Origin of the sequence: Chitinophaga fulva, assembly GCF_012927205.1 — a bacterium.
Taxonomy (GTDB): Bacteria; Bacteroidota; Bacteroidia; order Chitinophagales; family Chitinophagaceae; genus Chitinophaga; species Chitinophaga fulva.
Window position 1 is genome coordinate 660,485 of sequence record NZ_JABBGC010000004.1, and the last position, 57,671, is coordinate 718,155.

Annotated in this window: 47 protein-coding genes (1 of these 47 cut by a window edge); 35 read left to right on the top strand and 12 right to left on the bottom strand. The window is 48.7% G+C overall.

The annotated features are described in order from the left end of the window. From HHL17_RS31085 to HHL17_RS31095, 3 genes are all read left to right on the top strand, one after another. Positions 1-2,275: Ig-like domain-containing protein (locus tag HHL17_RS31085; protein ID WP_169228705.1), on the top strand; the 2,275-nt coding region annotated here is incomplete at its 5' end. A 37-nt stretch (positions 2,276-2,312) separates the two neighbouring features. Continuing rightward, positions 2,313-3,320: a PorP/SprF family type IX secretion system membrane protein gene (locus HHL17_RS31090; RefSeq protein ID WP_169228706.1), complete on the top strand. Its 1,008-nt coding sequence runs from the start codon at positions 2,313-2,315 to the stop codon at positions 3,318-3,320. Between the two features lie 10 nt (positions 3,321-3,330). Further along, on the top strand, positions 3,331-5,310 hold the full coding sequence (locus tag HHL17_RS31095) for an OmpA family protein (protein WP_169228707.1): 1,980 nt from the start codon (positions 3,331-3,333) through the stop codon (positions 5,308-5,310). A gap of 586 nt (positions 5,311-5,896) precedes the next feature. Here the strand turns inward: HHL17_RS31095 and mutS are convergent. Then, entirely contained in the window at positions 5,897-8,506 is a 2,610-nt protein-coding gene (gene mutS / locus HHL17_RS31100; RefSeq protein WP_169228708.1) for a DNA mismatch repair protein MutS, read from the bottom strand. A 46-nt stretch (positions 8,507-8,552) separates the two neighbouring features. Here mutS and HHL17_RS31105 point away from each other — a divergent pair, with 46 nt between their 5' ends. From HHL17_RS31105 to HHL17_RS31145, 9 genes are all read left to right on the top strand, one after another. After that, positions 8,553-9,095, top strand: a complete 543-nt coding sequence (locus tag HHL17_RS31105; RefSeq protein WP_240976007.1) for an RNA methyltransferase — start codon at positions 8,553-8,555, stop codon at positions 9,093-9,095. Positions 9,096-9,146: 51 nt separating this feature from the next. After that, positions 9,147-10,010: a UbiA-like polyprenyltransferase gene (locus HHL17_RS31110; RefSeq protein ID WP_169228709.1), complete on the top strand. Its 864-nt coding sequence runs from the start codon at positions 9,147-9,149 to the stop codon at positions 10,008-10,010. Positions 10,011-10,134: 124 nt separating this feature from the next. Further along, positions 10,135-10,548, top strand: coding sequence for a Holliday junction resolvase RuvX (gene ruvX, locus HHL17_RS31115; protein WP_169228710.1), 414 nt, complete (start codon positions 10,135-10,137; stop codon positions 10,546-10,548). A 138-nt stretch (positions 10,549-10,686) separates the two neighbouring features. After that, the gene (gene def / locus HHL17_RS31120) at positions 10,687-11,265 is read left to right on the top strand and encodes a peptide deformylase (protein ID WP_169228711.1); all 579 of its coding nucleotides are present in this window, start codon (positions 10,687-10,689) and stop codon (positions 11,263-11,265) included. A gap of 68 nt (positions 11,266-11,333) precedes the next feature. After that, positions 11,334-11,885, top strand: a complete 552-nt coding sequence (locus HHL17_RS31125) for an RNA polymerase sigma factor (RefSeq protein ID WP_169228712.1) — start codon at positions 11,334-11,336, stop codon at positions 11,883-11,885. Between the two features lie 6 nt (positions 11,886-11,891). Then, the gene (locus HHL17_RS31130) at positions 11,892-12,770 is read left to right on the top strand and encodes an anti-sigma factor (protein ID WP_169228713.1); all 879 of its coding nucleotides are present in this window, start codon (positions 11,892-11,894) and stop codon (positions 12,768-12,770) included. A gap of 207 nt (positions 12,771-12,977) precedes the next feature. Next, positions 12,978-13,526 (top strand): RNA polymerase sigma factor, encoded by a 549-nt coding sequence (locus HHL17_RS31135; protein ID WP_169228714.1) that lies wholly within the window; start codon positions 12,978-12,980, stop codon positions 13,524-13,526. 9 nt (positions 13,527-13,535) lie between these two features. Further along, complete coding sequence (locus HHL17_RS31140; RefSeq protein WP_169228715.1) at positions 13,536-14,408, top strand: anti-sigma factor; 873 nt, start codon at positions 13,536-13,538, stop codon at positions 14,406-14,408. 153 nt (positions 14,409-14,561) lie between these two features. Beyond that, on the top strand, positions 14,562-15,512 hold the full coding sequence (locus HHL17_RS31145; RefSeq protein WP_169228716.1) for a hypothetical protein: 951 nt from the start codon (positions 14,562-14,564) through the stop codon (positions 15,510-15,512). On the opposite strand, the gene HHL17_RS31150 is transcribed toward HHL17_RS31145, so the two are convergent. After that, positions 15,513-17,177: a T9SS type B sorting domain-containing protein gene (locus HHL17_RS31150; protein WP_169228717.1), complete on the bottom strand. Its 1,665-nt coding sequence runs from the start codon at positions 17,175-17,177 to the stop codon at positions 15,513-15,515. It abuts the gene before it with no gap. 114 nt (positions 17,178-17,291) lie between these two features. Continuing rightward, the gene (locus HHL17_RS31155) at positions 17,292-18,386 is read right to left on the bottom strand and encodes an RluA family pseudouridine synthase (RefSeq protein ID WP_169228718.1); all 1,095 of its coding nucleotides are present in this window, start codon (positions 18,384-18,386) and stop codon (positions 17,292-17,294) included. A 320-nt stretch (positions 18,387-18,706) separates the two neighbouring features. Here HHL17_RS31155 and lipB point away from each other — a divergent pair, with 320 nt between their 5' ends. Then, a complete protein-coding gene (lipB, locus tag HHL17_RS31160) occupies positions 18,707-19,414 on the top strand; it encodes a lipoyl(octanoyl) transferase LipB (protein WP_169228719.1) in 708 nt (235 codons plus the stop codon). Between the two features lie 188 nt (positions 19,415-19,602). On the opposite strand, the gene HHL17_RS31165 is transcribed toward lipB, so the two are convergent. The 3 genes from HHL17_RS31165 to HHL17_RS31175 form a co-directional block, all read right to left on the bottom strand. After that, entirely contained in the window at positions 19,603-20,325 is a 723-nt protein-coding gene (locus tag HHL17_RS31165) for a hypothetical protein (protein WP_169228720.1), read from the bottom strand. A 66-nt stretch (positions 20,326-20,391) separates the two neighbouring features. Continuing rightward, positions 20,392-21,270: a 1-aminocyclopropane-1-carboxylate deaminase/D-cysteine desulfhydrase gene (locus HHL17_RS31170; RefSeq protein ID WP_169228721.1), complete on the bottom strand. Its 879-nt coding sequence runs from the start codon at positions 21,268-21,270 to the stop codon at positions 20,392-20,394. Between the two features lie 220 nt (positions 21,271-21,490). After that, the gene (locus tag HHL17_RS31175) at positions 21,491-22,831 is read right to left on the bottom strand and encodes an alpha-L-fucosidase (protein WP_169228722.1); all 1,341 of its coding nucleotides are present in this window, start codon (positions 22,829-22,831) and stop codon (positions 21,491-21,493) included. A gap of 131 nt (positions 22,832-22,962) precedes the next feature. On the opposite strand from HHL17_RS31175, the gene HHL17_RS31180 reads away from it, so the two are divergent. The 8 genes from HHL17_RS31180 to ilvA all read left to right on the top strand — a co-directional run bounded on the left by HHL17_RS31180 (position 22,963) and on the right by ilvA (position 33,132). Beyond that, positions 22,963-23,865: a nucleotidyltransferase family protein gene (locus tag HHL17_RS31180; RefSeq protein ID WP_169228723.1), complete on the top strand. Its 903-nt coding sequence runs from the start codon at positions 22,963-22,965 to the stop codon at positions 23,863-23,865. After that, positions 23,856-24,947, top strand: a complete 1,092-nt coding sequence (locus HHL17_RS31185; protein WP_169228724.1) for a phosphotransferase enzyme family protein — start codon at positions 23,856-23,858, stop codon at positions 24,945-24,947. The genes HHL17_RS31180 and HHL17_RS31185 overlap by 10 nt, the downstream gene beginning before the upstream one ends. Positions 24,948-25,446: 499 nt before the next feature. Next, positions 25,447-26,349 (top strand): branched-chain amino acid transaminase, encoded by a 903-nt coding sequence (locus HHL17_RS31190; protein ID WP_169228725.1) that lies wholly within the window; start codon positions 25,447-25,449, stop codon positions 26,347-26,349. Positions 26,350-26,603: 254 nt separating this feature from the next. Continuing rightward, positions 26,604-28,283: a dihydroxy-acid dehydratase gene (gene ilvD / locus HHL17_RS31195; RefSeq protein WP_169228726.1), complete on the top strand. Its 1,680-nt coding sequence runs from the start codon at positions 26,604-26,606 to the stop codon at positions 28,281-28,283. Beyond that, positions 28,249-29,997 (top strand): biosynthetic-type acetolactate synthase large subunit, encoded by a 1,749-nt coding sequence (gene ilvB / locus HHL17_RS31200; RefSeq protein WP_240976008.1) that lies wholly within the window; start codon positions 28,249-28,251, stop codon positions 29,995-29,997. Before ilvD ends, ilvB begins: the two co-directional genes overlap by 35 nt. 107 nt (positions 29,998-30,104) lie before the next feature. Further along, positions 30,105-30,635 carry an acetolactate synthase small subunit gene (gene ilvN, locus HHL17_RS31205; protein ID WP_169228727.1) on the top strand — a complete coding sequence of 177 codons (531 nt, stop codon included), beginning with the start codon at positions 30,105-30,107 and terminating at the stop codon, positions 30,633-30,635. 99 nt (positions 30,636-30,734) lie between these two features. Continuing rightward, positions 30,735-31,778: a ketol-acid reductoisomerase gene (ilvC, locus tag HHL17_RS31210; protein WP_169228728.1), complete on the top strand. Its 1,044-nt coding sequence runs from the start codon at positions 30,735-30,737 to the stop codon at positions 31,776-31,778. Positions 31,779-31,872: 94 nt separating this feature from the next. Next, positions 31,873-33,132, top strand: coding sequence for a threonine ammonia-lyase IlvA (gene ilvA, locus HHL17_RS31215; protein ID WP_169228729.1), 1,260 nt, complete (start codon positions 31,873-31,875; stop codon positions 33,130-33,132). Positions 33,133-33,195: 63 nt separating this feature from the next. Here ilvA and HHL17_RS31220 read toward each other — a convergent pair whose 3' ends face one another. The 4 genes from HHL17_RS31220 to HHL17_RS31235 all read right to left on the bottom strand — a co-directional run bounded on the left by HHL17_RS31220 (position 33,196) and on the right by HHL17_RS31235 (position 39,612). Beyond that, positions 33,196-33,798, bottom strand: a complete 603-nt coding sequence (locus HHL17_RS31220) for a hypothetical protein (RefSeq protein ID WP_169228730.1) — start codon at positions 33,796-33,798, stop codon at positions 33,196-33,198. Between the two features lie 168 nt (positions 33,799-33,966). Then, positions 33,967-34,224: a hypothetical protein gene (locus HHL17_RS31225; protein WP_169228731.1), complete on the bottom strand. Its 258-nt coding sequence runs from the start codon at positions 34,222-34,224 to the stop codon at positions 33,967-33,969. A gap of 10 nt (positions 34,225-34,234) precedes the next feature. After that, positions 34,235-38,332: an RHS repeat-associated core domain-containing protein gene (locus tag HHL17_RS31230; protein ID WP_169228732.1), complete on the bottom strand. Its 4,098-nt coding sequence runs from the start codon at positions 38,330-38,332 to the stop codon at positions 34,235-34,237. Between the two features lie 230 nt (positions 38,333-38,562). After that, entirely contained in the window at positions 38,563-39,612 is a 1,050-nt protein-coding gene (locus HHL17_RS31235; RefSeq protein ID WP_206156232.1) for an NAD(P)-dependent alcohol dehydrogenase, read from the bottom strand. A gap of 90 nt (positions 39,613-39,702) precedes the next feature. Here HHL17_RS31235 and HHL17_RS31240 point away from each other — a divergent pair, with 90 nt between their 5' ends. The 6 genes from HHL17_RS31240 (at position 39,703) to HHL17_RS31265 (ending at position 47,489) form a co-directional block, all read left to right on the top strand. Continuing rightward, positions 39,703-40,845, top strand: a complete 1,143-nt coding sequence (locus HHL17_RS31240) for an NAD(P)/FAD-dependent oxidoreductase (protein WP_169228733.1) — start codon at positions 39,703-39,705, stop codon at positions 40,843-40,845. A 195-nt stretch (positions 40,846-41,040) separates the two neighbouring features. Then, entirely contained in the window at positions 41,041-42,717 is a 1,677-nt protein-coding gene (locus HHL17_RS31245; RefSeq protein ID WP_169228734.1) for a sodium/sugar symporter, read from the top strand. An 18-nt stretch (positions 42,718-42,735) separates the two neighbouring features. Further along, complete coding sequence (locus HHL17_RS31250) at positions 42,736-44,223, top strand: xylulokinase (RefSeq protein WP_169228735.1); 1,488 nt, start codon at positions 42,736-42,738, stop codon at positions 44,221-44,223. Positions 44,224-44,249: 26 nt separating this feature from the next. Further along, complete coding sequence (gene xylA / locus HHL17_RS31255; RefSeq protein WP_206156233.1) at positions 44,250-45,578, top strand: xylose isomerase; 1,329 nt, start codon at positions 44,250-44,252, stop codon at positions 45,576-45,578. Positions 45,579-45,650: 72 nt separating this feature from the next. After that, positions 45,651-46,595 (top strand): aldose 1-epimerase, encoded by a 945-nt coding sequence (locus HHL17_RS31260; RefSeq protein WP_169228736.1) that lies wholly within the window; start codon positions 45,651-45,653, stop codon positions 46,593-46,595. 177 nt (positions 46,596-46,772) lie between these two features. Further along, the gene (locus HHL17_RS31265; RefSeq protein ID WP_169228737.1) at positions 46,773-47,489 is read left to right on the top strand and encodes a carboxypeptidase-like regulatory domain-containing protein; all 717 of its coding nucleotides are present in this window, start codon (positions 46,773-46,775) and stop codon (positions 47,487-47,489) included. A 71-nt stretch (positions 47,490-47,560) separates the two neighbouring features. Here the strand turns inward: HHL17_RS31265 and HHL17_RS31270 are convergent, their stop codons facing one another. Together HHL17_RS31270 and HHL17_RS31275 are read right to left on the bottom strand one after the other, a co-directional pair. Continuing rightward, a complete protein-coding gene (locus HHL17_RS31270) occupies positions 47,561-48,643 on the bottom strand; it encodes a S1C family serine protease (protein WP_206156234.1) in 1,083 nt (360 codons plus the stop codon). A 24-nt stretch (positions 48,644-48,667) separates the two neighbouring features. Then, the gene (locus tag HHL17_RS31275; RefSeq protein ID WP_169228739.1) at positions 48,668-49,243 is read right to left on the bottom strand and encodes an RNA polymerase sigma factor; all 576 of its coding nucleotides are present in this window, start codon (positions 49,241-49,243) and stop codon (positions 48,668-48,670) included. 133 nt (positions 49,244-49,376) lie between these two features. Here HHL17_RS31275 and HHL17_RS31280 point away from each other — a divergent pair, with 133 nt between their 5' ends. The 8 genes from HHL17_RS31280 to HHL17_RS31315 all read left to right on the top strand — a co-directional run. Then, a complete protein-coding gene (locus HHL17_RS31280; protein WP_169228740.1) occupies positions 49,377-49,625 on the top strand; it encodes a hypothetical protein in 249 nt (82 codons plus the stop codon). 805 nt (positions 49,626-50,430) lie between these two features. Then, positions 50,431-51,255: a prephenate dehydratase gene (locus HHL17_RS31285; RefSeq protein ID WP_169228741.1), complete on the top strand. Its 825-nt coding sequence runs from the start codon at positions 50,431-50,433 to the stop codon at positions 51,253-51,255. A gap of 22 nt (positions 51,256-51,277) precedes the next feature. After that, positions 51,278-52,441, top strand: a complete 1,164-nt coding sequence (locus HHL17_RS31290; protein ID WP_169228742.1) for a pyridoxal phosphate-dependent aminotransferase — start codon at positions 51,278-51,280, stop codon at positions 52,439-52,441. Further along, complete coding sequence (locus HHL17_RS31295; protein ID WP_169228743.1) at positions 52,438-53,280, top strand: prephenate dehydrogenase; 843 nt, start codon at positions 52,438-52,440, stop codon at positions 53,278-53,280. Before HHL17_RS31290 ends, HHL17_RS31295 begins: the two co-directional genes overlap by 4 nt. Positions 53,281-53,316: 36 nt before the next feature. Further along, the gene (locus HHL17_RS31300) at positions 53,317-54,420 is read left to right on the top strand and encodes a chorismate mutase (RefSeq protein ID WP_240976009.1); all 1,104 of its coding nucleotides are present in this window, start codon (positions 53,317-53,319) and stop codon (positions 54,418-54,420) included. 32 nt (positions 54,421-54,452) lie between these two features. Next, positions 54,453-55,478: a 3-dehydroquinate synthase gene (aroB, locus tag HHL17_RS31305; protein WP_169228744.1), complete on the top strand. Its 1,026-nt coding sequence runs from the start codon at positions 54,453-54,455 to the stop codon at positions 55,476-55,478. A gap of 38 nt (positions 55,479-55,516) precedes the next feature. Then, the gene (gene aroA / locus HHL17_RS31310; protein ID WP_169228745.1) at positions 55,517-56,785 is read left to right on the top strand and encodes a 3-phosphoshikimate 1-carboxyvinyltransferase; all 1,269 of its coding nucleotides are present in this window, start codon (positions 55,517-55,519) and stop codon (positions 56,783-56,785) included. Positions 56,786-56,820: 35 nt separating this feature from the next. After that, positions 56,821-57,671 carry the 5' portion of a chorismate synthase gene (locus HHL17_RS31315; protein WP_169228746.1) on the top strand. Its footprint extends 151 nt past the window's final position, so the window shows 851 of its 1,002 coding nt (coding positions 1-851); the start codon lies at positions 56,821-56,823; its stop codon lies beyond the right edge, outside the window.

Sequence of the window (57,671 nt, forward strand, 5' to 3'; positions counted from 1 at the left end):
CAACGCCAATGGCTGTAAATCACAACAAACTACAACAGTGACCGTAAACGCCCTGCCGGTGGTATCACCGATTACAGGCACAACCAGTGTATGCGTTGGGGTTACCACTACCTTAAATAATACCACCTCAGGCGGCATATGGAGCAGCAGCAACAACGCTATCGCAACAATAGACGCCAACGGTTTGGTGACAGGTGTCTCAGCCGGTACAGCAACGATCGCTTATGAAGTAACCAACGCCAACGGCTGTAAAACACAACAAACTACAACAGCGACCGTAAACGCGCCGCCGGTAGTATCACCCATTACAGGCACGACCAATGTATGCGTTGGCGCTACCACTAATTTAAGCAGTGCCACTACTGGCGGTGTATGGAGCAGCAGCAACACAGCTGTAGCCACAATAGACGCTAATGGCCTGGTAACAGGTGTTTCAGCCGGTATAGCAACGATTACCTATGAAGTAACCAATGCTAATGGTTGTAAAACAAAACAAACAGTAACCATAACCGTGAATGCATTACCAGTAGTATCACCCATTACAGGAACTACTGATGTGTGCGTAGGTTCCATTACTCCCTTAAGCAACACTACCCCAGGTGGCATATGGAGCAGCAGCAATACGGCCGTCGCTACTATAGACGCTACAGGTCTTGTGGCTGGTATCTCAGCCGGCACCGTAACGATTACTTATGAAGTAACCAACGCCAACGGCTGTAAATCACAACAAACTGCTACAGTGACCGTAAAAGTACTGCCGGTAGTATCACCGATTACAGGCACGACGAGTGTATGCGCCGGTCTCACTACGACCTTAAGCAACACCACCCCAGGCGGCATATGGAGCAGCAACAACGCTATCGCAACAATAGACGCCAACGGTTTGATGACAGGCGTCTCAGCCGGTATAGCAACGATTACTTATGAAGTAACCAACGCCAACGGCTGTAAAGCACAACAAACTACAACAGTTACCGTAAATGCATTACCAGTAGTATCGCCCATCTCAGGCACAACTAGTGTATGCGTTGGGGTTACCACTACCTTAAGCAACACCACCCCGGGCGGCATATGGAGCAGCAGCAACAACGCTATCGCAACAATAGACGCCAACGGTTTGATGACAGGCGTCTCAGCCGGCACCGTAACGATTACTTATGAAGTAACCAACGCCAATGGTTGTAAAACACAACAAACGACTACCGTAACCGTAAACGCCCTGCCGGTGGTATCACCGATTACAGGTGCAACCACCGTATGCATAGGCGGTACAACAACTTTAATTAACACCACTCCGGGTGGTACCTGGAGTAGTAATAACCCCGGTTTGGCAAGAATAGGGCCCGATGGAACAGTGAATGGAGTGGTAGCGGGTACTGTTACCATCACTTATCAATTAACGACAGCTGGCTGTGTCAATAGTTCCAGCACTAGCGTGACTGTCTCCGACTGCACGAACAATGCACCACCGGTAGCACAAAATGATGTGGCGGAGACCTATGCAGATACACCAGTTGATATCAACGTACTGAATAACGACTCCCAGCAGAATGGTGCTATCAATCCGGCTTCCGTACAGATCATACGGCAACCGGCACACGGCAGCGTGGCCATTAAACCGGATGGCACTGTAACATACACGCCGGCAGTAGGTTATAACGGTACAGACAACTTCGTGTATACCGTGAAAAACATGGCTGGAATGGAATCCAATCAGGCTACCGTTCAAATGACCATCCTGGATGCTCCTGCGGCTGTAGACGATGACGTTACTACCAGCTCCGATAAACTAGTATCCATACCGGTGCTGGCCAATGACCGTGGTAATATTGATCCTTCAACTGTCACCATAACATTGCAGCCTAAACAAGGCAGTGTGACAGTGAATGCAGATGGTACTATAATGTATACGCCTACACGTAAATACGCCGGAAAGGATAATTTCCGCTACCAGTTTAAAGATAAAAACGGTAAGGTGTCCAATGAAGCGACTGTTAATATTGATGTGGAAGCAGAAGAACTTTATATTCCGAATGCTATTACACCTAATAATGACGGTAAGAATGACCGGTTCGCGATCCCTGGTATTTCAAAATATCCGGGCACTACACTCACCATCTTCAACCGTTGGGGTAATGAGGTGTATTATTCTCCTAACTATGATAACCGCTGGGATGGTACGGGTCTGAGTGGAGGCACTTACTACTACGTCCTTAAACTGAATGCCGGACAGGATACTAAAGTGTATAAAGGTTGGATTCAATTATTACGTTAATCAGGCATCGCATCGCATGCACAAAATATTCAGCAGTATGTATTCGAAAATATTGATCTTTTTCATCCTGTTAAGTTGCCTGGGCCAGATGGCTCAGGCTCAGCAGGAGGTGCAGTTTAGCCAGTATGTATTCAACGGATTAGCGGTCAACCCGGCATACGCAGGATATCGTGGAGATACCTACCTTGGCGCCAGCTTCCGTAAGCAATGGACCAGCTTGCCCGGCGCTCCGCAAACAGGCGCCGTTTCCATTGATGGCGCGCCTTCCTGGGCCAACGATGAAACAGTAGGATTAGGCGCCCAGGTACTCTGGGATAAACAAGGCCCGCAGGAATATCTTTCCTTCACCGGCTCCTATGCCTACCGTATACGCCTCGACGAAGAAGTCAGCCGCCTGTGCCTTGGCATTGGCGCCAGCCTTTCTCAATATGCTGTAAAGGGAGATATGATATCAGTACTGGATGAAAATGACCCCAATGTACCAGTGGGTAAAGTCAGCGCATTCCAGCCGGATGCCAGCTTCGGAGTGTATTACTACAATCCTCGTTTTTATGCCGGTGTTTCTGTGATGCAACTGTTTACCAGAGAACTGAACAACAAAATCATCATTGCTGGAGTAGATAAAGAATTTCTGACCATCCGTAAAACCAAACACATGTATTTTACAGCGGGCGGTTTACTAAACCTCTCTGGTGATGTTAAACTGAAGCCTTCCATTATGATTAAGGATGACTTCAATGGTCCTACCAGCCTTGATTTTAACCTCTTTGCCCTGTTGTCCGAAAAACTATGGATAGGTGGTTCTTACCGTACTGCGGTGAATATATGGGATCATAATAATCTGAAGTCAGGCCTCACTAAAACCAATGCAGCCAGTGCTATGATAGAATACTTTGCGACAGACCGGCTCAGGATCGGATATGCCTACGACGTGATGACCAATAGGTTAAGCGGCTACCAGGGCGGTTCGCATGAAATATCCATTGGCTTCCTGATTCCCAACAGGAAGATGAAAGAAAGAATCATTAGTCCAAGGTATTTCTAAATCGTACAAAATGACCATAAAACATTTCACTATAGGAAGCCTGTTGTTATTGATGGCAACAGGAATAAAAGCACAGGAACAGAAGTCGGTGCTGGCAATAGCTGATGAACATTATATCCGCTATGAATATAAGCCAGCAGCGACATTGTATAGCAGACTGGCAGCGAAAAAGAATGTGCAACCGGAGATCCTGAAAAAGCTGGCGCAGTGTTATCGTAAGATCAATGCCTATCAGGAATCTGTTGACATCTTTCAAAGGATTGCCGGTCTCCCGGAGGCACAGCCGGAAGACTTCCTGCACTACGCAGATGCCCTGAAGAGTGTAGAACAATACGAAGCAGCCAAAACACAATATACCCGCTATGCAGAACTGTCAAAACGCGATGTCAGCCTGCAGCTGGCCGGATGTGACTCCGCATTGTTGTGGAAAGCTTCACCAGCCGCTTTTAAAGTAGTAAACAGAACAGAACTCAATACTGCCTCTTCCGACTGGGGCGCGGTATGGTATGGAAATAAACTGATATTCAGCTCCGACAGTCTGCGATATACGATGTTAGGTCCGGGTACAAAACCAGGTCATAAAAAGTTTCCGGCAACAGACCGCCCATATCAGAAACTGTATTTTGTGGACACGGCTCAGGGGCAGCCTGCTGTGGCACTGATACGCGGCATCGAAACTACGTTTAACCGATACCGTTTCCATATTGGCCCCGTTGCTTTTTCTGCCAGCTTGGATACGGCGTATCTGACGGTTACCAACCCTTATCAGATCACGTATAAAAAGGAAAAATCAAAGACTTTATACGGTACCCGCAGGCTGCAATTGTTCATCTGCATAAAAAAAGATGGCAAATGGCAAACACCTGGACCATTTACCTACAATAACCCTGACGCCTACTCGCTTGGACATGCCACCCTGAGTAGCGATGGCCGTTATCTGTATTTTGCCAGCGATATGCCCGGCGGTATCGGCAAAACAGATATCTGGTATAGCGAAAAACAACAGGATGGTTCATGGGGTACTCCGGTCAACTGTGGCCCAGTGATCAACACCCCGGAAGAAGAAGCGTTTCCGGTAGTGAACGGACAACAGGAATTACATTTCTCCAGTAAAGGCCATATCGGTATGGGAAGCTTCGATATCTTCCTTACAAAAGGTGCTGCCGGCCACTGGACAGTTCCTGTTAACATGCATTCCCCGGTTAATTCCGCCGGCGATGATTTTCTGCCGGAGCAGAAGGGGTCACAGTGGTTCTTCGCTTCTAACCGCCAGGGAGGGAAAGGAGAAGATGATATTTATTCTTTTGAGCAGATAACGTTTCCTGAGCCTTGCCGGTCAGCAGGTAAGCCCGTGAAGATATTACAGACACTGTTGATAGATGCCCAAACCCGGAAACCACTGGAAGATGCAATAGTAACATTGTACCATAAACGAAAAGAGCTGAGCTGGACACAACAGGTAAGCTCCGGAGGAAAAAATTACAATGTGTTGGAAGAAGCAGCTCCCTATATAGTGTTTGCAGCCAAAGACGGCTACGCTTCTTCAGAGATGCATGCTTTCTCTTCAGATACATTGTCTGCCGATACCCTCCGCATGACACTTTATCTCACCAAAGAAACGCCATCAGTCAATGATGTGATCACATTACCAAACATCTATTACGACCGCGATAAATATAACATCCGTCCGGAAGCTTATCCGGTGCTGGATTCACTGGTAGCACTCATGTTACGTTATCCCAATATGAAAGTGGAAGTTGGAGCCCATACGGATAGCCGCGCCACAACTGATTATAACCTGGAATTATCCAGCAACAGAGCTGCGGCAGTAGTTAATTATCTCCTGAAACATGGCATAGCGGCGGAACGCTTGCTGGCCAAAGGTTACGGGGAATCAAAACTGGCGAACCGATGTGCAGACGGAGTAGAATGTTCTGAGGAAGAACATCAGGTCAACAGAAGAACAGAAATCAGCATATTGCGCAGATAGTGCTTCGCGAGAAACCTGATTAATCATCTCCTTGATCTCGCTCAACTTCCCATCCGGACTACACTGTGGTTTTCAGCTATAAGGAACGATGGCATGGCAAATAGGTATGGTCAGGACAAATGTGATACTCTTTTCCGATATTTTCTGTAGTAGTATTTCTACAGTATAGCAATATTATGACTACTACTTTGAAGACCTACTACAAATACGCCCGTAATTAAGCGGTAATTTTGGGTAATTGGTTAAGTTTTAACCAATCATATAAGAGTCAGTGAATTATATCTTTGTTGGGCTATTGTAATTGTGCGTGATCAATGTTGTATCCTTTTTCCGGATGGCATCCGGGTAATAGTTTTTATTTCTGTAAAGTCACCATCCATCATACTGTATGAATAAAGTCCGCATGACGGATAGTGAATTCGTTATATGGTTACCATCCGGTAAAAGACCGGCATGTGTAGCGTTACCCCAAATTTGGCAAGCATAGGACCAGATATAGCAGCACCGGGGTGGTAGCCGGCTGCTGCTACTATCGCTTATCAGATATAAATGCGGCGGGCTGTATCCACAGTTCGGCACTTATCTTCTAATTGATCATCTCTTTAATCTCGCTCAGTTTCAGCAAAGCTTCCACAGGAGTAAGCCGGTTAATGTCTACGGCGCCCAGTTTCTCCCTGATCTGTTGGAAAGTATCACTGTGTGCATCAAAAATATTGAGTTGCAGCTTTTGTGTAGGTGTCGCAATATTTTTGATGTTTTTCTGCAGGGAAGTATCGATGTGTTTTTCCTCCAGGTTGGCCAGTACTTCATTGGCCCGGTTAATGAGTTCCGGTGGCATACCGGCCATACGGGCCACATGTATACCGAAGCTATGGCGGCTGCCTCCCGGCGCCAGCTTACGCAGGAAGATGATCTTATTGCCCGACTCCATATTGGTGATATGGAAGTTTTTCACCCGCGCATGTTTGTTTTCCAGCTCATTCAGTTCATGATAGTGCGTGGCAAATAATGTTTTGGGGCGGTGGTCTGTCATGTCATGCAGGTATTCCACAATGCTCCAGGCGATGGAGATACCATCGTAGGTGCTGGTACCACGGCCAATTTCATCCAGTATCACCAGGCTGCGGGGCGTGATAGTGTTGATGATGCTGGCGGTTTCGTTCATCTCTACCATGAAGGTGGATTCACCGCCACTCAGGTTATCGGAAGCGCCTACACGCGTAAATATTTTGTCTGTCAACCCAATCTCGGCGCTGGTAGCGGGCACAAAGCTGCCCATATGCGCCATCAGGGTGATCAGGGCGGTTTGCCGCAACAGAGCGGATTTACCGCTCATGTTGGGACCGGTCAGGATAATGATCTGTTGATCGTCTTTGTTGAGCTGGATATCATTGGCCACATAACTTTCGCCTGCGGGAAGGCCCTTTTCTATTACCGGGTGCCGGCCTTCACGGATATCGAGCTGATAACCATCAGTGATCACCGGGCGGCGGTATTTGTATTGCAGGGCGTTATGGGCAAAACAGAGGAGGCAGTCGAGCTGCGCAAACACCTGTGCGTCCTGTTGCACCGGCTCTATAAAGGGCTGAAGGGCCGCCAGCAGTTCGTCGAACAGCCGTGTTTCCAGTGCCAGTATTTTATCTTCGGCGCCGACGATCTTCTCTTCGTATTCTTTCAGTTCCGGTGTAATATAACGTTCAGCATTGGCCAGCGTTTGTTTACGGATCCACGTGTCGGGCACTTTGTTCTTATGGGTGTTGGTCACTTCCAGGTAATAGCCGAAAACGTTGTTGAAGGCTATTTTCAGGGAAGGGATGCCAGTGGCTTCCGACTCTTTCTGCTGTATTTGCAGGAGGTAGTCTTTACCCTTGGTAGCGATGCCACGCAGCTCGTCCAGTTCTGCGTTAACGCCGTCGCGGATAACGCCGCCCTTGTTGACCAGTACCGGCGGGTTCTCCATGATTTCGTTCAAAATCCTGTTGAGAATGGGAGCGCAGATATCCAGTTTTTCGTTGAGGCGTAACAGGTAGTCGTTTTCACTTTTGAACAGCAGGTTTTGTACAGCCTGTACCTGTTCGAGGGAACGGGCCAGTTGCATCACTTCCCGCGGGTTGATTTTACGCAGCGGGATTTTGGATACCAGTCTTTCCAGGTCGCCGGTTTGTTTGAGGTGATGTACCAGTTGCTGGGCCAGCGCTGTTTCTTTGATGAAATAGGTAACGGTGTCCAGGCGCTGATTGATATGGGCGATGTCACGCAGCGGGAACACCAGCCAGCGTTTAAGCAGGCGGGCGCCCATCGGGGTGGCGGTATTGTCCAGTACTTTGAGCAGGGTTTGGCCGTTTTCCACACTGCTGTGCAACAGTTCGAGGTTCCGCACGGTGAAGCGGTCCATCCACAGGAAATCTTCCTGGCTGATGCGTTGCATACGCGTGATATGTTGCAGATGCGGATGTTCGGTGTCTTTCAGGTAGTGCATGGTGGCGCCGGCCGCTATGATGGCGGCATTCATGCCTTCCACGCCAAAACCTTTGAGGGAGTGGGTTTCAAAGTGTTTCAGCAGGATGTCTTCTGCATATTGGGTGGTAAAAATCCACTCATCGAGGTTGTAAGTATAGAAACGGCCGCCAAAGGTGGCTTTGAAATGTTTTTGTTGCTGACGGGCAAACACGACTTCTGCGGGGCGGAAGCTCTGCAAGAGCTTGTCCACATATTCTATACTGCCTTCGGCGATGATGAATTCGCCGGTGGATATATCAAGGAAGGAAACGCCGGTCACATCTTTATCGAAATGAACGGCCGCCAGGAAGTTGTTGCTGGCATTCTCCAGGAGTTTATCATTGACGGCCACGCCGGGTGTCACCATTTCGGTCACCCCGCGCTTGACGATGCCTTTAACGGTTTTAGGGTCTTCCAGCTGATCGCAGACGGCTACACGATGTCCGGCCTTTACCAGCTTGTGCAGGTAGGTGTCCAGCGAGTGATGGGGAAAACCTGCCAGGTCAACGTAGGAAGCAGATCCATTGGCTCTTTTGGTTAACACAATGCCCAGTACCCGGGAGGCGATCACGGCGTCTTCATTGAAGGTCTCGTAAAAGTCGCCCACGCGGAATAAAAGTACTGCATCCGGGTATTTGTTTTTGATAGCCTTATGCTGTAGCATCAGTGGCGTTTCTTCTGATTTACTTTTTGCCATGGCGCAAATATATAAAACTCATCCGATCCGGTTATCTTTGCAGATCATGAGAAAACTAAGCATGGATGAACTGGGCCGTAAAACGGTGGACGAGTTCAAGGCAGCAGATAAAACACCCGTGGTACTGGTACTGGACAATGTACGGAGCATGCATAATGTGGGGTCGGTGTTCCGTACCGCAGATGCTTTCCTGATACAGGGCATTGTGCTGTGCGGCTATACGCCCGTACCCCCTCACCGGGATATCAACAAAACGGCCCTCGGCGCCACCGAAACGGTGGATTGGCAATATTTCCCTACTACCATGGAAGCGGTGCAGGCTTTGAAAAATGCAGGATACCTTATTATGACCATCGAACAGGCTTCCGGCAGCGTCATGCTCGATGCTTTTACCCCTCCTGCCAACCAGCCCGTGGCGCTCGTATTCGGCAACGAGGTGAGCGGGGTAGACGGAGAGGTGATGAAAGCGGCCGACGGCTGTATCGAAATACCCCAGTCAGGTATGAAACACTCCCTGAATATTTCTGTCAGCACCGGTATCGTAGTTTGGGATATCTTTGTAAAACTGAAGGCCGCCGCCGGCCGCTGATACAGTATCAATAAGATTATATTTAAGAGCTGTTAGCTCAACTGTTTACATATGATTACTACTATTAACAAGTATCTGTCGCTGGTAAAGTTCAGTCACACCATCTTTGCGATGCCGTTTGCACTGACAGGTTATTTTATGGCCACTACGAGGGGAGGAGGCAGTTTCAGCTGGACCACCTTCGGTTTGGTGGTCCTGTGCATGGTATTTGCCCGCAGCGCCGCCATGGCGTTCAACCGCTGGCTGGACGTAGACATTGACAAGCTGAACCCGCGAACGGCCAAAAGGGAAATTCCCGCAGGCGTTATTTCCCCACAGAACGCCATGTTCTTCATCCTGGTCAATGTGATGTTGTTTATACTGACCACCTGGTTTATCAACCGCATTTGTTTTTTCCTGTCGCCCATCGCGCTGATGGTAGTGCTGGGATATAGCTATATGAAACGTTTTACGGCCATGTGTCACATGGTATTGGGCGTAGGCCTGTCATTGGCGCCGATAGGAGCGTACCTGGCCGTAACCGGCGAGTTTGCCCTGTTGCCGGTACTGGTGTCTGTGCTGGTGCTGTGCTGGGTGTCGGGCTTCGATATCATTTATTCGCTGCAGGATGAAGATTTTGACAAATCACAACAGCTGAACTCCATCCCGGCGTGGCTGGGCCTTTCCGGCGCGCTGCGTTTCTCCGAGCTGCTGCATGTGATAGCAGCCGCACTGGTGATCACGATCGGTATGTATGGCCATTATCACTGGCTGTTCTGGATAGGAGCTGCCGTATTTATTGCCATGCTGATATCCCAGCATCTGCTGGTTAAACCCAATGACCTGAGCAAGGTCAATGTGATGTTTATGACCACCAACGGTATTGCCAGCGTGGTGTTTGCCGTTTTTGTCATTGCAGACATGCTGTTATTTTGATATTTAGCTATTTGGTTATTTTAAAATTGACGTTGCACAATCCTCAAATAACTAAATAGCCCTTTATCTTAAACAGCTCCCCCAATATCAAAGTATCAAAATATCTAAATATCAAAATTTCGTCATGGCGCGTGTAATGGCTATCGATTATGGAAAAAAAAGGACCGGATTGGCCGTGACAGACCCGTTGCAGCTAATTGCCAGTGGGCTTACCACCGTTCCTACCCATGAATTGATCCCCTATCTGAAAAAATATTTCGCAGCGGAAGAAGTGGAGGCGATCATCATCGGGGAACCTAAAAACCTGGATGGTAATGCCACCCATGCCACCCCGTTGGTAGAAGAGTGTGTCCGTATTCTCCGGAAGAACTTTCCGCAGGTCCCGGTAAAGAAGGTAGATGAACGTTTTACTTCTAAAATGGCCTTCCAGAGTATGATCGACAGTGGGCTGAAGAAAAAGGACCGTCAGAATAAAGGCCTGGTAGATGAAATCAGTGCCACCATCATTTTACAGGAGTACCTGCAAAATAAAATTTAGGCACTTAGATATTTATTTATTTTTTATTTTAATATTTAGATATTTAATAGTGGAAACCCTCTAAAATAGCCAAATATCAAAATAGCAAAATAACCAAATGTCGTACCTTTGCAGATCAATTAAAACCAGCACAAGATCATGATATTGCCAATTGTCGCATATGGGCATCCGGTACTGAGAAAAGTAGCAGAAGATATTACGCCCGATTATCCCCAGTTGAAGGAACTTATTGCCAATATGTGGGAAACAATGTATGGCTCCAATGGAGTTGGCATTGCGGCCCCTCAGGTGAACAAACCCATCCGTTTGTTTGTAGTAGATAGCAAACAGATCATTGACAACCTGGAAGACGATGAGAAAAACGATTATCCGGGAGACGAAGGTGTCAAGGAAGTGTTTATTAATGCACACATCGTAGAAACCGGTGGCAAGGAGTGGGCTTACAACGAAGGATGCCTGAGCATTCCTAAAGTACGGGAAGACGTATACCGCGACGAGACCGTGACCCTTTCTTATGTAAACGAAAATTTTGAACCGCAGCAGAAAACCTTCAGTGGCGTTACTGCCCGCGTTATCCTGCATGAATATGACCACATCGATGGCAAGTTGTTCATCGATCATCTCAAGCCGCTGAAACGCAGGATGTTGAAGAGCAAACTGGATGATATTACCAAAGGAAAGATAAGGGTAGATTACAAAATGACGTTCCCGAAATAGGAAATAATTTTGTAATGTAAAGAAAACCCTTTATTTTGGTATTATAAAGACAACCATCCGTATCCATTTTGGGAACTACCTTATCATATACTGAAATAGAGCTCGTTCAGGGACTGCAAGCCAGGGATGAAAAATTATTCAGTTATTTGTATGACCACTACTCCCCCGCGTTGTATGGGGTGGCACTCAAAATAGTTACGGATGATGCTTCCGCAGGAGATGTGCTCCAGGAAGTATTCATTAAGATCTGGAAGAATATCGACCGATACGATCCCTCCAAAGGCCGCCTGTTTACCTGGATGCTCAACATTGCCAGGAATACCGCTATCGACAGTTTAAGGTCAAAAGCTCACAAACTAGACCAAAAAGTCCAGGACGTAACCAGCGCTAATCTCATGTATGAGCCACAACTGGCCGTACATCTGTCTGTAGATCATCTTGGATTAACAAAGGTGATCGAAGGGCTTCCCAAAGATCAGCGTATTATTATCGATCTGGCTTATTTTAAAGGCTGTACACAGGAAGAAATCGCAAAGACCCTGGATATACCTTTGGGCACAGTGAAGACCAGAATGCGAAATGCGATTATGCAGTTAAGAATCCTATTAAAACAATTATAGCACACAGTGGATGTACAACGTTACATATCATCCGGTATCCTGGAGAGTTATGTGTTTGGGCTGCTACCCGATGCAGAACATGGCGAAGTAGAAACGATCGTCGCACAATACCCTCAGGTAAAAGCCGCTGTCCAGGAGTTACAGCTGGACAGGGAACGGTTTGTACAGTTGTATGCTATGGCGCCGCCAGCGGGCATCAAAGACCGTTTGCTGGACATCATCCGGAAGGAAGAAACGCCGGAAGGCAACTCCCTGTTACCGGAAGAACTGCGTGCTCCCGCCGCTGCGGGGACTTCCCGGGAAACACCGGTGAAACGTATCAACGGCCATAAATCTTCTACAGAAAAAATCTGGAAATATATAGCAGCGGCTATTATCCTGCTGTTCCTGGGAAGTGTTCTGCTTAACTTCTTTTTCTTTAGCCGCTCTACAGATTATAAAAGCCGCTACCAATCACTGGTAGCTGCCAAAGAAAAACTGGACGCCCAAAAGGAAAGCCAGTCGCTCACTGCTCATAAGGAATTGCAGAAAGAGCTGGACATGCTCAAAGACCCCGCTTTTAAATGGATCAAACTGGAAGGTTTTGGCGCTAATGCCGGACAGATCGTAACAGTTTGCTGGAACCCCGTTTCCCGGGCCGTTTTCCTGATCGCCCAGGCATTACCAATGGCTCCCGTTGGTAAACAATATCAATTGTGGGTGATCCGCAACAAAAAGCTCGTGGATGCCGGCATATTCCATGGCGGCGCACAAGTGGCACAAAAAATCCAGGCCATGAAGCCGGCAGAAGCCGCAGAAGGCTTTGCTATCACACTCGAGAATGAAGGCGGCAGTGCTCAGCCAACCATGGACCAGCTACAGCTGTCTGCCAAAGTACAGAAATAATAAGCAGCAACTACGGGTTGTAATTGATTAATCCGTAAATTGCTGATAATAAATACCTCGGAAAACCATTAGTTTACACGCTCGGCACAGTTTACACAGATTAGCAAGGTAGATATATTGATTTTTTCAGTCGCGGATGGCGCTACCTATGATGTCATGGAATGAATTCAACCAAATACACCGATCAACCAAACCTGGCGGTCTGTCTTGGATTATCATGTAACATATACAGAAGCAGAACTGGTACAGGGCCTTCATGCCCGTGACCAGAAAATATTCAGTTTCCTCTATGATCATTATTCGCCTGCTCTCTATGGCGTGATCGTAAAGGTACTGAACGACCATACCCTTGCCGTAGATGTACTGCAGGACGTATTCCTGAAAATATGGCGCTATGCAGACCAGTACAATGAAGACAAAGGGCGCCTGTTTACCTGGATGCTGAACATCGCCCGCAACACGGCGATCGATGTGCTTCGCTCCAAAGCATATAAACTGGAACAGAAAATCCAAAATATTACGGACGACGTACATCTAAACGGTGGGCCGTTAACCGTGTACCAGTCCGTCGATCATCTCGGTTTCTCCAAAGTCCTGGACAAACTGACCAAAGAACAACGTACCCTTATCGATCTGGCTTATTACAAAGGCTGTACCCAGGAAGAAATTTCCCGGGCACTCGATATTCCTTTAGGTACGGTGAAAACCAGACTACGTAATGCCATCATCCAGCTAAGAAACATTTTGAACAAATAAACATTTTGCGTGGACGCCCAATTCATCATATCGTCCGGACTGATAGAATTGTATACTGCTGGCCTGACTTCCGAAAAGGAAAGCCAGGAGTTGGAGGCTGCCATGCGTCAATACCCCGAAGTAGCCGCTGCAGTGGCTACCTGCCAGCGGAACCTGGAAGAATATGTGAAGCTTCAGTCCATATCCCCACCTGAAAGCATTAAAATACGCCTGTTGAACCTCATTAATACAGATCCCCTCACAATGGATACAGCAACAACCAATGCTAGTATACCACAACTCACTAAAACTTCGCCCATGGAACAAACCAACGTCCTGTCAGTTCCGGAAACCAAAGGAGTTTCCTGGAAATGGATCGCTGCAGCAGCCGCCGTACTGCTCATTGGCAGCGTCATTCTCAACTTTTTTTACTTCAACCGATGGAAGGAATTCAGGGAGTACAAAGACAAATACCAGTCGCTGCTCCTGTCTCAAAACTCCATCATCTCCAAAACCAACGAGTACAAGACCAGACTGGAACAACTCAGTGAATCCATGGGAATCATGGAAAACCCGAAAGTCATGAAAGTGGCCATGCCAGGTACGCCTGCCTTCCCGACAGCCGTAGCAACGGTCTTCTGGAACCAGGATAACAAACAGGTATACCTGAAGGTCAACAACCTGCCAGAACCAGCTGCAGACAAGCAATACCAACTGTGGGCCATCGTAGATGGCAAACCGGTGGATATGGGCGTGTTTGAAATGGGCGATACCGCAAGCCTGCTGCAGAAAATGAAGATCACCGGCAAAGCACAAATGTTTGCCGTAACCCTGGAAAAGAAAGGTGGCGCCGTTTCTCCAACCATGGAGCAGATGTACGTAGCCGGAAAAATCCCGGGCTGATAACATAAACCGCCGGCAGCCCCCGCTGCCGGCCCGTTTACGCTACTGACAACAGCGGAGATAACAGGGCCATCGGCATCCCTGTTGTCTCCGCTGCTTTTTTTAACGAATTCCTAACACCAGAAAGCTTACAGCTTTTCCCTAAATTGCAGCATGTCACATTTTTGGAAAAGTATAGCCGCAACCGTTGTTGTGTGCTGCCTGCAACTTACACACCTGGCCGCCCAGGATACTGCCCGGTACAAGGGAATGACGGTTAACCTCGATGAAGTGATCGTGGAAGCTAAACGTATAGGCTTCGACGTTAATAGTTTTATTAAAAGGGTGGAAGAAGACACTACCTTCTACCGCGCCTTCAAAAACCTGCATATCGTTGGCTTTCATGCAGACAATGACATCCGCATCCTCGATAAAAAAGGACAGGTACAGGCCTCCCTTAACAGCAAAACCTCCCAACACGTAAAAGGCCGCTGCCGCAGCATGGAAGTGCTCAATCAGCAAGTCACCGGCGACTTCTACACCCGCAAAGGCAATTACAACTATTATACGGCTGAACTGTACGGTAACCTCTTCTTTACCCAGGGGACCGTATGTGTGGACGGCAACGGGGAAACACCCGAAAATGCCGGCGGCGCCATGGCCCGGCATAAAGCCCAGCTCAAACAACTCATCTTTAACCCCGGTAAACCCGTGAAAGGCGTGCCCATCGTTGGCCCTAAAGTAGCCATATTCGATCGCGACGTGATGCGGTTTTATGACTTCTCCATCAGCGCGGAAAACTATGTGGACGGAACACCCTGTTACGTATTTACCGCCAAAACAAAGCCGGACCTGGGCCGGATAGACCGTGGCGATGTGGTGATCGATGAGCTCATCACCTGGTTCAACAAAGAGAATTTTGAAATCGTGGGCCGTAAATACGCCCTGTCCTATAAGACGATGCTGTTTGATTTTAACGTGAAGATGAATGTGCAGATGACCAAACAGTTTGGTCTGCTGATACCCGCCCTGGTGACCTACAACGGTACCTGGGACGTGGCGTTCAAAAAGCGGGAAACGGCCGCTTTTGTGGCTAAATTCTATGATTTTAAAGCGGCGGAATAACTAGTATAATATCGTAACCGTACCGGTCTTATGTACCGGGATGCGCGTATACACTTCGCGGTAATCCACAATCCATACATAGGTGCCCAAATCTGCCTGAAGGCCTTTCACACGGCCTGTCCAGCCTATCTGCGGATCGTTGGTGTAAAACACCCGTTCCCCCCAACGGTTGTAGATACTGAGGGTATATTGTTCTATCGGGCACCGGTACCGTGGCCGGAAGTAGTCATTGCGCCCGTCACCATTGGGTGTAAACGCATTCGGGAAATGTACGGTGCACTCACAATCGTGATAATCCACTTTTACGGAATCCACGCTTTTGCCACAGGCATTCCATGCCAACAGGGAATAGATGCCCGGCTGCCGTACAATGAATTGCGGTATGCTGGTGCTGTCCTGCCATTTGAAAGGTGCGCCGCCGGCGCCCACCACCGGGATCTGGTATACTTCGTTACGGCACAACAGGGTGTCTGGCCCCAAATTCACCCGCAATGTATCATTGAAAGACACATGGATGGTATCTGATGATTCACATCGCCCTATTTGTGCATGCACAAAGTAGTTGCCGGGTTTGGTGACATAATAGGTGGCCTGATCAGAACCGTCCTGCCAGCGGTAGAGACCATTGCCAAAATCGGCCGTCAGCACCAGGAAATTGCCGGTACAGATGGTGGTATCATTACCCAGATTGAGTTTGCGTAACCGGTTGAAGTTGACAAAAATGGTGTCTACCACATTACAGATATGATTGATCTCCACCAATGCCCATATGTTCGCTTCATAGTTAACCGTGATGGCCGGCGTAGTAGCGCCATTGCTCCATTTCCAGGCGGTAGCCTCCGGAACGGAAGGCGCCAGCGTAATGGATTCGCCCGGGCACAGCAGGGTATCTGGGCCAAGGCTGAAAGGGTAGGGTGGACCGGTAAACGTGATGGTGATCTCATCATCGATCTCTGCACATCCTTTTGGAAATATGCGCACTTTATAGGTGCCGGATGTCCGTACATCCTGCACAGGCGTGGTGTTGCCGGTGTTCCAGAGATAGGTGCAGTTCTGCGCGGTGGCATCGAGCTGCAGCTGTTCACCGGAGCATAATACCAGGTCCGGGCCGAGGTCTACCTTGGGTATCGGCGTATAAAACACATTGACGGAATCCGGTATCAGACAACCATTGATCTTCACTTTATAGGTAGCCGAAGTATCTACCAGGATGGTAGGGGCTGTGGAGCTGTCCTGCCACAGGTAAGCAGCACCGGGTATAATGGGGGCGCTGAGGGTCATGGTGCCGCCCTGACAAAGGGTAACGTCCTGAGGGCCTAAGTCGTAGATCACCGGTGTAACGATCGTAATAGGTTGTGTGGTGATGTCCTGTACCCCATTGCGCCACGCTACCAGGGTAACGGTGTACGTGCCTGTTTGCTGGTACATGTGAAAAGCACCTTTTATCTTATCGGAAGTGTCTTTTTGGGCCGAAGGAGGATCGCCAAAATACCATTTCACAGAGTCGATGCCCGCTGGTTGTTTGATCACAAAAAACACACTGTCCTGCACACAGGTGGACGATGCCGTGAAAGCGGTGATGGCTCTGGCTTTTAGGGCAACCGGCAGCAGGGCCAGCAGCAAAAATAAGATGCGAAAGGGACGACGTATTTGGCGGCTTCTCATGTTGTTGACATGGTAATGGCCGCTAAGATAATCGAAATATATAAATAAATAATAATAATTTAGCGTAAAATAAAAAGCCTCCGGAGATCGATGTCTGCGGAGGCTTTTACTATTTTAATCTTCCCATTTTTGTTGCTTGCCTTCTTCTTCCTGTAATGGCCTTGCGGTAGTATACCGGCGCCATTTCTCCAACACCTGCGTAAAATCCGATGGCAGCTGGCTTTCAAAGTACATCTGCTTACGGGTGCGGGGGTGGATAAAGCCCAGCTGCTGTGCATGGAGCGCATGCCGGGGTATCACTTCAAAGCAGTTTTCCACAAATTGTTTGTATTTGGCGAAAATGGTGCCTTTCAGGATGCGGTTGCCACCGTAGGTATCGTCATTAAAGAGGGAATGCCCGATATGCTGCATATGTACGCGTATCTGGTGGGTACGGCCTGTTTCAAGGCGGCATTCGACCATGGTGACATAGTTGTAGCGTTCCAGCACCCGATAATGCGTAATGGCCTCTTTGCCGTATTCTCCGTCAGGGTAGGCGTCCATGATTTTGCGCAGGCGCTGGTGACGGCCAACGTGGGCTACCACTGTTCCTTCATCTTCTTCAAAATCACCCCATACCAGGGCTATATAACGACGGTGAACGGTGTGGTCAAAAAACTGTTTGGCCAGGTCGGTCATGGCTTTTTCAGACTTGGCCACTACCAACAGGCCGGAAGTATTTTTATCGATACGGTGTACCAGCCCGAAACGCGGGATTTCAGGGGTGGTAGCTTGTGTTTTATCGCCAAGGTACCAGGAAAGGCCGTTGACCAGCGTGCCGGTATAGTTGCCGCAACCGGGGTGTACCACCATGCCGGCGGGCTTGTCGATGATCAGCACATCATCGTCTTCATAAACGATATTGAGCGGTAATTCTTCCGGCAGCACTTCCGTGCTTTCGGGGTTTTTATTGGAAAATACAATGATCTTGTCCAGCGGCCTGATCTTGTAGTTGGCTTTAACGGGCTTGTCGTTTACCAACACCATCTCCGTATCCAGTGCGTTCTGGACCTTGTTGCGGGTAATGCCTTCAATACGGGCGGTCAGGAACTTGTCGATACGGATAGGTTCCTGGCCTTTGTCCACCACCATATTGATCTTCTCATAAAGTTCCTCACTGCCCTCCCCGTTTTCCAGCTCGTCTTCCAGTTCCAGCAATTCTTCAGCCATTACAGTAAATTTTGGCAAAGGTAAAATAAAATACCCGTAGCCGTAAGGGTATGCCGCAATGCCAGCCCGTTAAACAGGCCGGGCGGCGCATTTCCGGCCGGACATTACAGAAAAATGACATCTGCGGCGGGGCATGGATGCCCCCACAGCATGAAACCGGCCCGGGCCTCCGGTTGAGGGAACCGGTAGCATGCTGGCGCCATGCCCGGCATTGATACGCCTTAGCACTTTGTTTTATATCTTTGCACTTTGAGATTTTTCTCTTTAAAACCCGGACGGTTTCGTCCGGAAAAAAGCATAGGAGTGTAGCACTTTTCAGTATGGAAAAGCAGGAGATCATCGTCAGAGACCTTGGCAAAATAGATTATCAGGAAGCCTGGGATTACCAGGAACAGCTGTTGAAGGAGAATGTACAACTGAAGGCCCAAACGCCCAACCAGTGGCCTAAACCAACAACCAACTATCTTCTTTTCTGCGAACATCCGCCGGTATATACCCTGGGTAAAAGCGGGCACATGGAAAACCTGCTGCTGAGCCAGGAAGAACTGGAGCAGCAGGGGATAGGTTTCGTGCCGACCAACCGCGGCGGCGATATTACCTTCCACGGCCCGGGCCAGATAGTGGGTTATCCCATCATTGACCTCGAAAATTTCTTCACCGATATCGGGAAATATCTCCGTTACTTGGAAGAGGTGGTGATCCGTACACTGGCGGAATACGGCGTTACCGGCGACCGGTCACCGGGGGAAACAGGTGTATGGCTGGACCCGCACGATAAAGCCAAAGCCCGTAAAATCTGCGCGATGGGCGTACGTTGCAGCCGTTGGGTAACCATGCATGGCTTTGCCCTCAACGTGAATACGCACATGAACTACTTCGATAACATCATTGCATGCGGCATCGCTGATAAACAGGTGACCTCACTGGACAAGGAAGTGGGCCATCACGTGCCGGAAGAAGAAGTGAAAGCGAAGCTGAAAAAACATTTTGCGGAAGTCTTCAACTGTGATGTACATGATTATTGCTGATTCGCCTGATTCAGGAAGATTTAAGCGAAGATCGAAGCGGACTAACCAATAAAAACATTAAAATAAATACCATAAAGTAAAGCGCCCATTGACTTAGTCAATGGGCGCTTACTTTTTATTTCATTACTCCAATCTTCGCTTAAATCTTCCTGAATCAGGCGAATCAGCAATAATCATGGCCATCACAGTTACATGCGGTAGTTCAACGGAATGAAAAAGTTCCATTTCTCTTTCAGACGGCCGTCTTCAAACAGTTCAAAATTGAACCAGCCGGCATGCATGAAAATGGCTTTTTCCAGAATAAGGGAGGGACCTTTTACCTGCTCAATCTCAAACAGGAAGATGCCATTAGGCTCAAAAAATTTGACGGAATATTTTTTCTGTGGTGCGTCATTGAGTTTAATGTTGACGTTGCCGTCAGCCGTGGTGTAGATATAGTTGGAAGGGTGCCATATTACCTTAGGCTCCTTGTTCTCTTCTGCAGGTTTGTTAGGGTTGCGGGCAGCATCTTTGATGTCCGCGTATTGCAGTTTCATATCGGCTTTGATAGTACTGTCGGGCAGGGCCTGCATGGTTTTACTATAGATGAACCGCCCGTTGTTGAACAGGATGAAGAGACGGTAATAGTTATTGCCGGGCAACGGCTTGTTGTCCAGGTAAACATTCCGTGTTTGTGTCGGATAGCTGGCGTAGCCAATGGTATTAAAGTTCAGCACGCTGTCTATTGAACGCTGGATGCCGATCTCTTTTACCTCCATGAATCCGGATATCCAGTCCAGCTGAATCTTACCGGTTTTAATGGTGGCCGTAAATTCAGGTAATACCGGGGGCAGTATTTCCTGACCCTTACCTGCGAGTGCTATCGATAAAAAAAATCCTATGGCGAATGTTAAACGCGCGACCTGCTTCATACAAAAAATCCGTAAGCTCTTAAAGTTGGCAAAAATACACTACCGTTCAAATATAATGAACAGTTTTTACAGTGAAAGAACGCCCGGAGGCAGGGAAAGATTGCCCTGTAGTCCGCCGGTATGTATTAATAATACTTTGCTATTGTCGGCAAAGTAGTGCTGATGGATTAATTCACGGAACGCCTTGACAAGTTTTCCGGTGTAAATGATATCTGTTGGAATACCGGTTTCTGCAAAAAAAGTATTGATAAAATCTATAAGCGCTGGTTTAACTTTAGCGTAACCTCCTTCATGAAAGTCATGCAACAATTGCCAGTGGCTGGTTTGACCGGGGTGAAGCAGAGCCTTGACCTCTGCTTCGAGATAACCGGCGCCTTTCAACACCGGGATACCGATGACAGTTTGTGTGGCGGTGGCACTGTTGATGAGGCCGGCCAGTGTGGTACCGGTCCCTACAGCACAAAGAATATGTGTGAAATGCCCTGTGGGAAAGAGAGAGAGAATGTCTTCACAACCACGGGCGCCGGCGGCGTTGTGCCCGCCTTCCGGAATAAGGTAAGTATCCGGACGATTTTCAAAAGATTGCCGGCTGTCGCGGTAAGCTTCCCGGCTGATAAACTCCAGCTGCATCCCCTGACGCAGCGCGGTTTGCAGCGTATGGCTCAACACCGGAGGGCGTTCGCCACGGATGATACCGGTGCAGCGCAGGCCTGCCTCCCGGCAGGCGGCGGCAGTAGCGGCAATATGATTGGAATAAGCACCACCGAAGGTGAGAATATGCTGTTTGCCCTCGCTGCGAGCGGCCTCCAGGTTGTATTTCAGCTTAAACCATTTGTTGCCGGAGATGTCCGGGTCCAGCTTGTCGAGCCGCAGCATGGCCGCTTCCAGCTGCGTCGGCAGCCAGGAAGGGGTGAGGGTGTCTAATGTGATCTTCCCGGTGTTCATCTCCCCAAATTATAAAACCCGGGAACCCAGGGCTAAAGCCCTGGGCTACGTTGTTTTTCAGGCTTTTTAGGAATACCGTTCCATAAATTATGGGAATCAATCTCCAAAGTAGAATAGGAGGGCTTAAAGCCGCTGGTTATGGACACAGCCTCGGAAACAGGCCTGAACAACATCGTAGCCCAGGGCTTTAGCCCTGGGTTCCCGGGGAGTAAAATAACGATTATTCGTTGGTCAGAAATCCGCCTTTACCGCGGTACAGCTTAACTGGTTTATCCAGTTTCACTTTCAGCACGGTTACATATTTATCCTGCACGTTTTCGGGCACATCGATGTAAACGAGGCCGGGCACAGGGCTCCAGGAGATTTTACCGACTACTTTATGATTCAGTTTGGCGCCATTGCCTACTACGCTGATCTCTTCGATTTTATTGCTCAGCCCTTTGATCACCACCTGTCCGCTGGTTTTACCTGGCAGGAAGAGGTACAGGGTGCTGGAATCTTTAGAGAGGGTGGTAGGGCCGTAGAAATGCCCCAGTGGCAGTCCTGCGACGGTATTGAAAACAGCCTCGCCGTTCTTTTTATTCCAGGCGCCCAGTTCTTTCAGGATGTTCACTTCTTCTGCGGGGATGGAGCCATCTGCTTTAGGCCCGATATCGAGGAGGAGGTTACCGCCGTTGGCCACCGCATCTACGAAGATGGTGATAATTTCGAAAGGTGTTTTCCAGTTGGTGTCTTGTGGTTGCCATCCCCAGTTGTTGTTGATGGTCATGCACAGTTCCCACCAGTGGTAGTGGGGGCGTGTAACGGGGAAGTTCTGTTCCGGTGTGTCATAATCGCCATAGCCCTGTAAACGCCCGTTGATAATGGTGTTGGGGTTATGGGTGGTGAGCATTTTACGCATTTTGCCGGCTTCCCATTCTTCTGCGGAGTGTTCCCAGTCGCCATCAAACCACCAGAGATCGGGGTTGAATTTGGTCATCACTTCTTCCATCTGGCCTTCGTAGAATTTCAGGAAACGCTGCCAGCGTGCGGGTTGCGTCTTGATATCATAGCGGTTGCTGTCTTTCAGGAACTGCGGATAATCAGGATAACTCCAATCTATCAACGAAAAATAGGCACCACATTTGATACTGTCGCGCCGCAATGCGGTGTAGAGCGGTGTCAGTACGTCCCTTTTGGCGGGAGTGCTGTTGACAACATCGAGTTTACTGTATTTGCTGTCCCACAAAGCCACGCCATCGTGGTGTTTGGTGGTAACAACCGCGTAGCGGGCGCCGGATTCTTTGATCAGATCGGCCCATTCCTGCGGGTTGTAATTACTGGCAGTGAAACCTTTCAGTTGCTGCATGTAATCAGGGTAGGAGATTTTTTTGTTGTGGAATGACCAGGATTCATCAATTCCTTTTACCGAATAAATGCCCCAGTGGATGAAGATGCCCAGTTTGGCGTCGGCAAACCACTGCATTTTGCCTTTGATGTCGTCCGGATTGGTTTTCTGTTGCGCATGAGCAGTCATAGAAAGCTGCATGGCACAGGCTCCCAGCACAAGTAGTCTTTTCATCGTTCCAATTAAATTAATCATTAAAATATGTGTTGTCCACAAAAAGAAAGCGTGAAAATAGGTTTAATGATTATATTTAACGCCGATATTTTCAGGTAAAACATTGAAAATTATAAAATAATATCAGAAAAATGCAACCGACTTTATTGATTTTAGCGGCCGGTATGGCCAGTCGATATGGCAGTTTGAAGCAAATCCAGGCTTTCGGGCCCAGTGGAGAGACTATCATTGACTACTCTATTTACGATGCTATCCGTGCCGGTTTTGGCAAGATCGTATTTATTATCCGTGAAAATTTTGCCACTGAGTTTAAAGAGATCTTTGAACCTAAGCTCAAAGGCCGTGTAGCAACGGATTACGTGTACCAGAACATGGATTCTTTCACCGGTGGTTACCAGATCCCGGCAGAACGTACCAAGCCATGGGGCACTGCACATGCTATTCTGTGCGCCAAAGACGCTATCCAGGAGCCATTTGCTGTGATCAATGCGGATGATTTTTACGGAGCGGACGCTTTTGTAAAAATGGCCGCTTTCCTGAATGGAGACGCCAAAGCAGATATCTACAGCGTAGTAGGGTATGAGCTGGGCAAAACAGTGAGCGAGCACGGTTCCGTGTCCCGCGGTGTTTGCGCAGTAGACGGCGCCGGTTTCCTGTCAGCCATCAATGAAAGAACAAAAATTTATACTGACAATGGCCAGATCGTTTATGAAGAAGCCGATGGCAGCAAACACCTATTGGGTGCTGAAACGCCGGTTTCCATGAACTTCTGGGGTTTCCATCCCAGCGTATTTGACATCAGCCAGTCGCTGTTCAACGAGTTCCTGGAGAAAAACGGCACCAATCCTAAATCGGAGTTCTTTATTCCGATTGTGGCTGACGAATTTATCCGTCGTGATATGGGCAAGGTAAAAGTATTGCCTACCACAGCGAAATGGTTTGGGGTTACTTACAAGGAAGATGCACCCGGTGTTCAGGCCAGTCTGTCAGAATTGGTTAAAAACGGAGCATATCCCGACAATTTATGGAAATAACACCCAACAAATTAATCCTTCAGGCTTTTGGACTGGAGCCTGAAGGATTAAACGTCCGAAGATTCGGATCAGGACACATCAACAACACTTTTCTGCTCGAAAAGAAGGAGGACGGCAGCAAATATGTTTTACAGAAAATCAATGTAAACGTATTTAAGGAACCCGGGATAATAGCCGCTAACCAAAGAATGGCAGCCGATTATCTCGCAGCACATCATCCGGCGTATCTGTTCATTACGCCCATACCCACGGTCAACGGGGAAGAGCTCTTTGTAATGGACAACGAATACTGGCGAATGATTCCGTTTATTGCCGGTTCTGTGACGGTAGACCAGGCCGATAACCCAAAGCAGGCATATGAAGCCGCCAAGCAGTTTGGCCGCCTTGCCAATTACCTTTCGGGCATCGACCTGAAGCCGTTTAAAGCTTCAATTCCGAACTTTCACAATCTCACCCTCCGTTATGCCGCTTTTCAGGAAGCTATCCGTAACACCAGGGAAGACAGAAAGGCAGCAGCAGAAGAGCTGATTGACGAATTCCTCCGCTACTCCGACATCGCAGTCACGTACGAACAGCTGAAAACAAATCCCGAATTCAGGGACCATCTGATGCACCATGATACCAAAATCAATAATGTGCTGCTCAACCAAGACACATATGAAGGTATCTGCGTTTGTGACCTGGATACACTGATGCCGGGAAAAATCATCTCAGACCTCGGAGACATGGTACGCACTTATGTCTGCCCCGTTTCCGAAGAAGAGCCTGATGTAAGCCAGATCGTTATCCGCGATGAATACTTTGAAGCCCTTATGCAGGGATATCTCGAAGAAATTGGCGGCACTTTAACCAAAGTGGAAAAAGAACAACTCTTCTTTGCAGGAAAGTTCATGATCTACATGCAGGGTATCCGGTTCCTCACTGATTATCTCAACGGTGATGTGTATTACCCGATTAAGTACGCCCGGCACAACTTTGACCGCGCACACAACCAGCTCGTACTGCTGAAGCGCCTCATAGAAAAACAAGACACATTGCAGGCTATCATCAGCAAATGCCTCCATGTCAGTGAACAGGTTTAGACTAGTGAACAATTAAATGAAATCATTCAAAGTCCCGGTGCTTTCCCGCACCGGGATTTTTTTTTGCTGCCTGCCCCACTTCTTCCTGCTTCCCGGTATCAGTTGATTGTTAGTATTTGATAACTGGTTTTGAGAATTTGTTAGAAATGGATTAATAATCGACTTCTTTTTTTGAATATTTTCAAAAACATATAAAGGGATTAATTTTTGACGAAATATTATGCCCTTTGTTGTTTTTTATTTTTTTCACGAATACATTTGTACTGATACAAACAATGATCACCTCCTATGTGGGTAAATAAAGACAATATAAAACTTAATCACATCGTACCTCAGCTCAATTGGGCTATCACGAAGGTCGTGATTATCGTCGTTGTCATTATTAGCCACCATAACGGAGGATAGGTACACGTGCATAATCAAATCGATATAGCCTTCCTCCGCAAAGAGGAAGGCTTTTTTTTTGACCACTACATTTTGACGCTAATAATTCAATTTTATGTATAGCTATTACAACAACGACACCTTTCTTTATCTTGACGGTGAGTATCTGAAAGCAACATCAGCCACCACAGACCTTTTCGGTCAATCGCTCCACTATGGATACGCCGTGTTTGAAGGCATCCGCGCTTATAAAACAGCCAACGGAGAAGTAAAGATCTTTAAAGCTAAGGAACACTTCGACCGCCTGAAGCGCTCCTGCGAACTGATCCACATCCCTTACAAATTCGACAACGAAGAACTGATCGCCGCCTGTTACAAGGTATTGGAGATGAACAACATGGAGGAAGCCTACATCCGCCCGCTGGTGTTCTGTCCGCCGAACATGACCCTGAAAGCAGCGAGCGAATCCAATATACTCATCTGCGCATGGGAATGGGGTGCCTACCTCGGTGAAAAACTCCTCCGCATCATGACTTCTTCTTTCGAAAGACCGAACCCGAAAGCGTTCCAGATAGAATCCAAATCGGCCGGCCTTTATGTAAACTCGATACTGGCTTCGCAGGAAGCAAAACAAAAAGGATACGATGAAGCACTGCTGCTGGATATGAATGGTAATGTAGCGGAAGGCCCGGGTGCTAACATCTTCTTTGAAAAAGACGGCAAAATCTTCACTCCTCCTCCCGGTAACATTCTCCCCGGCATTACCCGCGCCACCGTTATCGAACTTTGCCACGAACTGCAAATTCCCCTCGAAGAAAAACTGTTCACCATCGATGAGTTAAAACAAGCTGACGCTGCTTTCTTCTGCGGTACCGCTGCTGAAGTAGTAGGCCTCGAATCTATCGACGGACAGGCTTTCGGCAAACCATGGGCCTCTTCTCTCGGAAAAGTATTGCAACAGGCATATAAAGCGAGAGTGCTCGACAAAACCTTCCAACGCGAAGCACAATTAGCATAGCCTTTAGCTGTTAGTATTTTAGCTGTCAGTGCTAAATGCTGACAGCTAAAAGCTAAAAGCTTCCCTTGAACTTTGTAAAACGAAAAACAGAGAATCCGCTACAGTAAAGAGTTTGGGAGAACCGAAGGCAGATTTGAAGACCGGTTTACCGGAAATATTTGGTTTGAATTTGCCGGCCTCACCGGGTAATTTGTGATGGATTTTTAAAATAGGATTACTATAAACAGCTGGTAATCCGGGTAATAACAACAGCAATGGAATTAAATAAATACAGCAAAACGATTACACAGGACCCTACGCAGCCCGCTGCGCAGGCACAGCTCTACGGTATCGGCCTCACAGAGGAAGACCTGAGAAAAGCGCAGGTCGGTATCGCCTCCATGGGCTATGATGGCAATACCTGTAATATGCACCTCAATGACCTCGCACAGGATGTGAAAAAAAGCGTCTGGGCCAACAACCTCGTCGGCCTGACATTCCACACCATCGGCGTCAGCGACGGCATGAGCAACGGTACGCCCGGTATGCGCTACTCCCTGGTAAGCCGCGATCTGATCGCTGATTCCATTGAAACTGTTTGTGGCGCGCAGTACTATGATGCGCTCATCACCGTACCCGGCTGTGATAAAAACATGCCTGGTTCCCTGATGGCCATGGGCCGCCTCAATCGCCCTTCTATCATGGTTTACGGCGGTACCATTGCACCCGGTAAATACAAAGGCCAGGACCTGAACATCATCTCCGCATTCGAAGCGCTGGGCCAGAAAATGGCCGGCACACTTGATGAAGGCGACTTTAAAGGCATCGTACAAAACTCCTGCCCCGGCGCCGGCGCCTGTGGCGGTATGTACACGGCCAATACCATGTCTTCCGCTATCGAAGCATTGGGTATGAGCCTGCCTTACAGCTCATCCAGCCCCGCACTGAGCAAGGAGAAAAAGGAAGAATGTGCCAACGTGGGCCAATACATCCGCCTGCTCCTTGAAAAAGATATTAAACCCAGAGACATCATGACCAAAGAGGCTTTTGAAAATGCCCTCACCGTGATCATGGCCCTGGGTGGCAGCACCAACGCAGTACTGCACTTTATTGCTATCGCGAAATCTGTAGGCGTGTCAGTGACACTGGAAGATTTCCAGCAGTCAAGCGACAAAACCCCGCTGATCGCAGACCTGAAGCCAAGCGGTAAATATCTCATGGAAGACCTCCACAACATCGGTGGTGTTCCGTTAGTGATGAAATACCTGCTGAAACAAGGCTACCTGCATGGTCACTGTCTCACTGTGACCGGCAAAACCCTCGCTGAAAATCTGGAAAGTGTTCCGGATATCGACTTCGGCAAACAAGATATTATCGTTCCCGTGGAGAAGCCACTGAAAGCCAGCGGCCATATCCAGATATTATATGGCAACCTCGCTGAAAAAGGCTCTGTTGCCAAAATCACCGGTAAGGAAGGCGAACAGTTCACAGGACCTGCGCGCGTGTTCGACGGTGAATTTGAACTCATCGCCGGTATTCAGTCCGGAAGAGTGAAACAAGGTGATGTGGTGGTGATCCGCCAGGTAGGCCCGAAAGGCGCGCCCGGTATGCCTGAAATGCTGAAACCTACCAGCGCTATCATGGGCGTGGGACTGGGCAAAAGCGTGGCACTGATCACCGATGGCCGTTTCTCCGGTGGTACCCATGGCTTCGTGGTAGGCCACATTACACCGGAAGCTTTCGAAGGCGGTAACATCGCCCTGGTGGAAGACGGTGACATCATCGAAATAGATGCAGTGAACAATACGATCAATATGAAAGTGAGCGACGAAGAACTGGCTGCCCGCAGGGCCCGGTGGACCGCTCCGGCATTGAAGGTATCCAATGGAATCTTATTTAAGTACGCAAAACTTGTAAAAAATGCAACAGAAGGATGTGTTACCGATGAAAGCTGAGAAGGCAGATAAACGGTTGTCTGCAAAGCCTGTTATCACCGGCTCAGAAGCTGTGATCCGTTCCCTCATCGCAGAAGGAGTGGACACCATCTTCGGTTATCCCGGCGGGGCTATCATGCCTATCTATGATGCCCTGTATGATTTCCAGGACCAGGTACATCATATACTGGTAAGGCATGAACAGGGTGCTACACATGCGGCCCAGGGTTATGCCCGTAGCTCCGGTAAAGTAGGAGTGGCTTTCGCTACCTCCGGCCCGGGCGCTACCAACCTGGTCACCGGCCTTGCAGACGCTTATATGGACAGTACTCCCATGGTATGCATCACCGGTCAGGTGGCTGCTTCGCTGCTGGGTACAGACGCTTTCCAGGAAACAGACGTGATCGGTATTACCATGCCTATCACTAAATGGAATATACAGGTGACCCGCCAGGAAGATATCCCCGGCGCTATCGCCAAAGCTTTTTATATCGCTCGTAGCGGCCGTCCGGGCCCCGTACTGGTGGATATCACCAAAAACGCACAGTTCGGCGAGTTTGAATATGAGTATGTACCGTGTACGACTATACGTAGTTATCAACCGGTGCCTGAACTGAAGCAGGAAGCTGTAACTGCTGCTGCCGCGCTGATCAATGAAGCGAAAAAACCTTTCCTGCTGGTAGGTCACGGCGTACTGCTGTCCGGCGCTGAAAAAGCCCTGATAGCACTGGCCGAGAAAGCACAGATACCCATGGCTTCCACACTGCTCGGCCTGTCTGCTGTTCCGGTAGATCACCCGCTGTATGTAGGTATGCTGGGCATGCACGGCAACTACGGACCGAATATGCTCACCGGTGAGTGCGATGTGCTCATCGCGGTAGGCATGCGTTTCGACGATCGTGTAACCGGTGACGTTCCATCTTATGCCAATAAAGCTAAAGTTATCCACATCGAAATCGATGCGGCAGAAATAAACAAAATCATCCCGGCGGAAGTGGCAATACATGCTGACGCCAAAACAGCGCTGGAAGCACTGGTGGACGAAGTAAAGCCTTCCACGCATGAGGAATGGCTCGCTGAATTCAGGGCTGCCGACAAAAAGGAATACGACAAGGTGCAACACCGTGAATTGTATCCTGAAGCCGGTGAACTGAAAATGGCGGAAGTCGTACGCCTGATCTCTGAAAAAACAAAAGGAGAAGCTGTACTGGTAACAGACGTAGGACAACATCAGATGGTGGCTTCCCGTTACTACCGCTTCAAAAATCCAAATACCAACATCACCTCCGGTGGCATGGGCACCATGGGCTTCTCCCTGCCTGCCGCCATGGGCGCTAAAATGGGCACACCGGAAAAAGAAGTCGTAGCGGTTATCGGCGATGGCTGCTTCCAGATGACCCTGCAGGAACTGGGCACTATCTACCAGTCTAAAATCGGCGTGAAGATCGTGATCCTGAACAACAACTTCCTCGGCATGGTACGCCAGTGGCAGCAGCTGTTCTTCGACAAGCGTTACTCTTCCACCGAAATGGTCAACCCTGATTTCGTTCAGATCGCCAAAGGATTTTTTATCCCGGGCAAAAAAGTCACTGCCAGAGAAGATATTTCCGCTGCTATTGATGAAATGCTGGCTACTGATGGCGCTTACCTGCTGGAAGTAGTGGTGGAAAAAGAAGATAACGTGTTCCCGATGGTGCCTGCCGGCGCCCCTGTTTCCTCTATCAGACTGGAATAGTACCACCCGATTATAACAGACAAGTAAATAATTTTTTTACAAGAAATGCCTCTCTTTTTCACCGGCCAGAGGCCGTAAACAGGAGGGAGGATGCCCAAGCTGTTTTTATGCAAAAAGAATATACAGTCACGGTTTATACGGAAGACCGTATAGGTATCACCAACCGTATCACCATTATATTTACCCGCAGAGGGATCAATATCACCAGCCTGACAACTGCTGAAACAGAGATCCCCGGCGTGTATAAGTTTATCATAACGGTAATGTCTACACGTGAAAAACTGGATAAGGTGGTCGGTCAGATCGAAAAACTGATTGAAATTCACCGTGCCTTTGTACACGAGGAAGATGAAGTGGTGTACCAGGAACTGGCATTGTATAAGATTTCCACCAAATCACTGGAGTCCGGTGATATTGAACGGCTGATTCGGGACCATCAGGCGCGTATCCTGACCATTACGGCAGACTATTTCGTGATCGAAAAAACCGGTCACCAACAGGAGCTGACAGACTTCATTAAGAAGCTGGAGCCCTATGGCCTGATAGAATATTCCAAAAGCGGAAGAGTGGCCATTGTGAAATGGAGCCGCCGTTTCCACGAACACCTGAAAGAACTGCAGGCATCATCGGAAGCATAAGCTGCCGGTAGCCGCAAACATAAACAAGCCTTTATTCATTTACTTAAATTTTACAGCTAATAGCTAATGGCTAGTAGCTAAAAGCTAAAAACACAAAACATGGCAACCATCAATTTTGGAGGTGTACTCGAAGAAGTAGTAACCAGGGAAGAGTTCCCAATGGAAAAAGCACGGGAAGTCCTGAAAAATGAAGTCATCGCTGTTATCGGCTATGGTGTACAAGGCCCCGGCCAGGCACTGAACCTGAAAGATAACGGCTTCAACGTTATCGTTGGGCAGCGTAAAAATTCCAAAACATGGGATAAAGCAGTAGCTGATGGCTGGGTTCCGGGCGAAACTTTATTCGATATCGAAGAAGCTGCTGCCAAAGGTACTATCATCCAGTTCCTGTTGTCCGATGCTGGTCAGATCACCCTGTGGCCTACCCTGAAACAACACCTGACTCCTGGTAAAGCACTGTACTTCTCCCATGGATTTGGTATCACCTATAAAGATCAGACCGGTATTATTCCGCCTGCTGATGTAGACGTAATCCTGGTTGCACCTAAAGGTTCCGGTACTTCCCTGCGCCGCCTGTTCCTGGCTGGTCAGGGCCTGAACTCCAGCTTCGCTATCTTCCAGGACGCTACCGGCCGCGCTAAAGAACGCGTAGTAGCACTGGGTATCGGCGTTGGCTCTGGTTACCTGTTTGAAACAGACTTCAAAAAAGAAGTATTCTCTGACCTCACCGGCGAACGTGGTTCACTGATGGGCTGTATCCAGGGTATCTTCGCTGCTCAATACGAAACACTGCGCAGAAACGGTCACTCTCCGTCTGAAGCATTCAACGAAACCGTAGAAGAACTGACTCAGTCCCTGATGCCGCTCGTTGCTGAAAACGGTATGGACTGGATGTATGCTAACTGCTCTACTACTGCTCAGCGTGGTGCGCTCGACTGGTGGAAGAAGTTTAAAGATGCTACTCAGCCGGTATTTGATGAACTGTACGCCAGCGTAGCTGCCGGTAAAGAAGCTGCCCGTTCTATCGCTTCCAACAGCACTCCGGATTACCGCGAGAAACTGAACGAAGAACTGAAAGAACTGCGCGAAAGCGAAATGTGGCAGGCTGGTGCAGCTGTTCGTAAGCTCAGACCTAACGCATAATATTTTATGATTTGGTTATTTGATTATTTAACTATTGACAGAATTATTGTTAATACTCAAATGATCAAATAACCAAATCTCCAAATGAATTAATATGTCCTCTAACTTAATATCTGGCGTTAGCCCGCTCAATATCCTCGATGCGTCGGTGAAATTGAAGCCTGTGGTGAACCGCACACCGTTGACTTATAGCGCCACGCTCTCCCGTCGCTATAACTGTGATGTATATCTGAAAAGAGAGGATATGCAGATTGTACGCTCCTATAAACTCCGCGGAGCCTACAACCTGATTAGCAGCCTGCCCGCCGATCTGCTGGCTAAAGGCGTTACCTGCGCCAGTGCCGGTAACCATGCACAAGGCTTCGCCTACGCCTGTAAAGCCATGAACATCAAAGGCGTGGTCTTCATGCCGATCATCACACCAAAGCAAAAAGTAAATCAGGTCAATATGTTTGGGGGCGATAACATCGAAATATGCCTTACCGGTGATACTTTCGACGACTGCTCCGCCGAAGCACAGGCCTTCACCGCTGCCCATAGCATGACCTTCATTCCCCCTTTTGATAACGCTAAAATTATCGAAGGACAAGGCACCGTGGCAGTGGAAATTCTGGAAGACCAGACCAACATCGATTATTTATTTGTACCCGTAGGCGGTGGCGGCCTCGCTGCCGGCGTAGGCACCTACTTCAGGACCTATAGCCCTAAAACCCGCATCGTGGGCATAGAACCGGAAGGCGCCCCTTCCATGCTGCGTGCCTTTGAAAACGGAGGCCCGGTAACCCTTGATGAAATTGAACGTTTCGTTGACGGCGCTGCTGTGAAAAGAGTAGGGACCCTCAATTACGAAATATGTCGCGAAGTACTGGATGAAATGCACCTCGTGCCCGAAGGCATGGTGTGCTCCACCATCCTCAAATTATACAATGAAGATGCTATCGTGGTAGAACCTGCCGGCGCGCTTTCTATCACCGCCCTTCAGGACTACGCGGAAGAAATCAAAGGGAAAAAAGTTGTTTGCATCATCAGCGGCAGCAATAACGATATCGACCGCATGCAGGAAATAAAGGAACGCTCATTGCTGTACGAAGGACTGAAGCATTACTTTATTGTCCGCTTTGCACAGCGCCCGGGGGCACTCAGGGAATTCCTGAACCATATCCTGGGGCCTAACGACGATATCACCCGCTTTGAGTTTATTCAGAAACATAATAAGGAAACAGGCCCCGCACTGGTAGGCATAGAACTGAAGTGCAGGGAGGATTATGATACCCTCATCGCCAACTTCCGGAAATATAATTTTCAGTTCACCGAATTGAATAAAGATGATAACCTGTTTGGTTATCTGGTTTAGAGTTTGACAAATAGTTGTTTTAAGAATAATATAAGCCTGGTCATTTTTATGAACGGGCTTTTTTTATTTTTCAACTATCGCATGTAAAGTGGCCAGGTAATCGTCTTTTAAATAGGGATGCAAGTCCTCGTCCTCCAGTTGAGCCTGGATTTTTTTGATAATCACCAGTTTTACCTCCAATGGCATTATATCGTGTTTCTCCAGCTGCTGTTTTACGGTGTCGTAGAAAACAACAAAGGCTTTTTTTCTGGGTGCGATTTCCGGCACTGACATAAGATATTCCCACTTTCTGCTCCACGTCTGGTATTGTGGGAAAACACGAATGTGCAGCGCCACATAAAAATTGACTTTTCTATTACTGGACGCGGCCACCAGAAAATCAAACATCACATCTGTAGGTGTCAGTCCATACCGCCACACCATGTTGCCTAATGCAGAAACAACATTGACCTGTAACTTGGTGTTGTCCGGAAACTGCCTGCCAATAGCCACCAGTATAGCTCCCAACTCATTGTCGGACAATACCGGCGTATAGAAGGTCGAAACTTCGGCCCGTGGTATTTTTTCAAATTCCCGGATATATGCTTCCAGTTCCTGTTCAGATAGCTGCTGCCAGTTGAGCAGTTTGTCTTTCAACGATTGTAAGGCGTCTGTTTTTAGTTTCATGGTTGGATCTCTAATCTGCTTGTTGGAAATCAGTAAGGTTCGCTAATATGTTAGCATAAAAGTCCCGGGTCTTTCACCTGGTGCAATTTTTTCCACATTGTTCATGTGCGACGACTAATGTTAATAAAGATAAGGGGTTTTCTGGTATTGGGTGATCTTGTTGAAAGATTAGTCTTCTTGTTCTAATATTTCATCATATAAGTCTCCCGTTTTTACTTGTTTCCAATCCTTTCCATATTGCTCATTTACAACGACTAACGCTAGTAAAGATAATGGGTTGAATGCCGAAATAGTCATGTCCCCTTTGGTTGCCAGCCACGACAGGATTTCTTCTTTCGCTTCATCCAGTTCTAATTTTATAGCGTAGCCTTTTTCCCTGATGGTATACAAGGCAATGTTGTAGGTGTTCATTGCTTCTGCTAACATAATAACCGTTTTAATTACAACCTTTAAGAAGTGATTTTTCTACTGTCCCTTCGATCAGGAACTCACCATTTTTTTCCATAATTTGTTTGACATTATTGGCATCTTTTCTCAATTTCTTATCTCCGCTGTTTTTCATCATCTCGGCCACTGATTCGGGTGTATGTATTTTTATTTTACCTTCTGCTTCCAGTGCCTTTAATTCATCCATGGAAACTTTGCGAGGTTTGCCAAATTTTTCTGCAATTGCCTTTTTGTCCGTAAATGAGGTGAAAATACTCGTTTCTCCATTGCTGGGTCTCCTGACATGTTCCCAGGGAGTCGTAATATCAGCATCACTGCCTAATGGCAATCCAACATCCCCGCCGTTATAAAAGTCATCTCCCCTGAACAGAAAACCACTTAACCCAAACGGGTCTATCCAGGTATTGGTATCGTGAACATATGCATAAAGATTTAAACCGCCAATAATTGACAAGGGGTCCTGGCTCAGATATATACCAGTGGCAGGGTCATAATACCTGAACCTGTTATAGTAAAGTCCGGTTTCGGCATCCTCATACTGCCCGGCATACCGGAAAGGAATGAAATACTTGTCGCCTTGCAGCAGTTGCACCCGACCGTAGATATCCAGGTCAGCTGTCCATACTTTATTCCCCTTGTCATCATAAGCTTCACTGGGTGTACCGAGATGATCCGTGATGACGGAGTAACTTTGCTGATTGGTAATTTTGGCCGACAGCCTGAAATTACCTTCATCAAAAACCCAGGTAGTAAGCGTGTCTTGTGGTATTGGTTCAGGATGGCTCCATGATATTTCTCCATCTTCGTTGACAGTCGTGTAGGGCCGTTCTGTTTCCGGATAGGTCCATTCATGAAGTGGTACAGCGCCATTCCAGACAAACCGGGTAATCCGGTTTCGTATCGTTTTTTCTGTTCTGCGCCGCAAAGCATCGTACCGGAAGGATACAATAGCACCATCCGGTCGGGTGACTGCCTCCAGCAGGCCGTTGGCATACCAGCGATATTCCCAGGTAGCGGGGGTACCACCTGCAACTACAGTTTTACGGACCAGATTTCCTTCGTCATCATAAGCATAACGGGCCTGGCCTGTTTCCAGCAACCTGCCGCCTGTACCATATTTTCTGTCCAACCGGTCAGCCGTCTCAAACAGATTGCCGCTCCGGTCCGGGCTGCGGTAACCGGTCTGCCCGTTTTCATACTGCGCCCACGACAACCGGTTCTCTGCATCATAGCCAAATTTTCTCATTTGCCGGTTCAGTACATTCAGCATTTGTTTCAAACGGTGCTGGCTGTCCCAGTAATATTGACGATGCCTGGTAGTATGTTCTCCGGCGCTCACTCTATGGGATACCGCCATGCCTGTGTTGTCGTAATGCCAGTACTCGTTAACGTTTCCAGGCAGATATCGCGCGATTTCCTGACCAAACAGGTTTCTTTCAATCCGGGCAGACCAGTCCTCTTCCTGGCCGGTTGTCCCGGCAGTGATGCCGGAGAGGCCGTTGACGTGGTCCCAGTTGAAACGGATATTGGCGCCAATGCTGCTGGTAACGGAACTGCGGTGGCCGGCAGCATCATAGTGACTGTTGACCAGGTGCCAATCCTGCCATTCGGTTACCACCCGGCCTTGATTGTCTCGCTGGAAGCGGACCATGGTATGCTGATTGATGGCTTCTGTTATCGCCCCGTTGCGGTTGTAGTTGAAGGCTTCCCAGGTACCGTCATGTTGTTCTGTTCGTACGATTTTCCCGTTGCAGTCGTATTCCAGGCGGGTCCATTTGTTGCCCGGACGTAGAATACGGATGATTTTTCCGGCGCTGTTTCTTTCATAATGCCGAATCAACCCATCAAAACCAGTGTCACTGATTATATTGCCATTGGCATCGCGAAGGATACGGTAGGATTCTCCCTGTTCATTTACTACGCCGGTCAGGTCTTCGTCCCGGTCATAAATAAAGTGAATGGTAGAACCGTTTTCTTCCCGTCGTTTGATTTTACCCAAAGGGGTGTAGGAGAGGCGTATCTGACGCTCTTTATCCTGAACGAGGGTTATGCTGTCATAGGCGTCATATTGAACCTGTATGTGATTTCCTCCGGCCTGTCTGAGTTCAGTGATTCTGTCCAGCTTGTCGTAGCTGATTTCCTGCTCGCTTTCCACCGGGCCGGTGACGGAGAGGCACCTTCCCCATTTGTCGTAGGTCCGTGTTATCTGACTATCATCTGGCATAAGCGTACCGATGATATTAAAATCTTCATCATAATTCAACAACGTCACTTGTCCATCTTCAGTTTCAATTTTATGAAGAAGGTGTTGTTCATTATACCGGTGTATGTGAATACGGCCGCCGGACTCAGTGATGGTATGTGTCTGGCTGGTCTTTGGGTAGTAGATATAGGTGCGGCTATTGCCGATGGCATCATCTTCCAGTATGATCCTGCCGGCGTCATCATAGTGTGTGGTTTGAGTGCTGCCATCTGGCAGCGTCACACTGACACGGTTTCCCAGCTTGTCATACGTATACCCGGTAACGTTACCTTCCGGATCGATAACGCGATACAGCTCCATGTCTTCCGTATATTCGAAAAAAGTAGAATGGCCCAACGGGTCCTTTATCTGTGATACTACAAAATCCGGTGTATAATAGTAGGTGGTAGTGCCCTTTGTGTTGCGTATCCGGTTAAAACCTTTGTCAGGGTAGTATTCCAGCCAGCCTTCCACTACCCCTTTATCTCCGGTAGTATGAATGCATCGCGCTTCTTTATCATATTCCCAGTAGAAGGAGTTGTGATTCCGGTCCGTTTTTTTAATCATCAGATGGTCACGGTAATGAATATATGTTGTCTGTTCCAGTGCGTCAGTCAGCTCCGTAAGGTCGCCGGCTTCATTATAGGCGTACCGTACCAGTTCCCGGCTTTCTCCTCGGTGACGGGCGGTCACGCGGGTAATACGGCCATCATGGTCATGTTCCATGAGCAGATGTCTGCCAACACTGTCAATGATCCGCAACAGGTGCCCGGCATCATTGTAATGAAAACTGATCATAAATTCTCTCTCATCCGTAATACTGATCAGTCGGTACTGTCTGTCTGCCGGATGTAGTTTGCGGAAGGTGTATGATCGCCGGTTTTCATAACTAAACAGCGTGTATTCTTCTACGTTGGCCCTCGTGAGCAACAATTGTTCATGCCGGTTGTAATTACTTTCACCGGAATAGGGAAGTCCGTCAAATACCGCACTGCGGCCATCGCTCAGCAGTACGATGGTGGCATCTTCATCCGGGAATTCGTATACCCGCATGTCGTAGCATAAATGGGTCCCATGGCCAAGCAGCCCTTCAAAAGTGCTGTCGCTGTTCCATGAGCGCTCCCATTTCAACGGTATAGGACCAGGTAATTCAAAGTCGGTACCATCATAAATCACGATGCCCTGCACCAGGTCTACCGGTTCAAATCCTTTCTTGCAAAGGGCTCTGCTCAGTTTGTTGCTGCCGATTTTTGCTTTCAGCGCATGATTGAATTTAGTCAGTGCCTTTTTGCCAGCTTTACCAATTCCCTTCATTAATGCGCCAAATCCAAAAGACATGATAAGATTCAGCAATACGCCTGCCCAGTCAGGAACATAAGGCCCGCCTACCATCACAGGTTTCCCAAATGATAGCGGAATAGAATAGGAAGTGGGAAGGTAAAGGCTGGGTATCGGCTTGAATTTTTTTCCGGGTGTAATGGATAAAGGTAGACCAATATCATTGCAGGTCATCAGCATATGTCCTGATGGACTCATGAGATTACCCTCTACTTTTACTTTCTTACTGCCAAAGAAGTTAACAGCATCATGGCCGATCATCGGAGCCAGTAAGAACGGCCCTCCCATGGGAATATGGAACAGAAAGATCAGCATCCCGTTGGTATCGCTTTTGCCACGTGGCACATGATTGATGCGGGTGGTAGCGCCAATAACGGGTATATAATCCATGGGGTCTATGACCAGTCCGATAAAAGGATGGGGTAGTGGCACTGGAAATCCTAAAAGAATAACAATATGGAGGTCCAGTCCAATCACCGGGGTAAAATGTTTGTTACTGACAAGCATTTGATATGGTTTGTGAGTCAGGGGCTAGGTCTTATAATAAAAGAAAACGGTGATTAAATATAAGGATTATACGGAGCTGAAAAAAAATAAAAATGCATTTTTGTGCGTAGCAAACGGGGCTGTTTTTTCTCTGCAAAATGTTGACAGTCCTACCCAAAAGGGGAAAGCCTTTTGTAAAAAGAAAAGGCAGGTAAATGACCTGCCTTTTACATGATAAATTAAGTGAAATATTATTTTTTCAGACTGGCAATATCGATCACGAAGCGATATTTCACATCGCCTTTCATCATTCGGTCATAGGCGGTGTTGATATCCTGGATATCGATCACTTCCACATCACTGACGATGTTGTGTTCGGCGCAGTAGTCCAGCATTTCCTGTGTTTCACGGATGCCGCCTATTAATGAACCGGCAATGCTGCGGCGGCCCATGATCAGGTGAAAGGCAGGCACGGCGGAAGGTTCCGGCGGTATGCCCAGGCAAATCATGACGCCATTGAGTGTCAGCAGCTTCAGGAAATCGTTGTATTCATGTGGGGCAGACACCGTATTGATGATGAAATCAAAATGGTTGCGTAATTTTTTCATCTGCTCCTTGTCTTTGATCAGTGCAAAATGATGCGCGCCCAGTTTTTTAGCGTCTGCTTCTTTGGATGGGGAAGTGCTCAGCATGGTCACTTCGGCGCCCATGGAATTGGCCAGTTTCACCGCCATGTGTCCAAGACCACCCAGGCCCAGAACGCCTACTTTATGTCCTTTGCCCACTTTCCAGTGGCGCAGCGGAGAGTAGGTGGTGATACCGGCGCACAGCAGTGGCGCCACTCCTTCGAGGGGCAGTTTGTCGGACACTTTCAGGATATATTGTTCATCTGCCACAATCTGGGTGGAATAACCGCCATAGGTGAGCGTTTTGCGGTCCATTTCTGTACCGTTATACGTGCTGGCGTTGCCTTTCTCACAGTATTGTTCTTCTCCGCTTTTACAGGGATCGCATTCCCGGCAGGAATCCACAAAACAGCCAATGCCTGCCAGATCGCCCACTTTGAATTTGGTCACATGGTCGCCCACTTTCACAATACGGCCCACGATCTCATGACCAGGCACCATCGGGTACACAGAACCACCCCATTCGTCCCGTACCTGGTGTATATCGGAATGACATACGCCACAATAAAGGATTTCTATCTGTACATCGTGAGGACCAACTTCTCTCCGTTCGAAGTTCCACGGACCCAGGGGGGAAGTAGCATTTTGTGCTGCGTAAGCTTTGGTTTCAATCATGGTCTTTTGATTTTGAGATTCCGAAACTACTGATTTTTAGGCAGGTTTATGCTGACCAAAATCCTGTTGCCAATTGTTTAACTTAGTATAATGTTAAGCTATTGGGAGAAGCAAAGCCTGCTTCAGTATGACTATATCGTTGCCGGCAGCGGTATCATTGGGCTTTCCGCCGCCATCAGCCTCCGGGAGCGTGAACCGGGCGCCCGTGTGCTGGTGCTGGAACGGGAGGTGCTGCCTACCGGCGCTAGCACTAAAAATGCCGGCTTCGCCTGTATCGGCAGCCTCACGGAAATACTGGCCGACCTGCAGACCATGCCGGCCGAAACAGTACTGAACCTGGTGTCCATGCGCCGTACCGGGCTGCAGTTGCTCCGCCGGCGCCTCGGCGACGAACGGATCGGTTACCGGGAAAACGGCAGCTACGAACTGATCGGCGCCCGCGAGGAATGGGCACTGCACCAGCTGGATGAGGTAAACCGTATGCTGGCCGGTGTGCTGGACGAAGGTCCCGCCTTTTCCCTGGCCAGTGATAAAATAAAGTCATTCGGTTTTACCCCGGCATATGTAAAAGCCATGGTGCGCAACCACTACGAAGGAGAGCTGCATACCGGACAGATGATGCGGGCGCTCATCGATAAAGCCATTGCCTCGGGGGTGGAAATAAAGACGGGATGCCCTGTTACCCGTATGGAAGACCTCCGCTCCGGGGTAAATGTGGTGGTCACCAACCAGGTACTAAAGGAAGAAGTGGTGTTCCAGGCACGTAAACTGGTGGTTTGCACCAATGCCTTCGCCGGCCAGCTGCTGCCGGAGCTGGAAGTGACCCCCGGAAGGGGACAGGTGCTCATCACCGAACCGATACCTGGCCTGCCTTTTAAAGGGGTGTTCCACCTCGAAGAGGGATATTATTATTTCCGGGAGCTCGATGGCCGTGTGCTGCTCGGCGGTGGCCGGCAGCTGGATTTTTCCGGTGAAACCTCCACAGAGTTCCGGTACAACGACCGTATCCAGCACGAACTGGAAGAAATGCTGCGTCACCTGATCATCCCCGGACGGCCTTTTACCATCGCCGACCGGTGGACCGGCATCATGGCTTTTGGCAGTACCAAACAACCTATCGTCCGGGCCTATACAGAAAATATCATCCTCGGCGTCCGCATGGGCGGTATGGGCGTGGCCATTGGATCACTGATAGGAGATAAAATAGCTGCCATGGCGGCTGGAGCCATATAACCTTCACGCCTCTCCGTTTTTTTGTTAAAGTGTTTTGATAGCAATTTTAAATGTATAGATTTGATCTTTTGGGGAAACCGCAGTCAAGCTGCGGTTTTCAGTTTTAGCTTTTTTATGGAGCATAAGCGTATTTAATACATTTATTTCACTATATTGATCCGCCAAATTTATTATACAAACCACGTTTGAACATTTATGCAACCAAACTTACTTCACTACGTCGATTACCTGGTATTCCTGGTATATTTTGTAATAGTGGCCGGCTACGGGTATTATATCTATCAGAAGAAAAAGAAGGCGACAACAGATTCCAAAGACTTTTTCCTGGCAGAAGGCTCCCTGACATGGTGGGCTATCGGCGCCTCCCTGATTGCCTCCAATATTTCGGCGGAACAGTTTATCGGTATGTCCGGATCCGGTTTCTCCATGGGCCTGGCTATCTCCACCTATGAATGGATGGCGGCAGCTACACTGATTGTTGTGGCGGTCTTTTTCCTGCCCATCTACCTGAAAAACAAGATTTACACCATGCCCCAGTTTCTGGAGCGCCGGTACAACCAAACGGTAAGTACCATCATGGCGGTGTTCTGGCTGCTGTTGTATGTGGTGGTGAACCTCACGTCCATCCTTTATCTGGGTGCATTGGCCATCAACAAAATCTCCGGCATCGACTTCTATGTCTGCATGGTGGCACTGTCGTTCTTTGCGGTGCTCATTACACTGGGAGGTATGAAGGTGATCGGTTATACCGATGTAATTCAGGTGTTCTTCCTGATCCTCGGTGGCCTGGCAACTACCTACCTGGCGCTTGACCTTGTGGCACAGCATTTTGGTGAAAGTGGCGTGATGAAAGGTTTCAGCCTGTTGCATCAGCACGCCGATGATCATTTCCATATGATCTTCAAAAAGAACGATGCCCACTATCTCGACCTGCCGGGATTAAGTATACTCGTAGGCGGTATGTGGATTGTAAACCTCAACTACTGGGGTTGTAACCAGTACATTACACAACGTGCGCTGGGCGCCGATCTGAAAACAGCCCGCAGCGGTCTGCTGTTTGCTGGTTTCCTGAAGCTGCTCATGCCTATTATTGTGGTGTTGCCGGGTATTGCGGCTTATGTGCTGTACCAACAAGGGCTTTACCATGGAGAAATGATGAAAGGGGGAGACCTGAACCCGGACAATGCTTATCCTGTTTTGCTCAACCTCCTGCCCAGTGGCCTGAAAGGCCTCGCTTTTGCCGCCCTCACAGCTGCGGTAGTGGCTTCGCTGGCCGGTAAAGCCAACAGTATTTCCACCATTTTTACTTTGGATATTTATAAGAAGATATATCATAAAGATGCTGATGAGCAGAAAGTGGTGCGGGTGGGCCGTGTGACGGTGATCATCGCTATGGTGCTCGCCATTATTCTGTCCAACTTCCTGGGGATTGATAAAAAAGGTGGTTTCCAGTTCATCCAGGAATACACCGGCTTTGTGTCTCCTGGTGTGTTTGCCATGTTCATCATGGGCTTCTTCTGGAAACGAACTACTTCCAACGCGGCACTGTTTGCCATGATCGTCGGCCTGCTGATGTCTTTTGTGCTGAAGTTCCTGCCGATGTGGGTAGACCTGCAACCGCTCTACCAGTTTGGCTGGGCCGCTCCTAATGCAGCAGGCGTTTATGAAATGGCATTCATCGACCGTATGGGCGTTGTGTTCGTGATTTGTGTGGTTGGTATGATCATCATTTCCCTGGCTGATCCTTCCAGCAAAAACAATCCGAAAGGACTGGAAATCGACAGCAACATGTTTAAAACAGCCATGCCGTTTACTATCGGCGCCTTGTTTATCGTCGGTATCCTCATTGCGCTGTATACCGTTTACTGGTAATCGTTATTTACAACGGGTATGTATTTTATCGGCTACGATATAGGTTCTTCTTCTATCAAAGCGGCATTACTGGACGCAGACACCGGCCGTTGCCTGGCAACGGCCACCAGTCCGTCCCGCGAGATGCCCATCCTGGTCCCGCGTCCCAACTGGGCGGAACAGGACCCGGAAAGCTGGTGGCAGGAGGTGGTGAACGCCACCGCGCTCCTGCGCCGGCAACACGCTTTCGACGCGGCCATGGTCAAAGGAATAGGCATCGCTTATCAGATGCATGGCCTCGTATGTGTGGACAAAGACATGCAGGTGCTGCGCCCCGCTATTATCTGGTGCGACAGCCGCGCTGTAGACATTGGCCGTAAAGCATTCACCTCGCTGGGTGAATCCTACTGTCTCTCACACCTCCTCAATTCCCCCGGGAACTTTACCGCTTCCAAACTGCGATGGATATACGAAAACGAACCGCATGTTTACGAACGGATTCATAAAGTGATGCTGCCCGGCGATTTTATCGCCCTGAAGCTCACCGGAGAAGCTACTACCACCGTGTCTGGCCTCTCTGAAGGCACTTTCTGGGATTTTCCGGGCAATACTGTCAGCACTGCGCTGCTGGACCACTATCAGATCAGTCCGCAATTGCTGGCCACGATCGTCCCTACTTTCGGCGCGCAGGGGCAACTGACGGCTGCGGCTGCCGAGACCTTGCAACTGTTGCCCGGCACACCGGTCACCTACCGCGCCGGTGACCAGCCCAACAACGCTTTCTCGCTCAATGTGCTTGAACCAGGCGAAGCAGCCACCACTGCCGGTACTTCCGGCGTGGTATATGCGGTGCATGATCAGCATACCTTCGACCGGGAAAGCCGTGTCAATACATTTGTACATGTGAATAATGATACACAGCATACCCGCGATGGCGTGCTGATGTGCCTCAACGGCACGGGCATCGCCAATTCCTGGCTTCGCAATATAATCGGCGACATCAGCTATGCGGACATGAATGAAGCGGCCACACAAGCGCCGCCGGGAGCCGATGGCCTGCTGGTATTCCCTTTTGGTAACGGCGCAGAAAGGATACTGGGCAATAAAAGCATCGGCGCTACCGTCAGCAACCTCGACTTCAACCGCCATCAACGGGCACATATGTTGAGGGCTGTACAGGAAGGCATTGTCTTCGGGCTGAATTATGGGCTGGACATCATGTCAAACATGGGGCTCGACATACACCGTGTACGGGCCGGTCACGCTAACATGTTCCTTAGCCCGCTCTTCCGCGAAGCTTTTGCCAATACCGCTAATGTGGTCATCGAACTTTATAATACAGACGGAGCACAGGGAGCGGCAAGAGGAGCTGCAGTGGGCGCTGGTTACCTGTCCGTTAAAGAAGCCTTCAGGGGCATGGAATGTCTCGCAGTAATAGAACCGGATAACCGGCAGCGGGAACGTTACGCATCAGCTTACAGCCACTGGTTGGCCGGCCTGCGTTCGCTGCTGGCTAACGGTGAATAATAAACGATGTTTTAAAATCCACTATTATGAGCATTACACTTGGAAACCACGAATACTTCAAAGGCATCGGCCAAATAGCCTATGAAGGACCGGAATCAGACAATCCGCTGGCATACCGCTGGTATGATGAAAACCGGCTCATCGCCGGTAAAACCATGAAAGAGCTGTTCCGTTTTGCCGTTAGCTACTGGCATACCTTCTGTGGCACTGGTGGCGATCCTTTCGGTCCGGGTACCAAACATTTCCCCTGGCTGGTGTCCACTGATCCCATGCAAAGCGCGAAAGACAAAATGGATGCAGCTTTTGAGTTTATCACCAAACTGGGGCTTCCTTATTACTGTTTCCATGATATAGACCTTGTGGACGAAGGAGCTACTCTCGCTGAATATGAGAGCAGGATGCAGCAGATCGTTGATTATGCCAAACAAAAGCAGGATGTCAGCGGCGTCAAACTGCTGTGGGGCACGGCCAACGTGTTTAGCCATCCCCGTTATATGAACGGAGCAGCCACCAATCCCGATTTTGCGGCACTGGCTTATGCCGGCACACAGGTGAAAAATGCACTCGATGCCACCATCGCACTAAAGGGAGAAAACTACGTCTTCTGGGGCGGCCGCGAAGGTTACATGACCCTGCTCAATACCAACATGAAAAGGGAACAGGAACACTTGGCCCGCTTCCTGTCTATGGCCCGCGATTATGCCCGTAAACAGGGCTTCAAAGGCACTTTCTTCATAGAACCGAAGCCCTGCGAACCCACCAAACATCAGTATGACTATGACAGCGCGACCGTGATCGGCTTCCTGCGTCATTACGGACTGGACAAGGACTTTAAACTGAATATCGAGGTAAACCACGCCACCCTTGCCGGCCATACCTTCCAGCATGAGTTGCAGGTAGCTGTAGACGCAGGAATGCTGGGCAGCATCGATGCCAACCGCGGTGACTATCAGAACGGTTGGGACACCGACCAGTTCCCCACCCAGTTGAATGAACTGGTGGAAAGCATGCTCATTATCCTCGAAGCCGGTGGCTTCGCTGGTGGTGGCGTTAACTTCGACGCTAAAACACGCCGTAACTCCACCGATCTGGAAGATATCTTCCACGCTCACATCGGTGGTATCGACGCTTTCGCCAGAGCAGCGATCATCGCGGAAAAAGTACTCAATAAAACAGCCTATAAAAAATTCCGGACAGACCGCTACGCCTCCTTCGATGCTGGTAATGGAAAAGCCTTCGAAGAGGGTAAGCTCACACTGGAAGACCTGCGCAACATCGCCACTTCCAACGGAGAACCCGCCCAGATCAGCGGAAAGCAGGAATGGCTGGAAAATATTATCAACGGATGTATTTAATATAAGTCTCCGCAAAGAAAGCAAAGCGCATTTTCTTTGCATAATACCTTTGTGCGAACAAAACAATGAACAATGACAATCAACACTTTTCATGAGGCAGGATTTGATATCATTGCCCTTACTGACGAACAAAGCGGTACACAGGTAGAGATCGTGCCGGCCCATGGCGCGCTGCTGCATGCTTTTAAGGTGCGTCGCCAGGGTAAACTGATTAACCTGATTGACAGCTACAGCAGCCTCGAAGATCTTCGGGAAAACCTGCACAGCAGCTTTAAAAGCGTAAAACTGAGCCCTTTTGCCTGCCGTATCAAAGACGCGGCTTACGAATGGCAGGGCAATGCCTATAGCATCGAAAAAACCATCGCGCCCGGAAACGCCATCCATGGCCTGTTGTATGATGCAAAATTTACTGTGGCAGAACAGAAAGCTTCCGCTCAGGAGGCATCCGTTACGCTCGCCTACAGCTTCCGCGAAGAAGATACCGGCTACCCTTTCAGCTATGACTGTCAGGCTACCTATACCTTATTGCCGGGCAATGAACTGCGCGTAACGACTAAAGTTATCAACCGCAGTCAGATTTCCATCCCGGTGATGGATGGCTGGCATCCTTATTTCTCCACTGGTACGCCGGTAGATGAACTGGTGCTGACCTTCGCCTCCAAAGAAATCGTGGAGTTTGATGCTAAACTGATCCCGACCGGAAAAGTGTTGCCCTACACCGAATTTGTGAAAGGCAAAAAATTGGCGGGCGTGGAACTGGACAACTCTTTTGTACTGGATTTTTCACAGGCACAGCCGCTTGCCTCCCTGCTCGATCCGGTGAAAAATATCCAGATCGACTTTTTCCCCGGCGATCATTATCCTGTTTTACAGGTATACATACCGCCGCACCGCAACAGTATCGCTGTGGAAAACCTCAGCGGAGCGCCCAATGCCTTTAATAATGGTATTGGACTGGTAACCCTGGCAGCCGGTGAAGACAGAACTTTTGACACCAGGATAAAAATCACCGCGTGATAACTGCTTCACGTCATAATATGAACGTCCTCCGGTCACCTGGCCGGAGGATTTGTTTTTTAACAACCGCTTCAATTTATTTAAATTGTGGGCTGGAATGGAGATGAACAATACACACACAGTATTGGTTGTTCAGGGAGAGGAAGGATAGTCAGGATTAAAAACACTTACAATTTTATGAAGGCTCACATGCGTATTCTGTTGCTGGGTTGCATCGCCGGGATGTTGTTCCCTTTTGCTGCAAAAGCACAGGTCATCGTAACCGGACAGATTTCAGACAGCAACAAACTGGTGCTGCCATACGCCACTATTACCAACCTGACAACAGGCAGGCATTCACTGTCTGATCAGGGCGGTTTTTACAAGATAGACGCAACCCGGAATGACAAGATCGTTTTCACTTTCGTAGGTTATCTGCCCGACACCATAAAGGTGACACAGACTACCGGCACCCAAACGATCAACGTGAAACTGGTGGTAGCCAGCCGTTTTCTGAAAGGAGTGGAAGTTTCTTCTCAGTACACCCCTTATCAGCTGGACTCCCTTGAGCGCCGCCGGCAGTACGGGTATTTGCTGGATTTGCCCAATAAGCCGCTGGCAGGCGGCAGTACACCGCAAGGTGCAGGTATCGTCTTCAGTCCGTTTACCCGTTATTCCAAGAGCGAGAAACAAAAAAGACAGTTCAAGAAGAATTATGAGGAGATGGAAAAAGAGAAATATATTGACTCCCGTTTTACGCCGGTGCTGGTTAGTCAGGTTACCGGACTGAAAGGAGATTCGCTTCAACTGTTCATGCGGGATAACTATCCGGACTATGAAACGATGCGGACCATCGGTCATAATGATCTGCTGTACTGGATTACAGACAAATACAAAGCCTGGATCAAAAAATAAAGACATAGAAAAAGGGTGAAGAACAAGCCGAAGTCTTCACCCTTTTGATTTATATGCTATAGTGTTTAAACTTAGTTATAGACCTTCACCATATATACAAACTCTTCCAGCTTTTTGATCTGATCTAATCTGTTTAACCCTTCCAGATGGCTTTTGCGGGCCATTTCTTTTTTCATGCTTTTATCTTTCGGCATTTCATCGAGCAACCGTTTCAGGTGAGCCGATTTCACAGCGAAGGCGATGCCATCAGAAGTGGTTTGTTTGCCGGTAACGATACCTACCACGTCGCCCTGGTTGTCTAACAGGGGAGCGCCGCTGTTGCCGGGATTAACCGGGATAGACACCTGATAGGCAGTAGTGTCGCCATTGAAACCGGTTTTAGCGCTGATATAACCTTTGCCATAAACGATTTCATCGCGGGGGAAGCCCATGGTGAAGACTTCTTCGCCCAGTTTCGCGTTCTGTGGTTTCAGTGTATAGGGCAGGGGTTGGCTTTTGAACATGGAGTCGGCAATTCTCAGTACCGCCAGATCGCTGGAGATATCTTCAAAAACGCTGACAGCCTTAAAAGCTTCACCTTTATTATTCTGCACATATACGGAATCAGCGCCGGCTACTACATGATAGTTGGTCACAATGTAACCGTTGCCAGATACTGCGAAACCAGTGCCGCCGTAGGTACCGGGATTAGCCGGTGCTTTGCTTTTATTATTGATATCGTTGATGAGTGCATTCTGGGAGCGCTGGATATTGTTCAACACTCTTCTGACGTCCTCATATTGGGCAGTGGATTTATTTTTGGCGGCGTTCTGCAATACCGCGATGGTAGACAGGGATGTCACCAGTGCGATACAGGCAGCGGCTGCCAGGTTGGTGATGGTACGGCGGCGGATAGATACCCTTTTGGCGGCCAGGTTTTCTTCCTGGGCCTGTTTACGCAGGGTAGGCATATCCAGTTGCCGGTGAATATGGTCCATTTTAGCCTGGAGCGACTGGCGCTGGCCAAAATGTTGCAGCTGCTGCAGGAAAAACTGCTGCTCCTCCACCTGACGGTTGATTTGCGGATTGTTTTTACGCAGTTCTTCAAAAACGGCTTTTTCCTGTCCGCTCATTTCCCCTTCCAGGTAACGTTCAATTTCACGTAATAAATTCATGTCATCTTTCATGGCCGTTGCTGCTTATAAGGATGTATTATACTGATCAAAAAATAACTTCTTTAGGCGCATCAGGCACTTATACTTCTGATTTTTAGCATTTTCGGCGTTGGTATAGCCGAATTTCTCCGCAATTTCCTGCATGGACTTCTTCTGTATATAATAATCTTCCAGAATGGTCTTGCAAGGTTCGCCAATGCTGCCCATCGCACTTTCCATAATACGGAACTGTTCGTCTTTGGTGCTTTGCTCGTCTACCACCTCCGCGGCTGGGATGGTTTCCTCCATTTCCGGTGGAATGGCATAAAGCCCATAAGTGCTTTGTACCTTTTTCAGCCAAATGTGGCGGCAAACGGAATAAAGGAAAGTTTTTAGCCGGCTGGTCAGGTTGAAATTACCTTCGCAGGCCTTTTCATATAGAATGATGATCGCTTCCTGGAAAACATCTTTGGCGTCGTCTTCGCTGCCATTGTGCTGTAAAATCATGCGCAGCACGGCTGGAAAATTCTCTGAATAGATGGTTTCCAATGACTTATCATCGCTCTTTGCCAATCCCAGCAATAATTCCCTGTCTCTTGTTATGTCTTGATGTTGCTTCACTCTTAATACTATTATTAGGCATTTGGTAACCCAAAGTACCGAAAAAAAAATTTTTTAAAAGTTTGGGTTACCTTTTGGGTTACTCCGGTATAAAGGGTAAATCATTCAAAAAACACCTTAAATTATTTGTACGATGAAGAACGTAATTAAACTTGGTTTCCTGGCTCTGTCTTTCGGTCTGTTCGCTGTAGCTTGCGGCGGTGGTGAAAAACCTGCTACTGACTCTACTGCAACTAACGCTGGCGCTGTAATCGACTCAGCTGCTGCTAAAGTTGATTCTGCTGCTGCTGGTGCTGCTGCTGTTGTTGACTCCGCTGCTGCTAAAGTTGACTCAGTTGCTGCTAAAGTTGACTCTGCTGCTGCTAAAGCTGTTAAACACTAATTAGCAATCTCTGATTAAATTTTATATGACCGCTATGGCTATGGCCATAGCGGTCTTTTTTTATGCTTGTGATGATTGCTGCCTGAGCCCGCCAGGTGTATTTTGGATCAAGTTGAAAAGTTGTGGACCGAAAAACCCCCCCGCATCAAGTCCACCTTTACCCCTGGGTTACAATAGGGGTGCTGTATGTACGATAGCGATATATCCAGGGAAACACTCCTTTCTCATTGCTGTCGCCTGGCAATGTGTTTTTACTCCATCCCCCAACTTTTCGACTTGATCCTGTATTTTTTAAAATGACGCCCTTCTTCCCGTTTTTATATACACTACTGTTCTTCCTTTTCTGCAATTTTAGATTAAATTCAATAATAACCCCTTATTATTTAAAAAAATGTATTTTTTGTATCAGCCGCTTGGATAATTAAAATCGTACCGTATTTTTGTAACACGTTCAAAAAGAGCATATGACTACACAAGCGACTTTCGGATTTTTTGGCTTCTATTATTTCTGGTACCAGGAATAGGGAGGTCGTTTGTAAGTAAAAACATAAAAGAAACTACAAAAAGCCTCCCGCGGAAACGGGAGGCTTTTTAATTATCAAAATACTGTATATGTCAAACCGTCACTTTAACACTTATTATTTTTATTACTTCTTTTTTGCGAAGAAGCCGGGGACTCGTTTGCAATAAAATACTTTACATACAGGTAAAATAAAGCAAAGGGTCCCGGAGACGGGGCCCTTCTTGTTTCAAATAGCTAGTTGCTACAGCAACTATAAAACAATAAAAAATCAACTCCATACACATGAAAATTGCCATACAAGGGTTTGAAGGTGCTTTCCACCAGATCGCTGCTCAGAGTTTCTTCGGAAAACAAACCGATATTGAAGCCTGTGCTACCTTTTCCGAACTGGTACGTAAGGTAAAACAGGACCCCGGCGTGGACGCAGGTATCATGGCCATCGAAAATTCCATCGCAGGCAGCATTTTACCGAACTACAGCCTCCTCAAAAATTCCGGCCTGCATGTGACCGGCGAAGTTTACCTGCAGATCAATCAGCATCTGATGGTCCTGCCGGGTCAGCAACTGGAAGATATCCGCGAAGTGCATTCCCACCCAATGGCTCTTTTGCAGTGTATTGACTTCCTCGAAAAACACCCGCACATCAAGCTGGTGGAAACAGAGGATACCGCACTCAGCGCCAAACATGTAAGGCAGAAAAAGCTGAAAAGCGTAGCAGCGATCGCCGGTAAACTGGCGGCTGAAATCTATGAGCTGGATATCATCGCCCCTAACATCCAGACCAACAAAAACAACTATACCCGTTTCCTGGCGCTGTCCCGTACCGCTGTACCTGTTGCGCCGGACGCTAATAAAGCCTCTGTTTATTTTCATACCAGCCACGATCGGGGCACCCTTGCCAAGGTGCTGACTAAAATCGCCGAAGCTGGTATCAACTTATCCAAGCTGCAGTCTTTTCCCATCCCGGCAAAAGAATGGAACTATTACTTCCATGCCGATATGGAGTTTGAAAATCCGGCACATTTCGAAAAGGCACTGGAAAAAATAGCGCCGCTCACCGAAAATCTCAAAGTGCTGGGCATCTACAGAAAAGGCAAAACACATTAATCAGTATTCAGAAATCAGGCATATGCAGATACAGGTTGCAAAAAGATTACAGGGAACAGAAGAATACTATTTCTCGAAAAAACTGCGGGAAATAGATGAAATGAACCAAAACGGTCCCAAAGTCATTAATCTGGGTATCGGAAGCCCGGACCTGCCCCCGCACCCATCCGTGGTGGAGGCGCTCCATGAACAGGCCGCCCTGCCCAATACCCACGCATACCAGGGCTACAAAGGTATCCCGGCACTGCGTAAGGCTATGGCCGACTGGTACCAGCGCTACTATGGGGTCCATCTCAACCCCGACGCGGAAGTGCTGCCGCTCATCGGTTCCAAGGAAGGCATCATGCACATCTGCATGACCTATCTCCAGGCCGGCGATGAAGCACTGATCCCTAATCCGGGTTACCCTACCTACCGCTCCGCGGTAAACCTGAGCGGCGCCACCGTAGTGGACTACGATCTGGTGGCGGAAAACGGCTGGCTCCCTGATCTGGACGCACTGGCAAAAAAAGACCTGAGCCGGGTGAAAATCATGTGGGTCAACTACCCGCATATGCCCACCGGCGCTAAAGTAAACAGGGAATTTGCTGCCAAGCTGATCGCCTTCGCGAAACAGCACCATATCCTGATCTGCCATGATAACCCCTACAGCTTCATCCTTAATGAACAGCCTGAAAGCCTGTTACAGTTTGAAGGGGCACGTGATGTGGTACTGGAGCTCAACTCCCTCAGCAAATCTTCCAACATGGCCGGCTGGCGTGTAGGTATGCTGGTGGGCAAGGCAGAATGGATCGCCGATGTGCTCCGCTTTAAAAGCAATATGGACTCCGGTATGTTCCAGCCCCTGCAGATGGCCGCTGTAAAAGCACTGCAACTGGGCCCTGAATGGTACAATGAGCTCAACAAAATATACCGCGGCCGCCGCGAAAAAGTATTCCAGCTGCTGGACCTGCTGCAATGCTCCTACGATAAAAACCAGGTAGGCATGTTCGTATGGGCAAGTATTCCGGATACTTACGATAACGGCTATACGCTCAGCGATGAAGTGCTGCAGAAAGCACGGGTATTCATTACGCCCGGCGGTATTTTCGGAAGTAACGGCAACGGCTATGTCCGGGTAAGCCTCTGTCAGGATGAAAAGGTTTTCCAGGATGCTATTGACCGTATAAAAACTGCGATAAAATGATTGTAACAATAATAGGCACAGGTTTAATCGGTGGCTCGCTGGCTATCACCCTCCGGGAAAAAGGAGCGGTGGATAAGATCATCGGGGTAGACCAACATGAGGAACACCTGCAACGTGCCAAAGAGCTGAACATCATTGATGAAGGCATGCCGCTCGACGAAGCGCTGCAATGCTCCGACCTGGTGATATTAGCCATCCCGGTAGATGCGGTATTACAGGTACTGCCTAAACTGATGGATAAAGTACGCGCCAATCAGGTCATCATGGACGTTGGTTCTACCAAACAAAAAATACTGCAACTCGTTGCCGGTCATCCTAATCGCGGCCGTTTTGTGGCGGCCCACCCGATGGCCGGCACCGAGTATTCCGGCCCCGATGCCGCTGTACGCAACCTCTTCACCCACAAAACGATGGTGCTCTGCGATGTGAAAAACAGCGATGATGATGCCCTCGAAATGGTGGAGGATATGGTCGACAAACTGCAGATGCGCACCGTATACATGAACGGGGAAGAGCATGACCTGCACACCGCTTACGTGTCACACATCTCCCACATCACCTCTTTTGCACTGGCACTGACAGTACTCAAAAAAGAGAAAGAATCCGGCCGCATCTTTGAACTGGCCAGTGGTGGTTTTGAATCTACCGTACGTCTCGCGAAAAGTTCACCGGACATGTGGGTGCCCATCTTCAAACACAACCGTGGCAACGTGCTCGATGTGCTCGATGAACACATTCACCAGCTGCAACAGATGAAGTCACTGCTTGAAAACGAAGACTACGACGCCTTCTACAAGCTGATCCAGAAATCAAACAAAATCAGGAAAATCCTGAAATAAACATAAATTCTAACAATCTACTTAACTTCAATACTTATGGTACAGACAATGGAAGAAATATTATCCAAAACCAAATTCTCAGATCCTTCTTCTGATAAAAAGCCGCTGATCATCTCCGGCCCCTGCAGCGCTGAAACAGAAGAGCAGGTGTTAGCTACCGCGCTGGCATTACAAAAAACCGGTAAAGTGGACGTATTGCGCGCCGGTATCTGGAAACCCCGCACCCGTCCGGGCTCTTTCGAAGGCATCGGTACCAAAGGCCTCGCCTGGCTGCAGAAAGCCCGCGAACTGACCGGCCTGCCGCTGGCTGTGGAGGTAGCTACGGCTAAACAGGTAGAAGACGCGCTGCACTTTGGTGTGGATATTCTGTGGGTAGGAGCCCGAACCACAGTAAACCCCTTCTCTGTACAGGAAGTGGCAGATGCACTGAAAGGTGTGGACACGACCGTACTGATCAAAAACCCGATCAACCCCGACCTCGAGCTGTGGATTGGCGCTGTGGAAAGAATCCAGAAAGCAGGCATCAACAAAGTAGGCCTCATTCACCGCGGTTTCTCCAGCTACGGTAACACCCAATACCGCAATGCTCCCATGTGGCACCTCGCTATTGAGCTGAAACGCCGTATGCCTGAACTGCCCATGATCTGCGACCCCAGCCACATCTCCGGCCGCCGCGATATCCTGCAGGAAGTTTCCCAGGAAGCGATCGACCTCGACTACGATGGCCTGATGCTCGAAACACACGTAGATCCGGACAACGCCTGGAGCGATGCCAAACAACAGGTTACACCTGAAAAACTGGCTGAACTGCTGGACGGTATCGTGTGGAGAAGAGAGCACACCGATAAAAAAGATTTCAACACCGCCCTCGAAAAACTGCGTGCGCAGATCAATCAGGTGGACGATGAAATCATGCTGCTGCTCGGCAACCGTATGAAAATCGCTGAGAAAATCGGTATGTACAAAAAAGAAAATAACATCACCATCCTGCAAACTAACCGCTGGAATGAAATTCTGGAGCGCAACATCGCTAAAGGCGAGAAACTGGGCCTCACAAAAGAATTCATCCTGAAATACTTCGATGCGGTGCACCTGGAATCCATCAACCGCCAGAACAGGGTGATGAACGAAGAAAAATAACAGCATCATTTACTGATCGCTAAAATCAATGAATGAAAAAGCTAACCAATAATTTTCAGCAGCAGGCTACTACCTACCTGATGGGAGAAAGCCTGCTGCAGTTGGGAAACCATGTGGACCGGAACCGCTCCGTGATCGTGATCGATGAAAACGTGGAAAGGCTGCACGGCCATCATCTGCATAACTGGAAAAAGATCGTGGTACCTGCCGGTGAAGAAGTGAAAAATATGGCCACTGTGGAAAAAGTCATCGATGGACTGATTGCACATGAGGCCGACCGCAAAACCACCCTCATAGGCATCGGTGGCGGTATGATCACTGATGTGGCAGGTTTCGCGGCCAGCATCTATATGAGAGGTATCCCCTTCGGGTTCGTGCCTTCCACGCTGCTGGCACAGGTAGACGCCTCCATCGGCGGCAAAAATGGTGTCAGCCATGGGAAACACAAAAACCTGCTGGGCACTATCCGTCAGCCTGAGTTCATCCTTTTCGACTATGCGCTGCCCCTGACCATGCCTGCAGAGGAATGGCACAACGGCTTCGCAGAGATCATCAAATACGCCTGCATCATGGATGCCGAACTGTTTGATTACCTGGAAGTGAACCGGGAGAAGGCCCTGGCAAGGGATGTGGCTGTGCTGGAATACCTCGTGGAAAAATCAGTGGCAGCCAAAACCAAAGTGGTACTGGAAGATGAATTTGAGAATGGCCCGCGCCGTTGGCTCAATTTCGGTCACACGCTGGGACATGCCGTAGAGAAACTGGAGCATATCGCTCATGGTAAAGCGGTAGCCATTGGTATGGTGGCAGCGGCCCGTTTCTCCGAACAACTGATGGGCTTTCCTAACGAACAAACCCTGCGCCTGATAAAACTGATCACCGATTATCAGTTGCCGGTAACTTTCAACTCCGACAAAGCAGCGGTGTTTGATATCTTCAAGCTGGACAAAAAACGGGAAAAAGACGCCATCCATTTTGTGCTGCTGGAGAAAATAGGAACGGCTACCACTATGCCTGTTCCTATCACAGACCTGCAATTGCTGCTGCAGGCGTTGTAATTATTTTCTAAACATCTAAAGGCGGACGACACATATATATGCAAGTTACTGTATCACCCGGCATTGTTAAAGGCACCGTTACGGCCAATCCATCCAAAAGCGCCATGCAACGTGCAGTAGCCGCTGCGCTGCTGGCAAAGGGCACGACCATTATCCGTAATCCCGGCCTGAGCAACGATTGCCTGGCAGCACTCGAGGTAGCTGAAAATCTCGGTGCCAGAATTAAAAGGGGAGAAGATCATTTTGAAATCACCAGCCAGGGCGTAAAACCATTTTACGATGAAATCAACTGCGGAGAATCCGGCCTCGGTATCCGTATGTTTACGCCCATCGCTGCACTGGCTTCTATTCCGATCACCATCGTTGGGCATGGCAGCCTCACTACCCGCCCTATGCACTTTTTTGAAGAAGTGCTGCCACAGCTGGACGTGAAATGCTCCACCCAGGATGGTAAACTGCCCCTGCATATACAGGGCCCGCTGCAACCGAAAGATATTACCATCGACGGCTCTCTCAGTTCCCAGTTTCTCACCGGCCTGCTCATGGCCTATGGCTCCGCGGCAGAAGATGTGACCATCACCGTAAAAGATCTTAAAAGCAAGCCTTATATCGCGTTAACCCTGCAATTGATGGAACACTTCGGGGTAAAGGTGGAAGAACAAAACTTTGAGCAGTTCCGCTTCGGTAAAAAACAGTCCTATAACGCTACCGACTATACGGTGGAAGGTGACTGGAGTGGCGCCGCTTTCCTACTGGTAGCTGCTGCGGTGGCTGGTAAGGCAGAGGTGCAACACCTCAATACCGCTTCTGCCCAGTCAGATAAAGCCATTCTGGAAGCGCTGGAAAAAGCAGGTACCCACATCCTGCCAGGCGTGTTTACCGTGAATATTCAGAAAAACGGGCTGAATGCCTTCGAAATAGATGCTACCGATTGCCCGGACCTGTTCCCGCCACTCGTGGCGCTGGCAGCTAACTGCAACGGTACTACGAAAATAAAAGGCGTAAGCCGCCTCGCGCACAAGGAAAGTGACCGTGGCCTTACCTTACAGGAAGAATTCGGTAAAATGGGCATCCGCATAGACCTTGAGGGAGATATCATGCTGGTGCATGGTGGTACCGGCATCAAAGGTGCGCACGTACATTCCCATAATGACCACCGCATTGCCATGGCCTGCGCAGTAGCAGCCCTCACGGCCGACGGTCCGGTGATTATCGAAAACGCGGAAGCGGTGAATAAGTCGTATCCTGAATTCTACGACCACCTGCAACTGCTGGGAGGTAAAATAGCCGTGGCTGCCAACAGCTAAGGCTCCCTTTTTATTCAATTTTAAATCATCAGTGTGTGAACAGTTTTGGCAGATTATTCAGGGTGAATGTTTTCGGAGAATCCCACGGCGCCAGCGTTGGTGTTAATATCGACGGGGTACCGGCTGGCATTCCGCTTCAACAGGAAGACTTTTTACCTGATCTGGAACGCCGTAAAGGCGGCTCCAGAGGGACTACCCCCCGCAAGGAGGAAGACCTGCCCTTTATTAAGTCAGGCGTATTCAACGATCATACTACCGGCGCACCGGTAACCATCCTCTTTGAAAACAACAACACCCGCAGTACTGACTATGAAAAGTTACGCGAGTTTCCACGGCCCGGTCATGCTGACTTTGTGGCTACAGAGAAATTCGGCGGCTTTGAAGACTACCGGGGCGGCGGCCACTTCAGTGGCCGGCTTACGCTCAACCTGGTAGCTGCAGGTGTGATCGCAAAAAAGATCCTTGGTGACAGCATACAGGTAAAAGCCACCATCACGGAAGTGGGTGGATATGCCAACCCCGAAGAAGGACTGGAAGCGGCTATCGCAGCGAAAGACTCTGTAGGCGGTATTGTGGAATGTGTGGTAGATGGACTGCCTATCGGTTTGGGTGAACCTTTCTTCGATTCCCTGGAATCATCGCTGGCACATGCTGTATTTGCTATTCCGGCTGTAAAAGGAATCGAATTTGGCGCCGGCTTCGCTGCTGCTAAAATGAAAGGACTGGAGCATAATGACCCTATCCTTGATAAGACCGGTAAAACAGCTACCAACAACGCCGGCGGCGTGGTTGGCGGTATCAGCAACGGCAACCCACTGGTATTCCGTATCGCGGTGAAACCCACGTCCAGCACACCGAAAGAGCAGCAAACGCTCAACATCGCCAG

What these genes read in the sequence shown, in the direction of transcription:
- HHL17_RS31245 (WP_169228734.1), top strand. Translation starts at nt 41,041, where the DNA reads ATGCAACCAAACTTACTTCACTACGTCGATTACCTGGTATTCCTGGTA.
- HHL17_RS31150 (WP_169228717.1), bottom strand. Translation starts at nt 17,177, where the DNA reads ATGAGAAGCCGCCAAATACGTCGTCCCTTTCGCATCTTATTTTTGCTG.
- ilvD (WP_169228726.1), top strand. Translation starts at nt 26,604, where the DNA reads ATGGAATTAAATAAATACAGCAAAACGATTACACAGGACCCTACGCAG.
- HHL17_RS31265 (WP_169228737.1), top strand. Translation starts at nt 46,773, where the DNA reads ATGAAGGCTCACATGCGTATTCTGTTGCTGGGTTGCATCGCCGGGATG.
- HHL17_RS31105 (WP_240976007.1), top strand. Translation starts at nt 8,553, where the DNA reads ATGAGAAAACTAAGCATGGATGAACTGGGCCGTAAAACGGTGGACGAG.
- HHL17_RS31095 (WP_169228707.1), top strand. Translation starts at nt 3,331, where the DNA reads ATGACCATAAAACATTTCACTATAGGAAGCCTGTTGTTATTGATGGCA.
- ilvA (WP_169228729.1), top strand. Translation starts at nt 31,873, where the DNA reads ATGTCCTCTAACTTAATATCTGGCGTTAGCCCGCTCAATATCCTCGAT.
- HHL17_RS31170 (WP_169228721.1), bottom strand. Translation starts at nt 21,270, where the DNA reads ATGAACACCGGGAAGATCACATTAGACACCCTCACCCCTTCCTGGCTG.
- lipB (WP_169228719.1), top strand. Translation starts at nt 18,707, where the DNA reads ATGGAAAAGCAGGAGATCATCGTCAGAGACCTTGGCAAAATAGATTAT.
- ruvX (WP_169228710.1), top strand. Translation starts at nt 10,135, where the DNA reads ATGGCGCGTGTAATGGCTATCGATTATGGAAAAAAAAGGACCGGATTG.
- HHL17_RS31180 (WP_169228723.1), top strand. Translation starts at nt 22,963, where the DNA reads ATGCAACCGACTTTATTGATTTTAGCGGCCGGTATGGCCAGTCGATAT.
- ilvB (WP_240976008.1), top strand. Translation starts at nt 28,249, where the DNA reads ATGCAACAGAAGGATGTGTTACCGATGAAAGCTGAGAAGGCAGATAAA.
- HHL17_RS31295 (WP_169228743.1), top strand. Translation starts at nt 52,438, where the DNA reads ATGATTGTAACAATAATAGGCACAGGTTTAATCGGTGGCTCGCTGGCT.
- HHL17_RS31175 (WP_169228722.1), bottom strand. Translation starts at nt 22,831, where the DNA reads ATGAAAAGACTACTTGTGCTGGGAGCCTGTGCCATGCAGCTTTCTATG.
- HHL17_RS31250 (WP_169228735.1), top strand. Translation starts at nt 42,736, where the DNA reads ATGTATTTTATCGGCTACGATATAGGTTCTTCTTCTATCAAAGCGGCA.
- HHL17_RS31290 (WP_169228742.1), top strand. Translation starts at nt 51,278, where the DNA reads ATGCAGATACAGGTTGCAAAAAGATTACAGGGAACAGAAGAATACTAT.
- HHL17_RS31190 (WP_169228725.1), top strand. Translation starts at nt 25,447, where the DNA reads ATGTATAGCTATTACAACAACGACACCTTTCTTTATCTTGACGGTGAG.
- HHL17_RS31240 (WP_169228733.1), top strand. Translation starts at nt 39,703, where the DNA reads ATGTTAAGCTATTGGGAGAAGCAAAGCCTGCTTCAGTATGACTATATC.
- mutS (WP_169228708.1), bottom strand. Translation starts at nt 8,506, where the DNA reads ATGGCAAAAAGTAAATCAGAAGAAACGCCACTGATGCTACAGCATAAG.
- HHL17_RS31090 (WP_169228706.1), top strand. Translation starts at nt 2,313, where the DNA reads ATGTATTCGAAAATATTGATCTTTTTCATCCTGTTAAGTTGCCTGGGC.
- HHL17_RS31260 (WP_169228736.1), top strand. Translation starts at nt 45,651, where the DNA reads ATGACAATCAACACTTTTCATGAGGCAGGATTTGATATCATTGCCCTT.
- HHL17_RS31155 (WP_169228718.1), bottom strand. Translation starts at nt 18,386, where the DNA reads ATGGCTGAAGAATTGCTGGAACTGGAAGACGAGCTGGAAAACGGGGAG.
- HHL17_RS31280 (WP_169228740.1), top strand. Translation starts at nt 49,377, where the DNA reads ATGAAGAACGTAATTAAACTTGGTTTCCTGGCTCTGTCTTTCGGTCTG.
- ilvC (WP_169228728.1), top strand. Translation starts at nt 30,735, where the DNA reads ATGGCAACCATCAATTTTGGAGGTGTACTCGAAGAAGTAGTAACCAGG.
- def (WP_169228711.1), top strand. Translation starts at nt 10,687, where the DNA reads ATGATATTGCCAATTGTCGCATATGGGCATCCGGTACTGAGAAAAGTA.
- HHL17_RS31300 (WP_240976009.1), top strand. Translation starts at nt 53,317, where the DNA reads ATGGTACAGACAATGGAAGAAATATTATCCAAAACCAAATTCTCAGAT.
- HHL17_RS31285 (WP_169228741.1), top strand. Translation starts at nt 50,431, where the DNA reads ATGAAAATTGCCATACAAGGGTTTGAAGGTGCTTTCCACCAGATCGCT.
- aroA (WP_169228745.1), top strand. Translation starts at nt 55,517, where the DNA reads ATGCAAGTTACTGTATCACCCGGCATTGTTAAAGGCACCGTTACGGCC.
- xylA (WP_206156233.1), top strand. Translation starts at nt 44,250, where the DNA reads ATGAGCATTACACTTGGAAACCACGAATACTTCAAAGGCATCGGCCAA.
- HHL17_RS31110 (WP_169228709.1), top strand. Translation starts at nt 9,147, where the DNA reads ATGATTACTACTATTAACAAGTATCTGTCGCTGGTAAAGTTCAGTCAC.
- HHL17_RS31165 (WP_169228720.1), bottom strand. Translation starts at nt 20,325, where the DNA reads ATGAAGCAGGTCGCGCGTTTAACATTCGCCATAGGATTTTTTTTATCG.
- aroB (WP_169228744.1), top strand. Translation starts at nt 54,453, where the DNA reads ATGAAAAAGCTAACCAATAATTTTCAGCAGCAGGCTACTACCTACCTG.
- HHL17_RS31185 (WP_169228724.1), top strand. Translation starts at nt 23,856, where the DNA reads ATGGAAATAACACCCAACAAATTAATCCTTCAGGCTTTTGGACTGGAG.
- HHL17_RS31225 (WP_169228731.1), bottom strand. Translation starts at nt 34,224, where the DNA reads ATGTTAGCAGAAGCAATGAACACCTACAACATTGCCTTGTATACCATC.
- HHL17_RS31220 (WP_169228730.1), bottom strand. Translation starts at nt 33,798, where the DNA reads ATGAAACTAAAAACAGACGCCTTACAATCGTTGAAAGACAAACTGCTC.
- HHL17_RS31145 (WP_169228716.1), top strand. Translation starts at nt 14,562, where the DNA reads ATGTCACATTTTTGGAAAAGTATAGCCGCAACCGTTGTTGTGTGCTGC.
- HHL17_RS31230 (WP_169228732.1), bottom strand. Translation starts at nt 38,332, where the DNA reads ATGCTTGTCAGTAACAAACATTTTACCCCGGTGATTGGACTGGACCTC.
- HHL17_RS31270 (WP_206156234.1), bottom strand. Translation starts at nt 48,643, where the DNA reads ATGAATTTATTACGTGAAATTGAACGTTACCTGGAAGGGGAAATGAGC.
- ilvN (WP_169228727.1), top strand. Translation starts at nt 30,105, where the DNA reads ATGCAAAAAGAATATACAGTCACGGTTTATACGGAAGACCGTATAGGT.
- HHL17_RS31235 (WP_206156232.1), bottom strand. Translation starts at nt 39,612, where the DNA reads ATGATTGAAACCAAAGCTTACGCAGCACAAAATGCTACTTCCCCCCTG.